Source organism: Lysinibacillus sp. GW821-FHT14F06, from assembly GCF_058803665.1.
Genome location: NZ_JBXAPF010000001.1, coordinates 1 through 40,858, shown reverse-complemented (window position 1 = coordinate 40,858; position 40,858 = coordinate 1). Strand labels below are relative to the sequence as shown.

Below are 40,858 nucleotides of genomic sequence, written 5' to 3'. Positions count from 1 at the left end.
GTGTGACATTCGCTTTACCCATTGGGAACGTTGTATTTTCTGCATATAGTGTACCTTTTCCATCTGCTTGTGTGTTCCAACCCTTGAATGTATAGCCTGCCCTCACAAGATTGCCACTATTGCTTTGCACCGTTACCATTTCGTTTTCTTCATACTCGTTATCATCTTGTAGCACTTGACCACCTGTTGCACCGTTCGCATCATACTGGACTGTATACACGGAGCCCCCTGTCCACTCAGCGTATAAGATAACATTGGCTGGACTCATAAGGAATGTTGCATTTTCCGCATAGTGAAAGCCTTTGCCGTTTTTCTGTGTATTCCAACCTGCAAATATACGCCCTGTTCTTTCAAGATTGCCACTATTGCTTTGTACATTTACTGAATGTCCTTGATCATATGTTTCCTTATCCACTGGTACGTCTCCGCCTGTCGCTCCATTTCCCTGATAAATAACCGTAAAAGGAAATGCCTCATAAGCTCCTAAATCAATTACCCCTCCTTGAATGCGAGGGTTGTCAGCAAGGTCGGTTAGCATAGTATTATTACTATTATTCCCTTTGTTAATGGCAGGTGAATTTGCTCTTAGTCGATAATCAGACTGAATTGGATTGGTGAATAAAGCTTCAGGTTCATAAGTGTCCGTTTCAATATCTGAGTTTGTCTTGTGAAACTTAGCTAATACTGCCCCATTTTCCTCTACATCCAATAAGCTATTAGCAATCGTACCCGTATAGTTAGAAAGAGCTGGTTCATTATGGTTGCCAACGATAATACTATTTTGAATTTTACTTTGCATATCCCCACCATAGATAGCACCTTTCGTTCCCTTTGACTGATTCCCGCTGATTGTCACATTCGTTAGCGTTGGGCTATTATTAATGTTGTAGATGCCGCCTCCATAACTTGCTGTATTACCACTAAACTCTACATTCATTAGTTTCGGACTACTACGATCATTGTACATGCCGCCTCCATTATCAGTCGCCTTATTTCTATTAAACTTACTATTTGTTAATGTGGGGCTACTAGTGATCCTATTGTACATGCCTCCTCCATCAGCAGCTACTTCATTTTTATTGAATGTTACATTCGTTAAGGTTGGACTACTAGCCCAGTTGTACATGCCGCCTCCATTGAACATTGAGTAATTTTCACTAAATGTTACGCTTGTTAAGGTCGGATTAGAGTTTTCATTGAACATGCCACCACCATTGTTTGCCCTATTCCCATTAAAAGTTAAACTTGTTAAGCTTGGGTTACTTCCTTGAAAATTGTACATTCCTCCTCCTATAAAAGATGCTTCATTTCTACTAAACACCCCATTCGTTATGGTTGGGCTACTAAAGTTATTCTGCATACCACCACCAGTTTTAGCCATATTTCCACTAAATAGCACATTCGTTATGGTCTGACTACTAACGTATTCATTGTACATCCCCCCACCATCGCTTGCTTTATTTTCACTGAATGTTACATTCGTTATAGTTGGGCTACTCCTCAAGTTGTACATGCCGCCTCCACTCCCGTGTTCCAAGCTCCCATTGGCGTTCCCTCCTGTAATGGTCACGCCATCAAGTACAGCTGAACTATCTAAGTTCAAGCCATTTGGGTGATAAAATACATGGTAAATATCCCCTAGACCATTTAATATTGTTGGGTTTGCTTGAACATTACGCTCAGCCAATTTAGTTTCTGCTCCCTGAAAGCCTCCATAAATTGCTACTCCGTTTTTCATTTGGAAGGTTGCAGTACGAGGATCATTTGCAGAAATCTTCTTTGTGGGTGTATAGGTTCCAGTGGCAATCCAAATTTCATCCCCTGTTTGAGCTGCATTGAGTGCTGATTGTAAATCTTTGAAGGCGTTATCCCAGCTGGTACCATCATTATCTCCAGTTGATGCTTCATTTACATAAATCGGATGACTTCCAGCTAATACAGTGAGCTGAGGCTGAGGTACAATACGAACATGATGCTTGCTAATGGCTGGCTGCCCCTTGATTCTAAACCAAAGATAATAGTCACCCTCCTCTGTTAGCACAAGGGGTGCCATGCTATCCAGTTCCTCCCACGAATCACCCTTGTCCTTGGATAGCTCTATCTGTATACTGGCACTATCGGCTGAGGACATTGTGACTTGAATTGTAACAGGACTCGAAGCGATGTCACCCTCCTTATAAGTTTGCCCATCTGTTGTCATAATTGTGTTTAGTATCGGTTGTGCAATGTCATTTGTCTCTGCTAGTACAGATATAGTCTGTGTGAATAATAAACAGATGGCGAATAATGATACTGCCTGTTTCCATATTTTACTCATAGCATTCCTCCTTGCAATGTTTAAAAATCTATACCAAATCACTGTTATATCATTGGTGTAAAGGCATTCAAATGAAAGCAGCTTTGTCAAAGTGAAAAGTGTCAGCTATTTAAACTAAAGCATTTAATGGAAAGGCTGTTTAATTATAAATAACTTTTATAGCCGCTCACCATTGAGGAATGTTAATTAGTTTTCTTAATATCGAAATAAAGCCATCCAGCTCACAGTACATGTATGTTTATCTCATCGAGCGTTTTCTGTATCACGCTTCACATGTCTGAAATAAAGATAAAAAAAGAATGAATTAGCTCTACGCTAAATTCACTCTTTTTAAGGATATATTGGTATCGTAATTGTTACCTTGCCTCCCCCAGATGTTGAATCATTTTCGAGTTTCAACGTTCCATCATGTTTAGTAATAATAGATTGGGCAATATAAAGCCCCATTCCATGATGATTTGCTGAATTTCTACTTGGATCTCCCCGATAAAACTGCTTTGTAGCTTCCTTTAAATCTTTTGCTGAAAAACCAGCACCACTATCTACTACAGTAAAATGAACGAAATTCATCTCTCCCTGAACAAATAATATGACTTTACCTTTATTTGGCGTATGCTCAACTGCATTGACAATCAGATTCAACATAGCTCGATAAAAAAGCTCTTTATCCATAAAGATTGAAACAGGAAGATTGTCTTTTTTAACAATCACTTCAAGACTTTTTTCTAAAGAAAGAGCCTTTATTTGATGTTCTAGCAGTAGAATAAATGCATCCATTTCTACATTCATTTTTTCACTAACAATTCTTTTCTCCATTTTCGATATATCTATTAGCTGTTTTGTAAATTTTTCAATTTCCATTGTATTCTTTAAAATATAGTCATTATATTCTCTTTGCGTCTTATCTTGGGCAGTGTCCTGTAAAAGTTCTGCATTTCCTCGAATAATGGTAAGAGGCGTTTTTAAATCATGAGCAAGAGCTGATATTTGTTCTCTGCGAGCTCGCTCTAGTTCCCATTGCTGCTTTAATGAGTTGTTTAATGCTTCCTTCATCTGCTCAAGTGAGATGGATATATCATCTATTTCACGAATTCCTGTTGGGTTAATACTAAAATCCAAATTTTGATTTTGTATTTTTTCGATAGCTTCCTGCAAGCCAAACATTTTTTTCTTTAGATTTCTGCCGAAGTGGACAGCAAGGAAAGTTGCTAATGCTATTATTCCAATTATAAATAATATAATTTCTAATAATTGAGGATTAGGCAAATATTTTCTTAACATCGGTGACCGATACTGTGGCACTAAATAATAGCGTAAAATACAAATCTCATTTTCTCGCTCTATCACCGAATAAAATTGAGAGACACCTTGAGCTTCTCCTTTTTTCATGACTTTCCAAGCCTTAAAAGCTTCCTTTTCGGAAAGATTCCCTGTAAGAAACTGTCCCTTTTTCGAAAATACTGCGTAGTCAACAAGGTCTGGAATCATCTCAGAAGTGACCGAGCTACTAGTCGCAATCCGATCCTTTGATAGGGAAATCTGTGTTTCTGCATAATTGGCTGGTAAAACAATATTGGTAGAAAAGGTCAATAAAAATAAACCAAATAATAATACTACTAGCAGAATGGTACCTAAGCATAAAAATAGAAGATAACGAAGGAAAAAGGTATGAAGGCGTGTTCCTTTTGTGTGCTTCAATGTCTCCATTTATACCCAATCCCCCAAACAGTCTCAATTACATCTACATCAAAGACATGAAGCTTCGAACGAATATTTTTAACATGCTCAGTGATTGCTGTACTGTCACTTGTTCCATCATATCCAAAAACCGTTTCATAAATCCTTTCTTTCGAAAAGACCTGTCCCCGATTACGAACAAGAAATTCACATATTTCATATTCACTTTTCGTTAGCATTACCTTCTCCTCGTCGACAAACAGCTCTTTTCCAGACAAATTAATATGAACATTGTCTGCATAAAGAATGTTACGTCTCTCCCTTTTTTCACGTCTCAAATGAGCATTGATCCTAGCCCGAAGCTCCCCAATGCCAAAAGGCTTAATGATATAATCATCTGCACCCAGACCAAGACCATACATTAGGTCCTCCTCTAATGATTTAGCTGTTAGAAAAAGGATTGGGCAATCTACAGCATGCCGAATTTCTCTGCATAGTGTAAACCCATCTATTTCTGGCATCATCACATCCAGTAATAGTAAATCAAAGGTACCGAGATCCATTTTATTTACTTCTAACGCATTAGTAATGGTCGTTACTAAATGTTCATCTTTTGCTAATGCATTTTTTATCAAGACCAAAATATCTTTTTCATCATCTACTGCTAATATTTTTGCCATATGTTCCTCATCATTTCCTTTAGTAACTAATTTTCAGATTTTCGGCCCTCCCATTTCCAGAACCATAAGCAAGAAAGCATGAATATCAGCAATGTTCCACATCCACAAGCAATAATACCTGCCTGTAAACCTGCTTCCATTAAGGATACATTAGTTCCAGATGCCTTTAATGTCCATAATTCTACGAAGTGACCACCCCAACCATAGGGTATATACGTCCAGATACCATCCCCTAGTCCAGTAAGCAGTAACGCTACTATAAGTGCTTCCACAATCCCTAGTCCAATGGAAGCCCCCTTTCCAAAATGAAGACTAATAAATAAATGCAAAATATATAAACAGATATAGCTAGCAAATAAAATACATCCAGCCATAAAATAAAACTGAAAACCAAGTGTATCTTCATGCAAAAGCTCTACAAAACCAATACTAAAGATACCAATGGACAAGACAATCGCTCCAAAGCTATACAACAATAAAAGAAGGAGCTTACTAATAAACGTTATGATTTTTACTCTACTAGCTGTTAGCATCTCTTGAAAATGACCTGCAATTGCCTCTTGCTCCGATACCATTGCACAAACTAATCCAATAATAATAGGAAATCCGCAAGAAAGCGTCTGAAAATAAGCTGATACTTTCCAATCAAATATCCATGGTGAATAGGAATAATACGCTAAAAATAAGCTTGAAATAATGATAGGTACTAGCAGATGAATGAGTAAAAAAGGTGTTCTTTTTGTTTTAAGAAGCTCTGCCCTAAGCAATCTTATGAATACCATCACTATTTCGCCTCCCTTTTTTGAAACCAACGAGCGGTAACAAGGCTAATGAAGACAAACCAGATGAGTACAATTAGAATTCCAGGAGCAATCACCGACATGCTTAATAATGGGCTATCCTCAGGAACTGGTAAACCATTTGGCAAAATTTCTAGAGTTGGACAAATTAATCTTGCTGTAATGGCATAAGGAACACTGTACCAAAATTCGCCATCAGCAAATGCAACCATTCCAGCTATATTACCGACTAAATTAATTAAAATTGCCATATACGTCCCTAATTTTGCAGCAAGGAATAGACAAAGTGGGATTTGCCATAAAAAAGATAAGAATATTAATAAACTGCCTAAAAGACTTTTTACTATAGGAAAGCTATTGCCGAAAAGTACGCCACCAGCAGTAATACCAGCGAAAAATATTAACGTAATACCCAACAGCCAAACACTACATGTTAGTATTTTGCCAAACCAAATTTTTTTAAGATCAAGCGGCATTGCGAGAATGCTATGATACTTTAATTTTGCATCTTTTTCTACTGCTAGTGCACAACAAATTGTCAGTGCACCAGGTAAGAGCATTGAGTACCACCAGTTATAAGCGCCCTTTTGAAAAAAACTTCCCCCCATTAACACTGCACTCAATAATAATGTGACGATCGGTGCAAGCCAAATTAATTTTGGGATAAACGTCTTTTTCCATTTTAATCTTTCTGCCTTTACTATAGAAATCATACTAATTGCCTGCCTTTCTATTAGCAGTCACCACCTGCATAAATAATGCCTCCAATTCCTGTCCCTGTGGTGCAACTCCCTGATAGCCCAATTTCCCTTCAGCAATGATACCAATTTCATCAACGACCTGCTCCACTTCTGACAGGATGTGGCTAGATAATATCACTGTAATACCTTGCTCTGGAAAAGATCGAATTAGTTTTCTTAGCTCTTGAATGCCAATTGGATCAAGGCCATTCGTTGGTTCATCGAGAATTAAAAGCTTTGGATAGTTTAACAACGCAATGGCAATTCCTAATCGTTGTTTCATTCCTAAGGAAAATTGTCCAGCTCTTTTTTTCCCTGTATTGGTCAAATCAACAATCTTTAATACCTCATCAATACGTGACGTTGGTAATCCAAGCGCAATCGTTCGAACCTTCAGATTTTCTCTTGCCGTTAAATTTTCATATAGGGGAGGTGTTTCAATTAATACACCAATATCATGTAAGTCATTGCGGTTCCATTCATGTCCATTAAAAATTATTTTACCTGTATTTGGACGCAGCATACCAGTCATCATTTTTAATGTTGTTGATTTTCCAGCACCATTAGGTCCCAGTAAGCCGTAAACAGTATTGCGTGATATTGTCAGCGACAAATCCTCTACAATTTTTTGCCCCTTAAAGCTTTTACACAGATTTTCTGTTTTTAAAATTATATTATCCATTTGAAGTCATCATCCTTTCGATGACTATAGTGTAGAAAATGATTATAAGGATTTTATAAGGATTTACACCTTTCCACAACTACTTTCAAATAACGGAATAATATGAAACTTTTCATATGGACTACTCGTATGAAAGATAAGCATTAAAAAAGGAGGGGATGGTCTTGAGAAGGGGAAATTGGATAGCTATCTGTTTATCACTCTTATTTATAGGCTTGTTTGCTGCAGGTTTTTATACTTTTAATGATGTACAAATAGAAAGTACCTTTAAAATTGATGAACAAAATATTATGGAGAAAAACGGAGAGCGCTATCTTTTAATTGATGAACGAGAGTTAGCTCTATCAAAGAATTTCTACGACAAAATCGAATTAGAAAAATACAACGAATACAAAATTAAGTATGTGTATAATCGTATTAAAAAAAATGATGGTGAAGTCGTAATGCTCAAAAGATATGGTGAACAGCCTTGGGGGCAATAATCAGGCTCTTGTTAATTTTCAACAGAAAAAAAGCGTATTTAAGATGCTTCTCAAATACGCTTTTTATTTATTTTACATAAATTCTTTTACTAATTCATTAAAATCATTTTCATTCATTTTAATATCAATATCTGTTAGTGGTAGCTCTGAATAGCCTGGTACTTTTTCTTGATAAGAGGCTGTTTCAGTATCTTGATAAATAATACCTGTTACTAAGCCTTCATGTTCCATTACCGTACGCATTGCCATACCTCGGTCTGCATTATCATAACCTTCAATATCAGCAAGTTTTGTTAAGTTCTCCTTAAACCAATCGTAAGTGTTTACTTTGTTATATGTTACACAAGGTGAAAATACGTTGATGAACGAGAAGCCTTTATGATTAATGCCCGCTTCGATTAATGCTGTTAATTCTTTAATATCAGTTGAGAAGCCTTGCGCCACAAATGTAGCTCCACTTGTTAACGCAACTTCTAAAGGTTTTAATGATGGTTCAATCGCACCACCTGGCGTAGATTTTGTAATAAATCCAGCAGCAGAACGTGGTGATGTTTGGCCTTTTGTTAAACCGTAAATTTGGTTATCCATAACAACGTAAGTAATGTCAATGTTTCGTCGAATGGCATGAATTGTATGACCCATACCAATTGCAAAGCCATCACCATCACCACCAGAAGCAATAACATGTAAATCACGGTTTGCCATTTTTAATCCTTGTGCAATCGGTAATGCACGACCATGAATTCCATGGAAACCATATGAATTAATATAGCCTGAAATACGACCAGAACAACCAATCCCAGAAATTACAGCTAGCTCATTTGGTTCAATGCCAACGTTTGCCGCAGCGCGTTGAATGGCTGCTTGTACAGAGAAGTCTCCACAGCCTGGGCACCAGTTTGGTTTTACTGTATTTCGAAAATCCTTAAATGTTGCCATTAGTGAGTCAACTCCTTCACACGATTTTCTAATTCACCTGGCAAGAATGGTGTACCATTGTATTTTGTAATCGTCTCGATCTTATCGTGACCACCAACATTCATCTTCATAATATTTGCTAATTGACCAGTGTAGTTATTTTCTACAACGATTACTTTTTTCGCTTTCGCTACAAGAGGTGCTACCTCAGTAGATGGGAATGGGTGAACCAATCGAATATGCGCATGGTTTACCTTCATGCCTTGAGCATTTAATCGTTCTTGTACTTCCTCTATCGCACCACGGGTTGAGTTAAAGCCAACCAGTAAAATATCCGCTTCTTCATGTGGCGCATTTATATAAACTGGCTGATCAAATGTCAATGAAGCTAATTTACGGAATCGTTTATCCATTTGCGTTTGACGATTACCAGTTGCTTCAGACGGTTTACCTGTTTCATCATGCTCGACACCTGTTACATGGTGAATACCATTTAATGTACCAGGTAGTACACGTGGCGAAATACCATCTTCTGAATTTTCATAACGTTTAAAGTAAGCTTTATCTGCCGCCTCTTCAATGTCATCAGTGACAATTTTTCCGCGACGAATTTCAATTTTGTTGTAATCAAATGGTTCAACAGATTGTTTACCTAGAGATAATTGTAAGTCAGTCATTAAAATAACTGGTAATTGTAATTCCTCTGCAATGTTAAAGGCTTGGATTGTATCAAAGAATGCTTCCTCCATTGTGGAAGGTGCAATCACTACTTTAGGAATCTCACCATGCGTACCATATAACATTGCCATTAAATCTGACTGCTCTTGTTTTGTTGGTAGTCCTGTTGATGGACCGCCACGTTGTGTATCAACAACAACTAGTGGCTGCTCTGTCATACCTGAAAGTCCTATTGCTTCCATCATTAATGAAAGACCAGGACCAGCTGAGGCTGTAAAGGAACGAACACCACCAAAGTTTGCACCAATTGCCATTGTCGCTGCAGCAATTTCATCTTCTGTTTGAATAACTGTACCACCAAACTTCGGTAATTTTTTAATCAGATATTCCATAATTTCAGAAGCTGGCGTAATCGGATAGGCTGCCATAAAGCGTGTCCCAGCTGCAAGTGCGCCCAGTGCAATAGCATCATTACCAATCATAAACATACGGCGTTTCCCATCTGCTGGTGCTAATTCCCACTCACCTACACGATCACCTAACAGGTCATTCATGATTTGTCGACCACGTGCAATGGCCTCCATGTTTTTCTGAACGACTTCCTCACCTTTTTTACCAAAAATATCATCAACAACATTTTGGAATACTTCGTTTTCTAAATTTAACAATGATGCAGTTGCTCCAATTGCCACCATATTTTTCATCAATGAAGTACCTAGCTCTGCTGCTACTTCTGTAAATGGTACTGCAAATAATGGTGCCTTAGAATCTTCTGGCTTCACTGGTTCAAATTTAGAATCCGCTAAAATAACGCCCTTTTCTGTTAATTCTTTATAATTAACATCAATTGTTTCTTGGTCAAACGCTACTAAAATATCTAAATCATCCGCAATAGATCGAACCTCTGTTGGGCGAACTGTAATTTTATTATTCGTATGGCCACCTTTAATTCGAGAAGAGAAGTGACGATAACCGTATAGGAAATAACCTAAACGATTCATTGCCATTGAGAAAATCTCACCTGTACTTTCAATCCCTTCACCTTGTTGCCCACCGACTTTCCATGAAAGCTGATGTAACATGTCAACAACTCCTTAAATCCAATGTATACTACTATTTTTCCTTCATAAGTTTAACACGAAGAAACGGTCCGCACTATTGTTATTCCACGATTTAATCGAAAATCAGACCTTTGACTGAAAATCCTGTTCAATAAATTGTAATGATCAAAACGCTTAAGTAAAAAGTGAAATTTAAGCAGTAGGACGTTTTCGACGATTATTCTTTCACTTCACTTCTTGTTTCCGCTAAACTTCTGGATTACCTAATGCTTTAAATTTTCGGTTCAGATTAATTACGGCCTATTAATGCAGTATAAAAAATTAACTTACTAATTTCAAGTGACAGTTAACACGTTAAGGATGAGTAATTTTTCCGAAATTATGATGTTTCTCCAACATAACGAAAAAATGCCCAGCACTTTAAAAGGTGCAAGGCATTTTACTTCATTCCATTTTTATCGAATACGTTTTTCTACTAGAAGTTTCAAGGCTGTACGTTCCTCACCAGCAATTAAAATATCGGCAAACGCCGGTGCGCAAATTAAATCTGTGCCACTTGGCGCTACAAATCCGCGTGCAATGGCCACTGCTTTCACGGCTTGGTTAAGTGCACCTGCCCCAACTGCTTGCATTTCTGCCTGCCCTTTTTCTCTGATTACCGCGACTAATGCACCTGCAACTGAATTTGGATTAGAGCGTGATGATACTTTTAATGAATCCACAATTATTCCTCCCCGTTTCGCGAATAGTGTTTACGCTCAACAACTCATGTCCCCCTTTTTGGACCTCAAGTTATTGTCCGTAGCTCATTTTATGCTCGGCAAGAAGAAAATAGACTATTTTCATTTCTGATATATTGCAAACAATCAAAAAAGAATGACTTTTCATTGTCAATTGGATAGAAAAAACTATCGTGCATTTAGAGCATACACAATAGTTTCTTCCCTCACCCTTGAAACGGATAATCTTCATTTATATAGATTCGCTCACAATGCGTTGCTTTTCCTGTTTGATTATCAATGTCTACAAAAAAGCCACTTAGCACGTCTCGTCCTTTTTTTGGTACCTCAAAACGAGATGGCATATTTGTTTGAAATTTATAAATAACACTTTCCTTTGTCATCCCTAAAATTTCATCATAAGGACCTGTCATACCAACGTCTGTAATATAGGCTGTTCCATTCGGATAAATACGTGCATCAGCTGTCTGTACATGGGTATGTGTGCCTACTACTGCCGATGCCTTGCCGTCTAAATGCCAACCAAGCGCAATTTTTTCACTTGTTGCCTCCGCATGAAAATCCACAAATACCAACGGTGATGTTTTATGTGCTTCCTCGATTAATTTCTCTGCCATCGCAAATGGGTCCTCATGTGGAGGTAAAAACACTCGGCCATGCAGATTAATAACTGATAAGGTCACACCTTTTTTGGAAATCTGCACCATCCCTTTACCAGGAGCCTCAGTTGAGAAATTTGCAGGACGAATCAAATAATCCGCATCATCAATAAAATCAAAGATATCTTTATTATCCCATGTATGATTTCCCATTGTAATGACATCTACACCCATTTGTAATAAGTCATTATAAATATTACGAGTAATGCCACGACCTGCCGCTGCATTTTCACCATTTGCAATTACAACGTCTGGATTCCATTTTTTCTTTAAACGCGGTAAATATTTTTCTACTGCGTCTCTGCCAATCGAACCGACAATATCTCCTATAAACAATACTTTCATTTTTACATACGCCTCTTTCTATCAATTACACCGCCATTTCATTGCAACAAGTCGAAGCTTAGCAAAGACCTTTGTCACGACCCTTTAATGGCTGGCTCTATAACATCATTAATTGTAACCTCAGTAAGAGCATTAAGCAAAAAAAATATAAAATATAGTGATTACAACGTTTTTCCTTAATGTGCAAATTAAAAAAGTAAAAAAGAGGTCTCCCTAGATTTTCATCTTGAGAAACCTCTAACATTCAATATTATTTCGCGTACTCCACAGCACGTGTTTCACGAATGACAGTAACTTTGATATGACCTGGATAATCGAGCTCTTCTTCAATTCGCTTACGGATATCTCGTGCTAAGCGATGTGAAGCTAAGTCATCAATTTTTTCAGGTTGGACAATAATTCGAATTTCACGACCAGCTTGAATTGCATAGGATTTTTCTACACCTTCATAGCTCTCTGAAATTTCTTCTAATTTTTCAAGTCTGCGGATATAGTTTTCGAGTGTCTCACTACGAGCACCTGGACGAGCAGCCGATAATGCATCAGCTGCAGCCACTAATACTGCAATGACAGATGTTGCTTCTGTATCACCATGGTGAGAAGCAATACTATTAATGACTACTGGATGTTCTTTATATTTTGTTGCTAATTCCACACCGATTTCGACATGGCTACCTTCAACTTCATGGTCAATTGCTTTACCAATATCATGTAATAAGCCTGCGCGACGAGCTAATGCTACATCTTCACCAAGTTCAGCAGCTAATAATCCTGCCAAATATGCGACTTCAATTGAATGTTTTAGGACGTTTTGCCCATAGCTTGTACGATATTTCATACGGCCTAAAATTTTCATTAAATCAGGATGTAAGTTATGAATGCCAATTTCAAATGTTGTTTGCTCACCTGTTTCACGGATTTGTTCATCCACTTCACGACGAGCTTTTTCCACCATTTCCTCAATTCGAGCAGGGTGAATACGGCCATCCTGTACAAGCTTTTCAAGTGCAAGTCGAGCCGTTTCACGACGAATAGGGTCAAAGCCAGATAAAATAACCGCTTCTGGAGTATCATCAATAATTAAATCTATACCTGTTAGCGTTTCCAATGTGCGGATGTTTCGTCCTTCACGACCAATAATTCGACCCTTCATTTCATCATTTGGCAAGTTCACGACAGACACCGTTGTTTCAGCAACGTGGTCCGCAGCAAAACGTTGTAATGCTAATGATAAAATTTCACGTGCTTTTTTATCTGATTCTTCTTTCGCACGTGTTTCTGATTCCTTCGTCATCACAGCAATATCAGTTGCTAGCTCTTTTTCTACTTCCCCTAAGATAATAGTCTTTGCTTCATCTCTAGTTAAAGCAGAAATTCTTTCTAGCTCTGCTTTTTGCGAGGCAACGAGCTCGTCCACTTTGCTTTCCATCTGTTCAATATGCTGTTGTCTTTCGGCAAGAGCTTGTTCTTTACGCTCTAAGCCTGCTTCTCTCTTATTTAGAGCATCATCTTTGCGATCAAGATTCTCTTCTCTTTGCAATAAACGGTTCTCTTGTTTTTGAAGTTCTAAACGACGTTCACGAATGTCATTCTCAGCTTCAGTACGAAATTTGTGAGTTTCATCTTTGGCTTCAAGTAGTGCTTCTTTTTTCAATGCCTCCGCTTCTCGTTTTCCTTCTTCAACGATTGTTTCAGCAACATGTTTAGCACCAGTGATTTTTGAGTCATTCACTTTTTTCATGTAGATATAGCTAACAGCGGCACCAACGATGATTCCAAGCAAAGCGGAGATGATAGTAATTCCATCCATATGAACACCTCCTCTTGCTATTTAGGTAATACAGTTTCAGTCAGCGCATACATCAATTTCGCCTCGGCGTAATTGTGTCAGGATTTTGAATTGTGCACACACAATTCATTTCTTTCAAAATCTGTGACATCCGTCCAAGGCTTTGGGCCAACATGATGTTGGTCACTCAGTCTTTGCCACAGGACGTGGCATTCTTAGACTGAGTTCCTTTATTTCAGTAGGTGTTTAAACACTCACTGAAAAGGAACCACATCCACATTCATCTCATCACCTTCAGAGGTGGGAGTTTTTTACTGAATGAAGATAAAATGTACTGCCTGTTTAAAGTCATAATTCAGAAATTATACATATTTAATTGTATAGCTAGCATTAAGCTCTGTCAAGGATAGTCGGGCACCTGTTCGCCCCTATCCAGAAAAAAGTAATTGATAACCAATAGGTGAATAAACTTCCTAATACTTTTACACTAGAATTACATTTATCTGTTTTACCTAATTAGAAATAATCAGTACTATGGTTATAATTTTTTAAAATTTACGTTATACTCTCACTCAATACAGGATGCTATCTACATGAGTATACCCACCTTTATATGGAATATAGACAAAAAAATACATTGTTCCCTCTCAAATTAGAGCAGGAACAATGCATTTAAATTATTCATCTTCAAGAAGAAGCATTAATTCTTCATCCACTTCTTCCTCATCATGAGCAGCGATTGTGTAGGAAGTAGCAGCGATACCATAAGAGGAACGGATCTTATTAGCGATTTCCTCCATAACGGCAGGATTTTCTTTTAAATATTGTTTTGCGTTTTCGCGTCCTTGTCCTAAACGCTCATCCCCATAAGCATACCAAGAGCCGCTTTTTTGAACGATGTCCAGTTCAACACCTAAATCAACTGTTTCTCCTTCTTTTGAAATCCCTTCTCCATACATAATATCTACCTCTGCCGTACGGAAAGGTGGTGCAACTTTGTTTTTCACAATCTTCACTTTTGTGCGATTCCCCATAATATCATTACCTTGTTTAATGGCTTCTGCGCGGCGAACCTCTAAACGAACAGAGCTATAGAATTTAAGAGCACGTCCGCCTGGTGTTGTTTCTGGATTTCCGAACATCACACCAATTTTTTCACGTATTTGGTTAATGAAAATAGCAATCGTTTTCGATTTATTAATAGCACCTGAAAGTTTACGTAATGCCTGAGACATTAAACGTGCCTGTAAACCAACATGAGAATCACCCATATCTCCCTCAATTTCAGCTTTTGGCACTAATGCTGCTACCGAGTCAATAACGATAATATCAATTGCACCACTACGAACTAATGCTTCAGCAATTTCAAGTGCTTGCTCACCTGTGTCTGGCTGAGATAATAGTAATTCATCAATATTAACACCTAATTTTTGTGCATAAATTGGATCTAATGCATGCTCAGCATCGATAAATGCTGCTTGTCCTCCAGCTGCTTGCACCTCTGCAATCGCATGTAGAGCAACCGTTGTTTTACCTGATGATTCAGGACCATAAACTTCAATAATTCTCCCACGTGGATAACCGCCAACACCTAGTGCAGCATCAAGTGCTAGCGAACCGCTTGATGATGTAGCAATTTCTAAATCTGTTTTTTCGCCAAGTTTCATAATAGAACCTTTACCAAAGTTCTTTTCAATTTGTTTTAAAGCCTGTTCTAAGGCTGCTTTACGATCACTCATTTATTTTCCTCCTTCGAAAACTGTTCACTGTTTTTCTCTATCTCTACTATACTTGTTTTTGAGAGAACACGCAAGAAAAAAGCGAACGTTCATTCGTTTTTTCTTCAAAATAAAAATTTGGGTAATTTTCCTCTACCCAAATTCCTATTTTTTCTCTATTTAATAGCGTTTAGTATATCCTCTTTCTTCCAAAAGCTGCATTAAATAATGACAGGTAAACTTTACGGCTCGAAGTCGATTTGTATTACGCATACCCGATAAATGAAGTAAATATGTGATTGGTTCCTCATCGTCAATGGCGATACCAATCCAAACAGTTCCAACTGGTTGGTGATCGTGTGCTGTTGGTCCAGCTGCCCCCGTTAATCCTATACCAATATTTGTACCGAATTTTTGCTTTACGGTGCTAGCCATAGCCGCGGCGCATTCACTGCTGACAATGCCATGTGAATCTAGTAATTGTTTAGGAATGCCGAGCTGTCTTATTTTTGCCTCTTCTGTATACGTTACAACGCCTCCAACAAGCGCATCCCCTACTCCTGGAATTTCTGCTAACTCTGACTGAAATAACCCCGCAGTTAAACTTTCTGCAGCAGAGATAGTTAACTGATTATCAAGTAACATTTCTACTGTCTTAGAGGCAAGAGAATCATCATCTATACCATATTGATGGTCGCCGACAAGCGCTTGAATTTCAGCTACCTTTGTTGCAATAAGCTGCTGTGCTTCCTCCATGGTTTCCGCTTTAGCAGTTACACGCAACGTTACTTCGCCATCTGAAGCAAGAGGTGCAACAGTAGGGTTTGTTTGTGTATCAAGAATATCTTGAACACGAACCTCCAGCTCTGCCTCCCCGATACCATAAAAGCGCATAACGTGAGAGACAATAACTCCTCCAGCGTTTAACAACGCACCAAGCTTTGGCTTTGCCTCAAATTGAAACATCGGCTCAAGCTCTTTCGGAGGCCCAGGCAGCAAGATATATGTTCGTCCACCTTTTGTTAGTATCATGCCTGGTGCCATTCCATGATGGTTTGCCAGCACTTCACTACCAGCTAACACTAATGCCTGTTTACGATTATTTTCAGTCATTGGACGACCTCTTTTAGCAAAAAATTGCTCAATATAAGTCAATGCGACATCATCAAACTCAAGTGAAACATCCAGATGACGTGCAATTGTTTCCTTTGTTAAATCATCCTTTGTAGGTCCAAGCCCACCAGAAAAGATGATTAAATCTGCACGAGTCTCCGCAACCGTTATAGCCTCATCTAAACGTTTGGCATTATCTCCAACAACTGTATGATAATACACATTTATCCCCAGCTCTGACAATTGATTAGAAATAAATTTAGCATTTGTGTTCGCTATTTGACCAAGCAATAATTCTGAGCCAACAGCAAGAATTTCAGCATTCATGATCCACAAGACCTTTCTTATTTAGACTCAAGTAAAACACGTCGATTTAGATAGAAATAATCCCATCCAGACCATAATGTGAAGAACAATGCAATATATAACATTATTATATCGAATGGAATACCAATAAGCGTAAAAATTGTGTTGTGTAAAAGTGCTGCCGCGATGGCAACAATTTGTGCCCACGTTTTAATCTTGCCAAGCTGATTTGCCGCTACGACTTCTCCTCCACCTGCCAATATTAAACGTAAACCTGTAACAGCAAATTCACGGCTGATGATGACAATAATGATCCAAGCAGGTGCCATATCAAGCTCTACCATTAAAATAAAAGCCGCTGAAACAAGCAGTTTATCAGCCAGCGGGTCTAAAAATTTCCCAAATGTCGTCACAAGATTATACTTACGTGCATAATAACCATCCACCCAATCAGTTGTTGAAGCAAAGATAAAGATAAGGGCACCTATAAAGTGATGAACAGGCATCTTTGCACCGAATAGTGACATTGTTCCCCAGCCAAAATCAAACATCATTACAATAACAAAAAACGGAATAAGTAAGATTCTAGAGATGGTAATTTTATTTGGAATGTTCATTTTTCTAACACCTTTCATGATGAAAGAAAGTAGTCATCATTAGATGACTACTGTTCTTTATTGAAATTGATGACGATGTTTTGCGTTACAATTTGCTGTGCATACGTTAAAAGCTCGTCATTAATATATATCTTAGCTTGTTGTGAATTACCTAAGCGAATACGAACATAGTTTTCAGATGCTGCATCAAATTCCACAACTTCTCCTGCATTATAGACGCGTGTATCTGCTAATAATTCTTGCTGCTGTTGGTTACGAATACCGACGAATGTAGGACCTGAAACTTCAATACGTATTTTAAGTGTGTCTGTACCTGTTAACGTATAAGAAGTTGTAGCTCCATCTGCTTCTATAGTACCCGCTGAAATCGATTGTTTAACATCTTCAGCTTGATTTTCATCAGATGTTTCTTCTTTTGTTGAATCCGTAGAATCTGCTGAATCTTTCTTGTCATTTTCAGCCTTTTTCTCAGCATCTGCTTTTTCTTTTTCACTATCGATTGGTTTTACTTTTGAATCATATTCTATTTCTGAAGGGGTTTCGTTCTGATCATTTGTTCCTGCACTATTTTTAGATTGCACTAAAACCCAGATTACAACGATGATGACAATGATAAATAGACCAACAATTATTTTCGGCATTGCCTCCATCATTTTATTGGAAGGGCCCTTTGAAACTTTTCTTCTACTTGGGCTATTCGTTATGGACTGGCTGACCTGATCGTTCGGTGTACTTGGTAGCTCACTTTTATAGGTTTCTAAAAGTTCTTCTGCGTTTAACCCAACAGCATCTGCATATTGTTTAATAAAGGCTCGTACATAAAACGAACCAGGCATAATCGAATAATTGCCCTCTTCAATTCCTACTAAATAACGCTTTTGAATTTTCGTTATTTCTTGTAAATCGTCTAAACTGTAGCCTTTAGACAGTCTCGCCTCTTTCAGTCGAGTCCCTAATTCTGCCACTCATAACACCTACTTTAATATCAAATTAAAAATTAAATCCTCCGAATGAATCGGATTCGGACATCATATGATTTTTTTCCATTATTTCATAAGTGATTTCTTCATCTGGGTGATGACGTAGTTCAATGATATAATCAAAATCCTCTATCCTATATTCTGAGTGCTGTACAAACATATCTGGATGCTCTACCACCTTGATGGAAGGCATATTTATCATTTCACGCACTAGTTGTAAATGTCGTTCATCAGAAGAGCGACGTGTCACAATGCCATCTAATATGAAAATATTATTGTCACTGAATTCATCACCAGCGAGTTTATTTCGGACAGTTTGCTTTATCATTGTAGACGACAAAAAAATCCACTTTTTATTAGCACATACACTTGCCGCAACAATCGATTCAGTTTTTCCAACACGAGGCATACCGCGTATTCCAATGAGCTTATGCCCCTCTTTTTTAAAAAGTTCAGCCATAAAGTCAACTAAAATACCAAGTTCATCTCGTACAAAACGGAAAGTATTTTTTTCATCTGCATCTCGAGGAATATAATGACCATGCCTAATGGCTAAACGATCACGGAGTTTAGGTTGTCGAAATTTGGTTACGTTAATATGTTCCATTGTCGAAACAATTGTACGAAAACGCTCAATTGCCTCATCATTGTCTGTATGCACTAACATTCCCCGTCGATCCTCATCGACACCATTAATTGAAATAATATTGACACGAAGCATCCCTAAAAGTGAAGCAATATCTCCTAATAATCCAGGGCGATTCACCTGAATTTCATATTCAAAGTACCAATCGCTCAAACACATTCGTTCCCTTCCTATTAGTTAACGTAAAAAATCCTTTATAAGTTCCATCATAGCTGATTTTTTATGTAATGGAAAGTTAGAATACATGGAAATACCTCGTTATTTTTAAAAACTTACTATTTTTTTTATCAGCCCATTAAATAGGCTTACATACGTTCCCTTTTCGATAGAAAGAATGTTTTTGATATAGAAAAAAGAGGAGAAAGCTCTCCTCTTTTTTTACTGCACATGCTTATTTTGAACAAGCTTAATGACACAATTCGCCAGTGCTTCTTTTTCATCTTCAGAGGCAACGCCCCATAAATCCGACAGCACTCGCTCTTGTTCGTTTTTAGGGTCGACATTTGCCGCTAAATATTCACCAATTTGAACAGCAGCTTGCTGAATCATTTTCTTTGGCATCCCATTTGATTCTGCCTGCATTACATTTTGACCTAAAAACGATGTCCATTTTTGCCAGTTTTCTAAAATGGTCATATGTTCCTCCTCCTTTACACATGTAGTATGTGCAAAAAAGAATATTATATGTACCAACCACCATTTAAACGAATTATTTGTCCTGTTACATAATCTGCTTTTCCTGAAAGATAGAAACGTACCATCTCAGCCACATCTGTTGTTTCTCCAATAATACCTAACGGAATGTCTTCTAAAATGTAATTAAGCTCCTCTTTACTTAAATGACTATTCATCGAAGTATTAATAAATCCAGGTGCAATTGCATTCACACGAATTCGTGACAATGCGGCTTCCTTGGCATAGGACTTCACAAAAGCGTGCTGAGCACCCTTTACCGTAGCATATAGTGCTTCACCAGCTGAGCCTGCTTCACCCCAAATTGAGCCGATAAAAAGCACATAGCTAACATCATGAGCTCGGAGCTTGGATGAAAGTAATGCTGTCAAACGCATAGGATTTTGCACATGGACACGCCATAAAGCATCCATATCATCAACTGTTGTATCTTCAAGGAGAGAATAATGCGCCTGACCGCTTGAAAAAACAATTGCCTGCACATTAAAAACTTGTGAAGCAACTGCCTCAGCACCTGTTTCTTTGGAAAAGTCTCCTTGCACAAGCATAAATTCCTGTGCAGGAAAATTTTCTGAAAGGGAAGCAAATAAATCCCGGGCAGCCTTCTCGTTATTTGAATAATGGACATAGATAGACCAACCGTCTGCGGCTAGACTTTGGCAAATAGCACGACCAATCTCCCCTGATGCCCCTAACACAAGGGCATATTTTTTCACTGTGTGCCCTTCTCTGTCGGTAAAATTTTAAAAACAGTTTGTTGAGATTCACCTTGAACCGAAGTAAATGCTTTTTTCAAATCCTCAATCGTCAATTCCTCTAATACAGGTACAACATCGAATAAATTCATCTCATTAAACGAATAGCGAGTAAATTGGTTAGCGATAAATTCAATGGAATTCAATGCGCGTAAGAAGAATCCAATTTTCTTACGTTTTACTCGTTCTAAATCCGTTGACTCAAATTGTACTTCTTCATCATACTTTGCTAGTTCTTCTTTAATAGCTTTCTCTAATGCAATTGGTTCAGTTGAATCAGAGCCGATCATAGCAAAGCCAAAGCCTTTTTCTAACGTAAAATCAAAGGCATAGGTTTCATCAATCAAACCTTCATCATAAACACGTTCATAAAAGCTTGAGGTACGGCCAAAAATAAGCTCTAGCGCAATTTGAACAGATAGCTCATGCTTTAACATGTCACGCCCAGAAAGATTTGTATCTTTTGCTTTTAAACCAATATACATTTTCGGCTTTTGTACATCCATATTCAATGTACGCTCTTTTATTGCCACTTCAACTGGCTCTTGATCAAAGAAGCGTTGAATAGGTGCTGGCTCAGGAAATTCTTTGTTATTTTGATTTTCCCGAATAAATGCCATCATTTCATTCGGATCTACAGCTCCAATAACGAATAAAAGCATATTAGCTGGATGATAGAAAGTATTGTAGCACGTATATAAATGATCAGCCGTAATACCGTCAATTGACGCGATTGTACCAGCAATATCAATTTTTACTGGGTGTGTATGATACATATTTTCAATCGTACCAAAGTACAGACGCCAATCTGGTTGATCATCATACATGGTAATCTCCTGTCCAATAATACCCTTTTCTTTATTGACCGTTGCTTCAGTAAAATAAGGCTCTTGCACAAAATTTAGTAACGTTTCGGTACTTTTATAAATATTGTCTGTAGATGAAAATAAATAAGCAGTACGTGTAAATGACGTAAAAGCATTGGCAGAAGCACCAAATTCACTAAATTTTTGGAAGACATCTCCATCTTCCTTTTCAAACATTTTATGCTCTAAAAAGTGGGCAATGCCATCAGGTACTGTAATGCTTTCTGTTTCCCCGATTGGCACAAATGTACGATCAACAGAGCCATACTTAGTTGTGAATGTGGCAAAGGTTTTAGAAAATCCTTTTTTTGGTAAAATATAAACATCTAAGCCGTTTTCAAGTTTTTCATAGTAAAGAGTTTCATCTAATTGCTTGAATTCAATTGTTTTCATTGTGCGGCTTGCTCCTTCCCACATAAGAAATAGACCGCTTCTAGCTGCACTTGCTTTGCCATATTAACAACATCTTCTTTCGTCACAGCTTTCCACTTATTTGCCCAGGTTTCAACAGAGAACTCCTCGGGTAAATCTTTATATTGGTCAAAAATTTCTATTTGTCCTCGGGCAGAATCCAATGATTCTTTTAATTGGTTAGTTAGCATAGCTTTTGTTTGCTCTAATTCTAAATCTGTAATTTCGCCAGCTTGCATCACAGTAAGCTGTTCTTTAATGAGTGATAGCGCTTTTTCTTCATTCTTTGGTTCAATACCAGACACAACAAACACTAAGCCATAATGTGATGCATATGAACTAGATGCGTAATAAGCGAGACTTTCCTTTTCACGGACATTCATGAATAATTTAGCATGTGGATAACCGCCAAAGACACCGTTAAAGATTTGCATTTTTGCGAAATCTGCATCACCAAATCTTACAGGTGTACTAAAGCCAATATGCATTTTTCCTTGCTTCATTTCTTGTTGTTCGCGAACATAATCATTTTGTGGATGTTGCTGTGGTAGCACCACAGGAATTTCTTCTGGCGTACGATCGTTAAATGGTAGCGCTTTTTTCAGCTTCTCTACAATCTCGTTTTCATTGATATCCCCTGCGACATAAATGTCTATTTTATCATTCGCAAGCATGGATTGATATGCTTCAAGTAATGAAGTAGGAGTAATTTTTTGAATGTCCTCAACAGTGCCGTTAGCAGAAATAGAGGCTGGTTCATTTGGACGTAAAATTTGTTGAAGGCGAACCTGAGCAAAACGAGATTTATCGTCGAAGATGGATTCAATACGTTGGATGACCATTTTCTTCTCACGTTCTACAATGGATTCTTTAAAGAAGCCGTTTTCTAAATTAGGTTCAAATATTGCAGTGTGTATAATACCAAGCACTTCATTTAAAACACTTGTATTGGCTAAATAGTGATCATTAACAGTCTCTATATTCATTAGTACTGTATGTTCGTTACCACGTTTAGAAGTGTCAAAATACAAAACTGTGCCATATAAATCATCCAAAAAGCTTCGGAATGCAGCAGTCGTTGTATATTTGGCGTTACTATGTTGCAAAACATTTGTTAACACAGTACGTTCAGATGCATTTTGAGCTGTTAATGCTCTTCTCCATTTAATTGAAAAATTTACGGTTTTAAATTGGGTTGTTTGTCGGATATGCAAGTTGACACCTTTTGCAAAAGGTATTGTTTTAAACATATGGAAACCCTCCTATCCTTCTTAATATAACAATGTACTACACATACTATACATGGCTATTGTCTATAATTGCAAAAAGAATCCAAAGTATGTATATAAAAAGTGTAAAATTACATCAGCATGATGAAGCAACATCTCTATTTTCTTAAATATAGAAGATATGTACAAGGAAAAAGACTGAGCATTTTCGCTCAGCCTTTAACTTTTTAGATCCATTTTATCTTCGTTTTAACGCTTACCTTTAATATAAGGTTGTCCACTAGCCTTTGGTGCACTTGCTTTACCGATAAAGCCAGCTAATGCAAAAATCGTTAGGACATAAGGTAATATTTGCAAATATACAGCTGGTACATTTTCGATCAATGTAATTTGATTTCCTGCGATACTCAATGTTTGCGCTAAACCGAAGAATAACGCAGCGCCAAGTGCTCCAATTGGATGCCATTTCCCGAAAATCATTGCTGCAATCGCCATGAAACCTTGCCCAGCAATTGTTGCGTGTGAGAAGTCATGTGTAATTGTTTGCGCATAGACAGCACCGCCCAAACCACCAAGTGCTCCAGAGATTACAACTGCAATATAACGCATTTTATTCACATTTATACCCATTGTATCTGCTGCCATCGGGTGCTCACCAACTGCACGAAGGCGTAAACCAAATGGAGTTTTATAGATGATAAACCATGCGCCAATTGCTACGACTAAAGCTAATATGGAAGTACTATAAACCTCTTTGAATAACAATGGACCCAAAAATGGAATATCCTCTAAATAAGGGATTCCAAAACGACGAATAGGTTGATCAATCATATCCGTTTGACCTTTATCATAAATCATTTTTACTAAAAAGACTGTTACAGCCAAACCTAATAAGTTGATAGCTACCCCTGATACCGTTTGATCGGCACGGAAGGAGATTGAGGCTACAGCATGGAAAAGTGAGAAGATACCTCCTACAATAACAGCTGCAAGCATTGCTACCCAAATGGTCGCTGAACCGAGCACTGAAGCAAATTCTAAATTGACAAAAATACCGACAAAGGCTCCAACTATCATTAAACCCTCTAGCCCGATGTTAACAACACCAGAGCGTTCAGAGAAAACACCACCGATAGCCGTAAAGATTAATGGTGTTGCATAAAGAATCGCAGAAGGGATGATGAAATATAACATTTCTAAAAAGCTCATGTTATTGTCCCTCCTTTTTCTTGCTTAACTTTTGTAAACCAACTCGAATAATGTAGCCTGATGCTACGAAGAAGATAATCAATGCAATAATAATGGATACGATTTCTTCTGGAATACCTGCAGCGTTCGGCATATTTAGTGCACCGTATTTAAGGGAGCCGAATAATGAGGCACCAAATACAACCCCTAGTGGTGTGTTCGCACCTAGTAAGGCAACAGCGATACCATCGAAACCTATCCCTGTAAAACCTGGTTTAATCGAAGCATTTTGGAAAGTACCTAGTGCCTCCATCGCTCCACCTAGACCTGCAAACATACCTGATATCGTCATGGCTAAAATAATATTTTTATTGACACTCATACCTGCATATTCTGCAGCATTTTTGTTAAATCCTACTGCTTTAAGCTCGTACCCACGTGTTGTTTTTTCTAAAATAAACCACATCACAACTACCATTAAAAGTGCAACAATGATCCCATAGTGAAGACTTGAATTGTCTGTAAGCTCTCTTAAAAACGGAGAACGTAAAGAGGCTGATTCATGAATACGTTCTGTTTTAAAGCTACCGTCTGACAATCTTTTAATCACTGCGTTCGCAATATAAAGTGCAGTGTAGTTTAACATAATTGTCGCAATTACTTCGTGAACTTTAAATTTCGCTTTTAAGAAACCTGCAATAAAGGCCCAAAATGCACCTGCTACTGCCGCAGCAAGCAATGCCAATGGTAAATGAATTATTTTTGGTAATTCAAAGGCATATCCTACCCATGCGGCAGCAAGCCAACCTAAAATTAACTGACCTTCAACACCAATATTAAATAAGCCTGTACGGAAGGCAAACGCTACAGCAAGACCTGCCAATAGATACGGTGTTATTTGACGGATTGTGTTCCCGATTGAATATGAATCTCCAAAAATACCTGTCCAAAGAGCGATATAACCTTGTATTGGGTCATAGCCGCTGACTACCATTACGATAGCACCAACAATTAAACCGATAATAATAGAGATGATAGGAACGAGTATATTAATGACACGATTTGACATTAGTCGTTCCCCTCCTTCGTATTATTCTTTTTATTTTGACCTGCCATTAATAAGCCAAGCTCTTGTTCTGAAGTTTCTTTTGGATTTAATTCATCTACAATTTGTCCATCATATATAACAGCAATACGGTCTGAAACATTCATAACTTCATCTAATTCAAATGAAATTAACAGAACGGCTTTTCCATTATCACGTTGTTCGATCAAACGAGAGTGAATAAATTCGATGGCCCCTACATCAAGTCCACGCGTTGGTAAAGCGGCAATTAATAAATCTGGATTACGATCAATTTCACGACCAATGATTGCTTTTTGCTGATTACCACCAGAAAGTGCACGTGCTGGCGTCATTTCACCATTACCTGTACGCACATCGTACTCTTTAATAACCTGTCGTGCTTTTTCAGATACCTTTTTGTAATCCATTACAAAGCCCTTTGCAATGGGAGGCTGGTAGTAGGTTTGTAATGCAATATTATGCCCAATTGGGAAATCTAACACTAAACCATGCTTATGACGGTCTTGAGGAATATGCCCAACACCTGCCTCAGTAATTTTTCGGGGCTTCATATTCGTTATATCTTTACCATTTAATTTCACAGAACCACTTTTGATTTTACGCAGACCTGTAATGGCTTCGATTAATTCAGATTGACCATTGCCATCGATACCTGCAATACCAACAATTTCACCCTTACGAACATTTAAGTTAAGTCCTTTTACTTTATCGATATTACGGTAGTCTGTAACAAACACATTTTCAATAGATAGCACTTCTTCAGTAGGCGTAGCCTCTGTTTTCTCTGTTTTGAATTCAACCTGACGACCTACCATCATCTCAGCTAGTTGTTCTGGGTTTGTTTCTGCTGTGACAACAGTTCCAATCCCTTCACCTTTGCGGATAATAGTTACGCGGTCTGAAACTTCCATAATCTCTTTTAGCTTATGAGTAATTAAAATAATTGACTTTCCTTCTGCAATTAAACGACGCATAATTTGTATTAATTCAGTAATCTCCTGTGGTGTTAGAGATGCAGTAGGTTCATCAAAGATTAAAATCTCTGCTCCTCGATATAAAGTTTTTAAGATCTCAACACGCTGTTGCATCCCAACCGTTATATCCTCAATTTTCGCATACGGATCAACATCAAGGCCATATTTTTCAGAAAGAGCTTGTACATTTTTAGCTGCATCCTTAATGTTAACGATCCCCATTTTCGTCGGCTCAGAGCCTAAAATAATGTTCTCTGTTACTGTAAAATTTTCCACTAACATAAAGTGTTGATGGACCATACCAATTCCTAAATCATTAGCAACATTCGGGTTTGTAATATTAACAGCCTTCCCACGAACTCGAATTTCGCCTCCCTCTGGTTGATATAAACCAAAAAGGACGTTCATTAAAGTCGACTTACCTGCACCGTTTTCGCCTAGCAATGCATGGATTTCGCCTTTTTTTAGTTGGAGGGTGATATTATTATTCGCCACGAAATCGCCGAACTCTTTACGGATTCCTAGCATCTCAATCACATGTTCCAAATTAGTCACTCCCTTAATAGGCACTTTTGTAAAAAAAATTTCGCTATGGCCGTATTCGTATCTGCTGCTTAGACTTTTGATACAGATAAATAATACGTCTAGTTTTTGAAATAATATGAAGAATTGTAATAAATCTAATACTAGCTATTTGTTACTGTCATTAAAGCAGTGATGTAAGCCAATATTTCTATCTTCGCTCAGTGGGCAATTGGTTTTCCCAATTAACAAAAAATTCACTCATATTTTGTCCTACCAATAGAGGTTGGTATTTTTCTGAATGAAGATCAATTTCGCCTTGGCGTAATTGTAGCTGCCGCTTTGCTTTCGCTACAGAAAACATTTGTTGCTGTCGCTTCACTTTCGCACAGATAAACAATGCGTCCGGATTTTGAATTGTACCCAGGCCTGCACGAGGGTCGACACGATGTCGATCATTTCGGTAATGCCACAGGACGTGGCGTTTTTACCGATGCAGGTCAGTTAGCCGTTTTCGCAGGATGCGAAGGTTTTAGGCTAACATCCTTTATTCATTCCTTTGAAAATCCGCGACATCCGCCAGAGGCTTTGGGCCAACAGATGTTTTTTGTGCGAAAGCGTAGTGCTAACGCAGCGGCAGCAACATGATGTTGGTCACTCAGGCATTTTCACAGGATGTGAAGATCTTAGCCTGAGTTCCTCTATTTCAGTAGGTGTTTGGACACCCACTGAAAAGGAACCAAAACCTCCTTCATCTCACCACCTGTAGAGGTGAAAGTCTTCTGTATCTGCTGCTGCCGCTACACTTACGCGCATAAAACATGCCGCTATGCTTTCGATACAAAAAACATTTGCTGAATGAAGATAAATTAATACAGGAAAGGTCATCGTTAGAAACCTTTCTTCTATTAACTTGTTTCCATCAATACTCATAAACTCGCAATTAAATTATATGAAATTCCTAGCTCTATTTAAAAATAATCAAATAGTATAAATAATCGAAATATAACGATAGATTGAAAAATCATCATAAGGGTCTGCTAAAAGTCCCTTATGATGATCAAGAGATGAATTATTTTTCCACTTTTTCTGGAACGACGATTTCACCGCTAGCAATTTTTTCTTTATATTCGTCAATTACTGCCTGTACATCCGCTGGGATTGCACCACGAGAATCAGCAAGTTTTACACCATCTTCAGCTAAACCGTAAGTAAGTGTTTCACCACCTGGGAATTTACCGTTTTTCGCTTTATTAGAAATATCTACTACTGCTGTATTAACACCTTTTAACATAGAAGTTAACGTTATATTTGTTTTATCGTCTACTTTACCTTCTTCATATTGGTCAGCATCTACACCGATTACCCATACATTTGCATTAGGATCTTTCGCTTTGCGCTCTTTTGCCTCAGAGAAAACACCGTTACCAGTTGCGCCTGCAGCATGGAAAATAATATCTACACCTGAAGAGTACATGCTGTTCGCAGTGATTTTTCCTAAATCTGCTTTATCAAATGCACCAGTATATTTATCTTGGATTTCAATATCAGGATTTACAGCCTTTGCTCCTGCTAGGAAACCAGCTTCGAAACGGTTAATAACTGGGATATCTACACCGCCTACAAAGCCGATTTTACCTGTTTTAGTCATTTTCGCAGCAGCAACTCCTGCTAGGAAAGCACCTTCTTGCTCTTTGAACATAACATTTACTACATTGTCAGCTTCTACTTCTGCATCAATTAATGCGAAATGATTATCTGGGTTATCTGCAGCAACTGCTTCCACAGCGTCAGCCATCATGAAGCCAATACCGAAAACTAAGTCAAAATTACGGCGAATTAAGTTGTTTAAGTTTGTTTCATAGTCAGCATCTGTTTTTGATTGTAGGTAATCAAAACCACCTTCACCTCTTGAAAGGTCATGTTCTTTACCGTAGGCTTTAACACCTTCCCATGCAGATTGGTTGAATGATTTATCATCCACGCCACCTACATCCGTAACCATTGCTATTGAGAATGCTTCCTCGCTGTTATTTTCACCTGATGATGCATTTTCATTTTCTTTAGCTGGTTTTTCTTCCTTCGCACCACATGCACCAAGAATAGCACTCGCAGCTAAAACTGATGATAATACTAAGCCAAATTTACGTTTTTTCATTGTGTTAACCCCCCAAAGGTAATGTAATTAGCAGGAAAAATATTTAGAAATGTTCTACACCCGTTTACGAACTACATGGAAGCTGAATTTATCAGCTCGGAAATAATTTTTTGAATATAGCACTACTTGATCATGATCATCGTAGTGTAACTGCTTTAATACTAAAAGAGCTGTTTCACGACCACAATTTAAAATCGGTGACGCTTGCTCATGATACCCTACTGGATCTATATATGTTACAGCATAGGCCACATGAATTTTCCCGGATTGTTCAAGTGCAGAGAAGAGTGAAACCTCTTTATTTTCTACAAAGTCAGTTGGCAGAAAGCTAGCCGGTAATCGGTCTATACAATAGACGACTGGCTCGCCATCCGCTGTTCTGACACGTTCAATCGTGAGTATTTTATCTTCGTCATCACATTGGAAGCGTTTTAAATCTTCCTCAGAAGGTATGTTTTCGGTCGCCTTTAAAAAGAGGGAACCGGGCTCCATACCAGCTGTCTCAATCATTGAAGAAATGCTCGATAAATGCTCGATGCCTGATGTAAACAACGGCTTAGGGTTGACAAACGTACCTACCCCATGTCGACGCACAATCACATTTTCCTCTTCCAACAGTCGAAGCGCTTCACGAAGTGTTGCTCGACTGACTCCTAGTGATTTGGATAATTCAAATTCTGACGGTAGTTTTTCATTTTCTTTGAAAACGCCTGTTTCAATGTCAGACTTTAAACGATCAATTACTTGAAGATAGAGATGACGATGATCTGCTTTAATAGTCACATATATCACCACCAAATCAGAGATCAGACATCTGATGTACAACATTCCTACTAATCGTTCATAAATATAACATTTTTGTAGAATGAAATCAATTACACCTTAGCGTAATTACTATCCGAATTTTGAATTGTAATTGTACAATCTATACAACTCGCCAAATATACAACAATATCCGAAATTATGTTGATTAATCGTATTGATGAATAAGTACTTGTCGGGGTTTACTTCCCTCTGAAGGACCGACGATTCCTCGTTGTTCCATCTGATCGACAATGCGGGCAGCTCTTGAATAGCCGATACGGAAGCGGCGCTGCAACATTGAAACAGAAGCGGTCTGCATACTTACAACCAATTGCACAGCCTCATCAAATAATTCATCTGTTTCCTCAAGAATGGTATCTTCTTCTGTCGGAATCATCTCTTCCTGGTACTGCGCTTTTTGCTGTTCTATAACAAAGTTAACAACAGACTCTACTTCCTGATCTGATAAAAAGGCACCTTGTACACGTTTCGGCTTTGATGCACCAGCAGGTAAAAATAGCATATCACCCCGGCCTAATAACCGTTCTGCGCCGCCCATATCTAATATCGTTCTGGAATCAATTGCGGAAGATACCGCAAAAGCAATACGTGAAGGAATATTCGCTTTAATTACACCTGTCAGTACATCTACACTTGGACGTTGAGTGGCAATAATTAAATGAATGCCTGCAGCACGTGCCATTTGCGCTAGTCGAGTAATCGAATCCTCGACATCACTTGAGGCAACCATCATTAGATCCGCTAACTCATCTACAATCACAACAATATAAGGTAATTTTGGATGTTTTTCATCAGTTTGTTCATTTACCTTTTGTACGTGATTATTATAGCCCTCAATATTACGTGTACCTGTATGTGAAAACAGATCATAGCGACGTTCCATTTCTGCAACGACTTTTTTTAATGCTTGTGAAGCCTTTCGTGCATCGGTAACAACTGGCGCTAAAAGGTGGGGAATCCCATTATAAACATTCAATTCCACCATCTTTGGATCAATCATCATCAATTTGACCTCATGTGGTTTTGTACGCATTAGTATGGATACAACTATGCCATTTATACACACACTTTTACCACTTCCAGTTGAGCCAGCTACAAGTAAATGTGGCATTTTATTAAGTTCGGCAAGTACAGCTTGTCCTGTAATATCACGGCCAAATGCGACTTGCAATAAAGCTTCTGGCTTCGCTCCGTCTTTTGACTCTAACACTTCCCGTAGTGTGACAATGGCTACCTCACTGTTCGGTACTTCAATACCAATTGCGGATTTTCCAGGGATAGGTGCTTCCATACGTATGTCCTTTGCAGCAAGTGCTAAGGCAAGATCATCTTGAAGATTTACAATTTTACTTACTTTTACACCAATGTCTGGCAATATCTCGTATTTAGTTACGGCTGGTCCTAAATGAACTTGGGTAACTTTTGCCCTTACCCCAAAGCTTTGTAGCGTTTGCTCTAATTTTTTTGCATTTGCCTGAATCACTGAATATTCACCACTTTGGTCATGTTGCGGTGGCAATTGTAATAAATTATAAGAGGGAAGTTGATAATCTGCATTTTCCACTGTATCAGCGCCTTGGATTTGGACATCATCCACGATCTCTCCATATTCAATACCCTCAATGTCATTACTCTCAAACACTTCTCGTTCTTGAGAAACATTTTGAGTAAAGGCTGAGATAATTGGTTCATGGGTAATTTCCTCTTCTTCTTGTATTTCATAAGTATGATCAACAGCGGTAATCTCATCCGTCGTGTCACTTGTTGATCGGCGATTTTTAGGTTTCTTTGGTTCATTCTTTTTCTTCTCTTTTTGTTTTTTTTGCCATTTACCAAAAAGAGCTGGCATTATTTCTGCTAAATATGGCACAAGGGCTTTTCCTGTAACTAAAATTAACCCAATAAAGAAAATCACCCAAGCAACAACCTTAGCCCCTGAAGCCTCAAATAGAACATGTAGCATACTAAATAGCAAGGCACCAATCATTCCCCCGCCAAGTGCATTACTTCGCTGGACAACACCCTCAGTATTAATTAAAATACGCCATGACTCCCGCAACACAGATTCTGATAATAAACCACCTGATTTTGTTAACTGTTCAAAAAGAATACCTTGACTAAAAATTGTTAAACTCATAACTATTAGGAACATTCCTAAAATCAGACGGTCCTTCATGCTTACTTTTTTCCGGCCAATCATCAGCAATAAAGCAACAAATATAAGCATAAATGGCACAGCAAAATATAAATTTCCTAAAAGAAACATTGCTATCGTTGTTAGAAAACGTCCAATCATGCCATATTCAAAAATTATAATAACGGCAATTGCAATTAAGATGAGTCCTAATATTTCAAACATTAGCGGATGCATCTCTTTTTTTTCGGTTGTCCCTTTTCCTTTAGTGACTTTTTTTCTTTTACTCGTCGCCATCTATTTCACCCTCTTTTACAATCCATTCTATATATGAAATGAATCCTATCATGTAGAACTTAATTATTTCAAAAAAAAGGATTTTCCACCGTGTACACTCGGCTAGAAAATCCTTTTTCATTCATTTCTCACTCAAAGATTGAACGATGAGTTTTTTAATATTCCATAATGATTGGGATAATCATTGGGCGGCGCTTTGTTTTTTGGAATAAGTATGTGTTCAGTGTATCTCGAATTTCTTGCTTAATGTTTGTCCATTCAAATGTATCTTTACCCACATATTTTTCAATAACATTCTTTGCAATATCAGAAGCTTCCACCATTAGCTCCTCCGATTCTCGAACGTAAACGAAACCGCGTGATAAAATTTCTGGTCCAGATGCAATTTTCTTTTGAGCACGGTTCAATGTGACAACAACAATGAAAATACCATCTTGAGATAATAATTTACGATCACGCAGAACAATATTACCTACATCGCCAACACCAATACCGTCAATTAATACATTACCAGCTTGTACACGACCGCTCATACGCATTTTACCATTTTTATACTCTACAATATCCCCTTTATCAGCGATAAAAATTTGGGATTTTTGCATACCCAATTGTTGAGCGAGTTTAGAATGCGCAATTAGCATACGGTACTCCCCTTGCACAGGAATAAAGTATTTCGGTTGCATCAAATTAAGCATTAGCTTTAAATCTTCTTGACTACCGTGACCTGATACATGAACATTTTTGCTAGATGTCAAAATTTCAGCACCAGCTTTTGAAATAGAGTTCATTGTATTAGCCATTTGTACTTCCATACCTGGTGAAGGTGTGAAAGTAATTAAGACTGTATCATCCTGTTTAATTTTAATGTCTCGATGATGCTTACGAACGATTTTTTCTAGCGCATCGAGTGGTTCTCCTCGATTACCAGTGGCAATAATAATAATCTCATCGTCTTGATATTTATGCATTTCTGAAATAGGGATAATTGTTTCTTCTTCAACTGTTAAATACCCTAGCTGCACACCTAAATCCACAGCCTTTTCTAATGGTTTCCCGACAATGACAACTTTGCGGAATGATTTTTGAGCTTGCGTAAATACTTGCTGAATGCGAATAAAATTCGATGCGTACACAGCGACTAAAATACGACCTGGTGCTGAATGGAATGTTTTTGATAATTGCTCCTCAATCACAATCTCAGATGTCGTATAACCTGGTCGCTCTGCTTCACATGACTCAGATAGCAAAATAAATACGCCTTCTTCTCCTAACTGTGCCATCTTAGCTAAATCAGGCTTAAATTTACCTGTCGCAGATTGATCAAATTTAAACTCACCTGTATGAACAATTGCTCCTTCAGATGTATGGAACACTACCCCTAACGAATCGGGAATACTATGTGTTGTATGGAAGAATGTTACATACGTTGAGTTAAAATTCATTCGACTGCGATTGGTAACTTCAAAGAATTTCACCTGATGTGGTGCAGGTAATTCTTTTAAATGTTCCTTAGCAAGTGCAATTGTTAGCTTTGATCCGTACACTGGAGCTTTTACTTTTTGTAATACATAGGCAATTGAGCCAATTGCATCTTCATGACCATGCGTTAAGAAAATACCTTTCACACGTTCTTTATTTTCTTCTAAATACGTAATATCTGGAATTACAATATCAATGCCCAGCATCTCGTCTTCTGGGAACATTAGTCCACTATCTACTACAAATAGTTCCTCATCAATTTCTACTACGCACATTGCTTTACCAATTTCGCCCACACCACCCAGTGGAATGATACGAATTAATTCATTTTTCTTTTTTGTCAATTTATTTCCTCCTAAAAGATATCCCGAACAGCAACCACTTAACATTCATTATACGGTTTGCAAAGCTTTTGCACAAATTAAAAATACATGTTTCATGATGGAAACAAAAAATTAGTATGAATCCCTGTTGCTATTAGATGGAAAGAAAGGTAGAGACTTAGCATTGAGGAAGGTCGAAAGTTTGGACTTATAGTAATGAAAACTATTTCAAGTTGGTTAGAGGGACTATCTATAGCAGTTTTGTTTCTAATTTTCGTTTTTTCCAGTGCTACTGGGGGGTTTTTTCTTCCTACCTGAGCGGATAATGCCGGTGTCTGAGCGGATATTGTCGTTGTCTGAGCAATTTTCTCCCTCACCTGAGCGGACCGTGCCTTTACCTGAGCGCTTTTCTCTCTTACCCGAGCACTCCCAACTATGATGACAATTAAGAGAGCAACTTTTACATAGCAAAAAGACTTTAGACAAATTCAAGTTTGTCTAAAGTCTTAAAGGCTTAATTATAGCTATTTATTTCTCTAAAGCTTCTCGCTTTTTCTTGATACGTATCCCAAATTCGATCAAAATTAGCTTTTTCCTCATCTGTCATCTCCATCATTGGTAAACGGACATTGAGTGTATCAAAGCCTAATTTTGTCATTGCATATTTGACAGGTGAAGGATTCGGTTGAGCAAATAGTGCACGTACTAGTGGCAGTAATGCTCGATGAATTTTGGCTGCTAGCTTGTGATTTCCTTCTTCAAACGCCTTAATCATCAATTGCATATCATTCCCAACAACATGGGCAGCAACTGAAATAATTCCTGCACCACCAATTGCTAGTAGTGGAAGTGTTAAACCATCATCACCACTATATACCAAGAAATTGTCATCTGCGTCGACATTCTCAATAATATCGCCCATTTGATCTAAATTGCCACTCGCTTCTTTTATCCAAGCGATATTTGGAATTTTACTTAACGCAACAGATGTTTCGTAAGCAACATTGATCCCAGTACGTCCAGGTACATTATAAAGCATAACAGGCAGACTAGTTTCTTTTGCGATGGTTTCAAAGTGTGCGAAGATACCACGTTGGTTTGGCTTATTATAGTACGGAGCTACAAGCATAATACCATCTGCACCATTTTCTTCAGCCTTATGTGTCATTGCAATGGAATAAGCTGTTTCGTTATCTCCTGTCCCTGCTATAACAGGTACACGTCCTGCCGCTTTTTCAACTGTAAAGCGTACAACTTCAATTTTTTCTTCTGTGGACATCGTTGGATTTTCAGAGGTTGTGCCACATGCAACAATACAATCTGTACCGTTGTCTATTAAGTGATTAATAATTCGTTCTAACTCTGGGTAATTTATCGTGCCATCCTCTTTAAACGGCGTAATCATAGCCGTTCCAATTCGACCTAAATTCATCCTTACACCCCTCTTATAGTAAGTTATCCTCAAGCATTGCTTCTGCAATTTGGATAGAGTTCAATGCAGCGCCTTTTAATAAATTATCGGAAACAATCCATAGGTGGAATCCTTTATTATTATCTAAATCTTGACGGATACGTCCTACAAAAGTAGCGTCCTCCCCTTCGGCATAAATCGGCATTGGGTAAGTTTGTGTTGTAATATCATCTTGTAAAACAACGCCTGGTGCATTGCGTAATACGTCGAAGATTTCTTGTACTGTTGCTTCGTTTTCTACTTCAATATAAACAGATTCAGAGTGTCCTGAAACGACTGGCACCCGAACGCAAGTTGCAGCTACTTTTAGTTCTGGTGCATGCATAATCTTTTTCGTTTCATTAATCATTTTCATTTCTTCGTATGTAAATCCATTATCTGTGAATTTATCGATTTGTGGAATAACATTACGTGCGATTGGATAATGACGTTTATCACTACCAGAAGGTAAAATATTTGCTTCTACATCCTTACCTGCTTCCCAATTTGCGCTCTGTGTCTTTAATTCTTGAATTGCAGTAATACCTGCCCCCGAAACAGCTTGATACGTCGAAACAATCACTTTTGTTAGACCAAATGCATTGCGAATTGGCTCCAGTGCAGCAACCATTTGAATTGTAGAGCAGTTTGGATTAGCAATAATCCCTTTATGCTTCGCAAGATCTTCTCTATTTACTTCAGGTACAACTAATGGTACCTCTGGATCCATGCGGAAATGGCTCGTATTATCAATAACAACAGCACCGCGTTTTGCAGCTTCAGGTGCTAATACAGCTGATACCGATCCGCCAGCAGAGAATAAAGCGACATTGACGCCCTCAAAAGCTTCAGGTGTCGCTTCTTCTATTGTATATGTCTTACCATTAAATTTAATTGGTTTTCCTGCTGAACGTGCAGAAGCTAAGAACTTTATAGCGCCAATCGGAAAATTTCGTTTAATTAGCTGCTCCATCATTTTTGTTCCTACTGCCCCTGTTGCCCCAACAACCGCAACTGTTAACTGCTTTGTCATCTGTCATCTCTCCTTGAATACAAGTTCCATAATGTGTGCTATTGTATCACAAAAATACTGAAAATTGTGTGTAATTCGTGATTTATTTGAAATATTGTATCAACAGCGGCTGTAATTGCTTTTTTTGCGTAATTGCTTCATGAACTGTTGGGACCATTTGATCGAAATCAGCAATAAGTGAATTAGGTTTTGAATGAGGAGAATCCTGCCCAAATGGAATAAAGTAAATATTTTTTGCATTAAGCAGCTTCATAATATTGATACCATTTAAACCGAGTGCATCATTTGTTGAAATGCCCAAAATTACAGGAGAGCCATTCCGCAAAGTTGCCTTCGCAGCCATCAGTACTGGACTATCTGTTGCAGCATTCGCAAATTTACTAATACTATTACCAGTCATTGGTGCAATGACCATTGCATCTAAAGGATTGGATGGACCAAAGGGTTCTGCCTCTTTTATAGATGTAATAACTTTTTCGCCAGTCAATGCCTCGATTTTTGCAATCCATTCCTCTCCAGTACCAAAACGTGTAGCTGCATGTAAAACAGAATGCGTAATAATAGGGATAACAGTTGCGCCTACATCGATGAAATTCTGAATTTTAGGTATCACATCCTCATACGTACAATGTGAGGCAGTAATACCTAAACCAATTCGTTTCCCCGTTAGCAATTTTCTTCCTCCTCTATTGCCTTGCACAATATTTCTGCAGCATCATGTGCAAAGTATTTCCCAGGTAATGATGGTAATAGTACATATGTTTGCAGTTGTTCAGCATCTATATCTAAACAGCCTGGCTCTGAGGCTAAATCATATAAAACTGCTGGGACATGCTCTATAAATGACTCTGTAATCCACTTAGCTGGAATTGTGTTGATAAAAATACTATTGTTAATAGACCATTTGCGATCATCTAAATTGGTTGCTTTGTAACCATATGCTTTTGCTTCACTCACTTGTACAACCGAACGCGCTACAATATGGACATTAGCGCCCATCTTGACAAGTAAAGAAGCGAGCATTTTGGCGATGCGCCCAAATCCTGCGATAGTAAAGTTTTGTCCGTAAATACATTTCTGCTCGAGTCCGTAAAACGTGGCGATAAATCCCTCTGCAGTTAATCTTGCGTTTTGCCAAATAAAAGACTCCTGCTGTAAATAGCAATTTGTTTCATTTCTCTCTAGCAATTGCTTCCAATGCATAGTTAAACGCCCTGTATAAAACTTCACTTGAGATATTCCATATAGTTGTTCTACTTCAATCTTTAATGGAAGTATAGGAAGAATAATTTTATTTGGTTGGAATTCTAATACTAGTTTATTTAATTCTTCATTCCAAACGGATGTTCTTTTATAAAATACCGTTCTTGATGGGCTTCTTAACATTGTCGCTAATTCCTTTAATCGTGAATCCTCACCGATAACAAGCCACTTTTCGTTTTCCAAAAGCTCACCTCACTGTAAAAATTCTGACTGTACCGTCGTTGTTTTGTTAAATAAAATGCGATCTTCTCCAATTAATATAATTTCATGCCAAGGTATCATTTCACTAACTTTCACTTTCTTTTTTTGGAATGGTAATTTATCTTTGACAATTTCAAAACCATGTATCTTTCCTGTTTGCACATCTAATAGACATTCCGTATGTGCCAGTATGCCAAAGTGTACGCCACCCTCAACTTGAATTAACTCCTTATCCACCATCTCTGATAGTAGCATCCCTCATCTCCCTCCTTGAACCGTTACCTCAATATATGCCGAGTTTTTGCAATTCGTGCCCCCTACCTTAAGTAGGAATATGTTGCATTTAATCATCACACTGTATATACTGTACATATACAGTTGAACGAGGTGAGAAATTTGTGCATATCCATTTAAGCAATGCCAGTGATAAACCCATCTATGAGCAAATAACAATACAGCTAAAGGAAGCAATATTAGCAAATAAATTACAGGCTGGTGATGCACTGCCGTCTATCCGTGCGCTTGCAAAGGATTTAAAAATTAGTGTGATGACAACAAAACGTGCTTATGCTGATTTAGAGCGAGATGGCTTTATCGAAACCGTCGCTGGAAAAGGAAGCTTTGTCACAGAGCGAAATCAAGATTTTCTACGCGAGGAATTATTACGTCAGGTTGAGGAGCATATGCAAAAAGCAGTCAAAACGGCAAAAATGGCTGGACTAACTAAAGAGGAACTGCAGGAATTACTGATAATGATTTTAGAGGAGGGTAACTAAATGAATGCGATTGAAATTCATGATCTACATAAAAGCTTTGAAGGATTTTCTCTTAAAGATGTAAGCTTTTCCGTACCCCAAGGCACAGTGATGGGTTTTGTTGGAGAAAACGGTGCTGGCAAGTCAACTACAATAAAATGCATGCTCAATTTATTAAAAAAGGAATATGGCGAAATTTTGCTATTTGGCAAGGAAATTGTCGAACATGAATTATCGATAAAAAACGACATTGGTGTAGTTTTTGACGATTTACACGTTCCTGAAACGCTGAATGCGACGCAGCTCGACAAATTTATGAAAAGAGTATTTAAAACGTGGGATTCAAGTTATTATTTTGAGCGATTGGTACAATTTAAAATTCCTGAGAGGAAGAGGGTAAAAGAATTATCGCGAGGGATGAGGATGAAGCTGTCTATTGCATTAGCACTGGCACATCATCCAAAGCTATTAATTTTAGATGAACCAACAAGTGGGCTAGACCCGATTATCCGTGATGAAATTCTCGATTTGTTTTTAGCATTTATGCAGGATGAAACACACAGCATTTTATTTTCTTCCCATATAACAAGTGATTTAGAAAAGATTGCTGACTATATTACCTTTATTCATAATGGTGAAATTTTATTTAGTGAAGGTAAGGATGTACTGCTTTATGAGTACGGTATATTTAAAGGCAGTAAAGAGGAAGTAAGTGCACTACCAGAGCATGCCATATTAAGAACACGTAATGGAGCCTTTGGTGTAGAGGCATTAGTGTTAAAGAATGAAGTAAACGAAGTATTTTCCCTTGAAAAGCCTTCTATAGAAGATATTATGCTATTTTATGTGAAAGGTAGTGTATGAACATGGTAGGTCTTATATTAAAAGATTTAATGACAATTCAACGTCAATTGAAGGCACAGGCCATGGTAATGATTTTTTTTCTACTGATGTCAATTTTTATACAGGAAGGTTCAATTCTCTTAACAATTGTTGTATTTATTGTGACTTTCCAAGCAATCACAGCTCTTACCTATGATGAACAAAGCAGCTGGGATAAATATGCAAATACTTTACCTATCTCAAAAGGGGATATCGTACTTAGTAAATATATCCTTAGTATCTTTCTTTTGATTGTCGGGCTTATCTTTGCACTGCCGATTGTATTGATTATTCATCGTTTTACGCCAAATAACTGGGCTTCAGCAGAGTTTTTTCTAACATTTAATCTTATTGTGACGTTCGCCTTTTGTATGCTAGCACTATTATTACCCATCTACATTAAATTTGGTTCCATCAAAGGAAGAATGGTGCTTATTGCGATTTGCTTCATCCCAGGTTTTTTATTCGGCCTAATCAACAAGCAATTATCAGATTTGTTAGTTATTTTAACAAATATAAAGCAGTTTATGTTTTTAGCACCTTTTGCTGGCCTTCTAATTCTTTGGCTATCCTCTCTAATTTCAACAGCCATTTATAAACACAAAGAATTTTAGAGGAGGGAGTTCATGCAGGCTCTACTTTTACAAAGAATAATGGTACAAAAATGGTCAATTCTTTTTATAGTTATAATATGTGCTATTATCAGTTACATGGATATACCTTATTTAGATGATCCCTCAATGGGTATATTTGCAGTTGTTTTTTCTGCTTCCATTGTTGGAGGGCTATATGAGAGTGATTATAAAATTAATTGGGAATTGTTTGTCAACAGTCTCCCTTTAACTAAAAAAACACAGCTTCAGGCTGATTATCTATATTGCTACGGTATCGTAATAGTGTTGTTTGTTCTAATGGCACCAGCTTATTTTTCACAATCCGCTGCAAACGAAAATTTTTCAGAGCATTTTGCCATGTATTTTGCTTATATTAGCAGTGCCTCTTTGCTCATCTGTATACAGTTTTATATTCATCATCTAGAAGAGACGAAGGGGATGCGTAATTTTAGGATGATCATTGCCATTCTCCTTATTTTTATCATTAATTTTCCGATTCATTACTATTTATCACTAGTAGCAGCCAATTTATTGGTGATTTTAGTTCCTACAATTATCAGCCTTATCATTAGTGTTTTTATTTTCCATAAAAGCTTGAACTTGTATTTAGCTAGAGAGATTTATTAAAATTAAGTTATAAAAAAACAGGCTACCAAAAACGGTAGCCTCATGTTGTTGAAATACTATTATGTCCATGAAATCAAGGTGACAAATTAAAAAGTATAGCCCTTTTTCAAAACGAGAGGTTGATTTCCGTTCCGACTGAGTGCT

At 37.8% G+C, this 40,858-nt stretch carries 37 protein-coding genes; 5 read left to right on the top strand and 32 right to left on the bottom strand.

From position 1 onward, the window contains the following. The 6 genes from AC1RNS_RS00185 to AC1RNS_RS00160 form a co-directional block, all read right to left on the bottom strand. On the bottom strand, window positions 1-2,317 hold a 2,317-nt coding region (locus tag AC1RNS_RS00185; protein WP_492989933.1), incomplete at its 3' end, for an InlB B-repeat-containing protein. Between the two features lie 330 nt (window positions 2,318-2,647). Continuing rightward, complete coding sequence (locus tag AC1RNS_RS00180; RefSeq protein ID WP_492989931.1) at window positions 2,648-4,024, bottom strand: sensor histidine kinase; 1,377 nt, start codon at window positions 4,022-4,024, stop codon at window positions 2,648-2,650. After that, window positions 4,012-4,674 carry a response regulator transcription factor gene (locus tag AC1RNS_RS00175; RefSeq protein WP_492989929.1) on the bottom strand — a complete coding sequence of 221 codons (663 nt, stop codon included), beginning with the start codon at window positions 4,672-4,674 and terminating at the stop codon, window positions 4,012-4,014. The genes AC1RNS_RS00180 and AC1RNS_RS00175 overlap by 13 nt, the downstream gene beginning before the upstream one ends. A gap of 26 nt (window positions 4,675-4,700) precedes the next feature. Next, the gene (locus AC1RNS_RS00170) at window positions 4,701-5,456 is read right to left on the bottom strand and encodes a lantibiotic immunity ABC transporter MutG family permease subunit (RefSeq protein ID WP_492990439.1); all 756 of its coding nucleotides are present in this window, start codon (window positions 5,454-5,456) and stop codon (window positions 4,701-4,703) included. Between the two features lie 2 nt (window positions 5,457-5,458). Beyond that, window positions 5,459-6,187 (bottom strand): lantibiotic immunity ABC transporter MutE/EpiE family permease subunit, encoded by a 729-nt coding sequence (locus tag AC1RNS_RS00165; protein WP_492989928.1) that lies wholly within the window; start codon window positions 6,185-6,187, stop codon window positions 5,459-5,461. 1 nt (window position 6,188) lies between these two features. Continuing rightward, complete coding sequence (locus AC1RNS_RS00160; protein WP_492989927.1) at window positions 6,189-6,896, bottom strand: lantibiotic protection ABC transporter ATP-binding protein; 708 nt, start codon at window positions 6,894-6,896, stop codon at window positions 6,189-6,191. Between the two features lie 164 nt (window positions 6,897-7,060). Between AC1RNS_RS00160 and AC1RNS_RS00155 the strand changes: the two genes are divergently transcribed. After that, a complete protein-coding gene (locus AC1RNS_RS00155) occupies window positions 7,061-7,378 on the top strand; it encodes a hypothetical protein (protein ID WP_492989926.1) in 318 nt (105 codons plus the stop codon). Window positions 7,379-7,450: 72 nt separating this feature from the next. Here AC1RNS_RS00155 and AC1RNS_RS00150 read toward each other — a convergent pair whose 3' ends face one another. The 26 genes from AC1RNS_RS00150 to AC1RNS_RS00025 form a co-directional block, all read right to left on the bottom strand. Beyond that, the gene (locus tag AC1RNS_RS00150) at window positions 7,451-8,317 is read right to left on the bottom strand and encodes a 2-oxoacid:ferredoxin oxidoreductase subunit beta (RefSeq protein WP_492989925.1); all 867 of its coding nucleotides are present in this window, start codon (window positions 8,315-8,317) and stop codon (window positions 7,451-7,453) included. Then, the gene (locus tag AC1RNS_RS00145; protein ID WP_492989924.1) at window positions 8,317-10,056 is read right to left on the bottom strand and encodes a 2-oxoacid:acceptor oxidoreductase subunit alpha; all 1,740 of its coding nucleotides are present in this window, start codon (window positions 10,054-10,056) and stop codon (window positions 8,317-8,319) included. Before AC1RNS_RS00145 ends, AC1RNS_RS00150 begins: the two co-directional genes overlap by 1 nt. A gap of 434 nt (window positions 10,057-10,490) precedes the next feature. Further along, the gene (locus AC1RNS_RS00140) at window positions 10,491-10,757 is read right to left on the bottom strand and encodes a stage V sporulation protein S (protein ID WP_004224903.1); all 267 of its coding nucleotides are present in this window, start codon (window positions 10,755-10,757) and stop codon (window positions 10,491-10,493) included. A gap of 224 nt (window positions 10,758-10,981) precedes the next feature. Continuing rightward, the gene (locus AC1RNS_RS00135) at window positions 10,982-11,779 is read right to left on the bottom strand and encodes a TIGR00282 family metallophosphoesterase (protein ID WP_492989922.1); all 798 of its coding nucleotides are present in this window, start codon (window positions 11,777-11,779) and stop codon (window positions 10,982-10,984) included. 250 nt (window positions 11,780-12,029) lie between these two features. Further along, entirely contained in the window at window positions 12,030-13,589 is a 1,560-nt protein-coding gene (gene rny, locus AC1RNS_RS00130; RefSeq protein WP_283871226.1) for a ribonuclease Y, read from the bottom strand. Between the two features lie 656 nt (window positions 13,590-14,245). Further along, window positions 14,246-15,307, bottom strand: coding sequence for a recombinase RecA (gene recA, locus AC1RNS_RS00125; RefSeq protein ID WP_492989921.1), 1,062 nt, complete (start codon window positions 15,305-15,307; stop codon window positions 14,246-14,248). Window positions 15,308-15,466: 159 nt separating this feature from the next. Then, window positions 15,467-16,726 (bottom strand): competence/damage-inducible protein A, encoded by a 1,260-nt coding sequence (locus tag AC1RNS_RS00120; protein ID WP_492989919.1) that lies wholly within the window; start codon window positions 16,724-16,726, stop codon window positions 15,467-15,469. Window positions 16,727-16,743: 17 nt separating this feature from the next. Next, complete coding sequence (gene pgsA, locus AC1RNS_RS00115) at window positions 16,744-17,322, bottom strand: CDP-diacylglycerol--glycerol-3-phosphate 3-phosphatidyltransferase (RefSeq protein WP_492989917.1); 579 nt, start codon at window positions 17,320-17,322, stop codon at window positions 16,744-16,746. A gap of 47 nt (window positions 17,323-17,369) precedes the next feature. After that, a complete protein-coding gene (locus AC1RNS_RS00110) occupies window positions 17,370-18,287 on the bottom strand; it encodes a helix-turn-helix domain-containing protein (RefSeq protein ID WP_492989916.1) in 918 nt (305 codons plus the stop codon). Between the two features lie 25 nt (window positions 18,288-18,312). Next, a complete protein-coding gene (locus tag AC1RNS_RS00105) occupies window positions 18,313-19,101 on the bottom strand; it encodes a DUF3388 domain-containing protein (RefSeq protein ID WP_492990438.1) in 789 nt (262 codons plus the stop codon). 225 nt (window positions 19,102-19,326) lie between these two features. Next, window positions 19,327-19,584 carry a DUF3243 domain-containing protein gene (locus AC1RNS_RS00100; protein WP_492989915.1) on the bottom strand — a complete coding sequence of 86 codons (258 nt, stop codon included), beginning with the start codon at window positions 19,582-19,584 and terminating at the stop codon, window positions 19,327-19,329. 44 nt (window positions 19,585-19,628) lie between these two features. Then, on the bottom strand, window positions 19,629-20,357 hold the full coding sequence (gene ymfI, locus AC1RNS_RS00095) for an elongation factor P 5-aminopentanone reductase (RefSeq protein WP_492989914.1): 729 nt from the start codon (window positions 20,355-20,357) through the stop codon (window positions 19,629-19,631). Further along, entirely contained in the window at window positions 20,354-21,655 is a 1,302-nt protein-coding gene (yfmH, locus tag AC1RNS_RS00090) for an EF-P 5-aminopentanol modification-associated protein YfmH (RefSeq protein ID WP_492989913.1), read from the bottom strand. The genes ymfI and yfmH overlap by 4 nt, the downstream gene beginning before the upstream one ends. Next, the gene (yfmF, locus tag AC1RNS_RS00085; protein WP_492989912.1) at window positions 21,652-22,923 is read right to left on the bottom strand and encodes an EF-P 5-aminopentanol modification-associated protein YfmF; all 1,272 of its coding nucleotides are present in this window, start codon (window positions 22,921-22,923) and stop codon (window positions 21,652-21,654) included. Before yfmF ends, yfmH begins: the two co-directional genes overlap by 4 nt. A 228-nt stretch (window positions 22,924-23,151) precedes the next feature. Then, complete coding sequence (locus tag AC1RNS_RS00080; protein WP_492989911.1) at window positions 23,152-24,111, bottom strand: ABC transporter permease; 960 nt, start codon at window positions 24,109-24,111, stop codon at window positions 23,152-23,154. Between the two features lies 1 nt (window position 24,112). Next, window positions 24,113-25,159 (bottom strand): ABC transporter permease, encoded by a 1,047-nt coding sequence (locus AC1RNS_RS00075; protein WP_492444505.1) that lies wholly within the window; start codon window positions 25,157-25,159, stop codon window positions 24,113-24,115. Beyond that, a complete protein-coding gene (locus tag AC1RNS_RS00070; protein ID WP_492989910.1) occupies window positions 25,159-26,697 on the bottom strand; it encodes an ABC transporter ATP-binding protein in 1,539 nt (512 codons plus the stop codon). Before AC1RNS_RS00070 ends, AC1RNS_RS00075 begins: the two co-directional genes overlap by 1 nt. Window positions 26,698-27,745: 1,048 nt before the next feature. After that, window positions 27,746-28,831 carry a BMP family lipoprotein gene (locus AC1RNS_RS00065; protein ID WP_492989909.1) on the bottom strand — a complete coding sequence of 362 codons (1,086 nt, stop codon included), beginning with the start codon at window positions 28,829-28,831 and terminating at the stop codon, window positions 27,746-27,748. Window positions 28,832-28,885: 54 nt separating this feature from the next. Further along, on the bottom strand, window positions 28,886-29,614 hold the full coding sequence (locus AC1RNS_RS00060) for a GntR family transcriptional regulator (protein ID WP_427540314.1): 729 nt from the start codon (window positions 29,612-29,614) through the stop codon (window positions 28,886-28,888). Between the two features lie 187 nt (window positions 29,615-29,801). Beyond that, the gene (locus tag AC1RNS_RS00055; protein ID WP_492989908.1) at window positions 29,802-32,087 is read right to left on the bottom strand and encodes an FtsK/SpoIIIE family DNA translocase; all 2,286 of its coding nucleotides are present in this window, start codon (window positions 32,085-32,087) and stop codon (window positions 29,802-29,804) included. Between the two features lie 155 nt (window positions 32,088-32,242). Next, window positions 32,243-33,910 carry a ribonuclease J gene (locus AC1RNS_RS00050; protein ID WP_492989906.1) on the bottom strand — a complete coding sequence of 556 codons (1,668 nt, stop codon included), beginning with the start codon at window positions 33,908-33,910 and terminating at the stop codon, window positions 32,243-32,245. 493 nt (window positions 33,911-34,403) lie between these two features. After that, entirely contained in the window at window positions 34,404-35,321 is a 918-nt protein-coding gene (gene dapA, locus AC1RNS_RS00045) for a 4-hydroxy-tetrahydrodipicolinate synthase (protein WP_492989905.1), read from the bottom strand. Between the two features lie 13 nt (window positions 35,322-35,334). Then, window positions 35,335-36,372 (bottom strand): aspartate-semialdehyde dehydrogenase, encoded by a 1,038-nt coding sequence (locus AC1RNS_RS00040; RefSeq protein WP_492989904.1) that lies wholly within the window; start codon window positions 36,370-36,372, stop codon window positions 35,335-35,337. An 82-nt stretch (window positions 36,373-36,454) separates the two neighbouring features. Next, window positions 36,455-37,045, bottom strand: coding sequence for a dipicolinate synthase subunit B (locus AC1RNS_RS00035; protein ID WP_492989903.1), 591 nt, complete (start codon window positions 37,043-37,045; stop codon window positions 36,455-36,457). Further along, on the bottom strand, window positions 37,039-37,818 hold the full coding sequence (locus AC1RNS_RS00030) for an NAD(P)-dependent oxidoreductase (RefSeq protein ID WP_427540332.1): 780 nt from the start codon (window positions 37,816-37,818) through the stop codon (window positions 37,039-37,041). The genes AC1RNS_RS00035 and AC1RNS_RS00030 overlap by 7 nt, the downstream gene beginning before the upstream one ends. A 9-nt stretch (window positions 37,819-37,827) precedes the next feature. Beyond that, complete coding sequence (locus tag AC1RNS_RS00025) at window positions 37,828-38,091, bottom strand: YlmC/YmxH family sporulation protein (protein WP_053594254.1); 264 nt, start codon at window positions 38,089-38,091, stop codon at window positions 37,828-37,830. A 143-nt stretch (window positions 38,092-38,234) separates the two neighbouring features. Here AC1RNS_RS00025 and AC1RNS_RS00020 point away from each other — a divergent pair, with 143 nt between their 5' ends. Genes AC1RNS_RS00020 through AC1RNS_RS00005 form a run of 4 tightly spaced genes read left to right on the top strand, consistent with a single transcriptional unit; the run spans window position 38,235 to window position 40,714 of the window. After that, a complete protein-coding gene (locus tag AC1RNS_RS00020; protein ID WP_492989902.1) occupies window positions 38,235-38,612 on the top strand; it encodes a GntR family transcriptional regulator in 378 nt (125 codons plus the stop codon). After that, window positions 38,613-39,455 (top strand): ABC transporter ATP-binding protein, encoded by an 843-nt coding sequence (locus tag AC1RNS_RS00015; RefSeq protein ID WP_492989901.1) that lies wholly within the window; start codon window positions 38,613-38,615, stop codon window positions 39,453-39,455. It abuts the gene before it with no gap. After that, complete coding sequence (locus AC1RNS_RS00010) at window positions 39,452-40,087, top strand: ABC-2 transporter permease (protein ID WP_492989900.1); 636 nt, start codon at window positions 39,452-39,454, stop codon at window positions 40,085-40,087. The genes AC1RNS_RS00015 and AC1RNS_RS00010 overlap by 4 nt, the downstream gene beginning before the upstream one ends. Window positions 40,088-40,099: 12 nt before the next feature. Beyond that, window positions 40,100-40,714 (top strand): ABC-2 transporter permease, encoded by a 615-nt coding sequence (locus AC1RNS_RS00005; RefSeq protein WP_492989899.1) that lies wholly within the window; start codon window positions 40,100-40,102, stop codon window positions 40,712-40,714. Window positions 40,715-40,858 lie beyond the last annotated feature (144 nt).

Bases quoted from the DNA above. Each gene is read 5' to 3' on its own strand.
- AC1RNS_RS00180 (WP_492989931.1), bottom strand. From the start codon at position 4,024: ATGGAGACATTGAAGCACACAAAAGGAACACGCCTTCATACCTTTTTC.
- AC1RNS_RS00175 (WP_492989929.1), bottom strand. From the start codon at position 4,674: ATGGCAAAAATATTAGCAGTAGATGATGAAAAAGATATTTTGGTCTTG.
- AC1RNS_RS00170 (WP_492990439.1), bottom strand. From the start codon at position 5,456: ATGGTATTCATAAGATTGCTTAGGGCAGAGCTTCTTAAAACAAAAAGA.
- AC1RNS_RS00165 (WP_492989928.1), bottom strand. From the start codon at position 6,187: ATGATTTCTATAGTAAAGGCAGAAAGATTAAAATGGAAAAAGACGTTT.
- AC1RNS_RS00160 (WP_492989927.1), bottom strand. From the start codon at position 6,896: ATGGATAATATAATTTTAAAAACAGAAAATCTGTGTAAAAGCTTTAAG.
- AC1RNS_RS00150 (WP_492989925.1), bottom strand. From the start codon at position 8,317: ATGGCAACATTTAAGGATTTTCGAAATACAGTAAAACCAAACTGGTGC.
- AC1RNS_RS00145 (WP_492989924.1), bottom strand. From the start codon at position 10,056: ATGTTACATCAGCTTTCATGGAAAGTCGGTGGGCAACAAGGTGAAGGG.
- AC1RNS_RS00135 (WP_492989922.1), bottom strand. From the start codon at position 11,779: ATGAAAGTATTGTTTATAGGAGATATTGTCGGTTCGATTGGCAGAGAC.
- rny (WP_283871226.1), bottom strand. From the start codon at position 13,589: ATGGATGGAATTACTATCATCTCCGCTTTGCTTGGAATCATCGTTGGT.
- recA (WP_492989921.1), bottom strand. From the start codon at position 15,307: ATGAGTGATCGTAAAGCAGCCTTAGAACAGGCTTTAAAACAAATTGAA.
- AC1RNS_RS00120 (WP_492989919.1), bottom strand. From the start codon at position 16,726: ATGAATGCTGAAATTCTTGCTGTTGGCTCAGAATTATTGCTTGGTCAA.
- pgsA (WP_492989917.1), bottom strand. From the start codon at position 17,322: ATGAACATTCCAAATAAAATTACCATCTCTAGAATCTTACTTATTCCG.
- AC1RNS_RS00100 (WP_492989915.1), bottom strand. From the start codon at position 19,584: ATGACCATTTTAGAAAACTGGCAAAAATGGACATCGTTTTTAGGTCAA.
- yfmH (WP_492989913.1), bottom strand. From the start codon at position 21,655: ATGAAAACAATTGAATTCAAGCAATTAGATGAAACTCTTTACTATGAA.
- yfmF (WP_492989912.1), bottom strand. From the start codon at position 22,923: ATGTTTAAAACAATACCTTTTGCAAAAGGTGTCAACTTGCATATCCGA.
- AC1RNS_RS00080 (WP_492989911.1), bottom strand. From the start codon at position 24,111: ATGAGCTTTTTAGAAATGTTATATTTCATCATCCCTTCTGCGATTCTT.
- AC1RNS_RS00075 (WP_492444505.1), bottom strand. From the start codon at position 25,159: ATGTCAAATCGTGTCATTAATATACTCGTTCCTATCATCTCTATTATT.
- AC1RNS_RS00065 (WP_492989909.1), bottom strand. From the start codon at position 28,831: ATGAAAAAACGTAAATTTGGCTTAGTATTATCATCAGTTTTAGCTGCG.
- AC1RNS_RS00055 (WP_492989908.1), bottom strand. From the start codon at position 32,087: ATGGCGACGAGTAAAAGAAAAAAAGTCACTAAAGGAAAAGGGACAACC.
- dapA (WP_492989905.1), bottom strand. From the start codon at position 35,321: ATGAATTTAGGTCGAATTGGAACGGCTATGATTACGCCGTTTAAAGAG.
- AC1RNS_RS00040 (WP_492989904.1), bottom strand. From the start codon at position 36,372: ATGACAAAGCAGTTAACAGTTGCGGTTGTTGGGGCAACAGGGGCAGTA.
- AC1RNS_RS00025 (WP_053594254.1), bottom strand. From the start codon at position 38,091: ATGCTACTATCAGAGATGGTGGATAAGGAGTTAATTCAAGTTGAGGGT.
- AC1RNS_RS00015 (WP_492989901.1), top strand. From the start codon at position 38,613: ATGAATGCGATTGAAATTCATGATCTACATAAAAGCTTTGAAGGATTT.
- AC1RNS_RS00010 (WP_492989900.1), top strand. From the start codon at position 39,452: ATGAACATGGTAGGTCTTATATTAAAAGATTTAATGACAATTCAACGT.
- AC1RNS_RS00005 (WP_492989899.1), top strand. From the start codon at position 40,100: ATGCAGGCTCTACTTTTACAAAGAATAATGGTACAAAAATGGTCAATT.